We start from the raw sequence: 57671 nt of genomic DNA, 5'->3' as shown, positions 1-57671 counted from the left end.
CAAACTCCTGATTAGGATGTTTGCGACCGCCTTGTGGCGGCACAGAAGCAATCGTGCCTTCAATGAGTTTCAACAGAGCCTGCTGCACCCCTTCGCCGGAAACGTCACGCGTGATGGATGGATTGTCAGACTTGCGGGAAATCTTGTCGACTTCATCAATATAGACAATACCGCGCTGTGCTTTTTCGACATCATAGTCGCATTTTTGCAGCAGCTTCTGCATGATGTTCTCGACATCCTCACCCACATACCCTGCTTCAGTCAAGGTAGTGGCATCGGCCATTACAAACGGGACATCCAGCAAGCGCGCCAGCGTTTGTGCCAGCAATGTTTTGCCTGACCCAGTCGGCCCAATCAGCAGAATATTGCTCTTTTGGACTTCGACATCGTCTTTGCTGGTTTGACCACCGTCAGCCAGCGGGTTGTAACCCAGGCGCTTATAATGATTGTAAACCGCCACTGCCAGATTTTTCTTGGCTTGTACTTGCCCAATGACATACTGATCAAGAATGGAACAAATTTCTTGCGGCTTCGGCAGTTTTTTATCGGCCGACTTGATCTCATTCAGGTTCTGGATTTCTTCACGAATAATGTCATTGCACAAATCCACACATTCATCACAGATAAATACAGAAGGTCCGGCAATAAGTTTTTTAACTTCATGCTGGCTTTTGCCACAAAATGAGCAATAAAGAAGCTTTTCGCTATCAGATTTGTTTGCCATGATTTTCCTCTGCTATACGCTTTTCAACTAGTTAAACAGTTTTACGCGCAGCAACCACCTCGTCGACCAGACCATAAGCCTTGGCAGCTTCGGCACTCATAAAATTGTCACGATCGGTATCGTTGGCAATGGTTTCAATATTTTGACCAGTATGGTGAGCCATCATCCCGTTCAACTTGTCTTTTAAATACAAAATCTCTTTGGCATGGATTTCAATGTCTGATGCCTGCCCTTGAAAACCACCTAAAGGTTGGTGAATCATGACACGAGAGTTAGGCAAACAAAAACGTTTGCCTTTGGCACCTGCTGTCAACAAAAACGCCCCCATGCTGGCCGCCTGACCAATACATAAGGTACTGACATCCGGCTTGATAAACTGCATGGTGTCATAAATCGACATGCCGGCGGTGACTGAGCCCCCAGGTGAGTTGATATAAAGCGAAATATCCTTGTCAGGATTTTCTGCTTCCAAAAACAGCAACTGCGCCACTACCAGATTGGCAGTCATATCATTGACTGGCCCCACCAGGAAAATCACACGCTCCTTCAGCAAGCGCGAATAGATGTCATATGAACGCTCGCCTCTGCCACTTTGCTCAATCACCATGGGGATATACCCCAGCCCTTGCGGTTCTATCCGTTGTTGCATCATGTGCTCGCTTGCGTTCATATAGTTCATGGTTTAAACACCTGCCATCAATTCATCAAATTTAATTTTCTTATCGGTCACTTTGGCTTTTTCCAACACCCAGTTCACCACATTCTCTTCAGTAGCCAGTGCTGCAGGTTCATCCAGACGTTTCACATCTGCATAATACCAGTTCACCAGTTGCTCAGGCTGTTCAAAGCTTTGCGCAAATGTATCCACCATTGCACGTACCTGATCTGCATCAGCTTGCAAGTTATGACTGTTCACAATTTCCGTCAAACTCAGGCGGAGCTTGGCATTGCGTTGTGCCTGCTCCTCAAACATGGATGGTTCCAACTGGATTGTAGTTGGATCCATGCCGCGCTGCTGCAGATTTTGTGCCGCAGCTTGCATCAGGCGATTTGTTTCTGCAGACACAATGGCTTTAGGCACCTCAAAACTGCTTGCGGCCACAAGCGCCTGGAATACCGCTTCTTTAACACGCGCTTTGATGCGTTTGTCTACTTCTTGCACCAGACTTTGCTTGATTTCAGCTTTCATGGTGTCCAGATTCCCATCTTCTACACCCAAGCTTTTTGCAAACTCAGCATCAACTTCCGGATAAACAGGCTGAGAAACAGAGATAAACTTCACTGCGTAACTCACTGTTTTTCCAGCCAACTGTGCCGGATTGTGATCAGCAGGATAAGTAATATCAAATGTTTTTTCAGCCCCTGCTTTGCTGCCAATCAGGGCATCGTCAAATTCTTTGACTCGACCTGGCTCACCAATCACCAAATCAATCCCGCGGTCACCTGTGCTTTCAACTTCCTGTCCATCCATAGATGCAGTTAAAGTGATATTAATGCGATCACCTTTTTTTGACACCCGCTTCACCAGCTCAAAACTGACACGCTGTTTGACCAGCACATCCAGTGTTTTTTCGATATCGGCGTCTCCAACTTCCATCGTTGGTCGCTCGATTTTTGCCTTGCTCAAATCGCCCACTGACACTTCCGGAAAAATCTCGAAAGTCGCCACATACTCGAACTCTTCAGCAGCGTCTTTAAAAGGCAGATGCTCAATATTTGGAAAGCCAGCCACGCGCAACTTGTTCTGCTCTACAGCATCACCAAAGCTGGTTTCAACCGCCTTGGAATAAATTTCGTCCCGCACCTGATCGCCATAATGCTGATTTACCAGACCGATCGGTGCTTTACCGGGACGGAAACCAGAAAATTTGGCGGTACGCGAAATTTGTTGCAATCGTTGTCTAATTTGCCCTTCTAATGGAGCCAAAGGGACTTTGATTGTCATGCGACGTTCCAAGTTGCTGACTGTTTCAACAGATACTGCTGCCATGCTGCACTTCCTGTAAAAATCGTTGCGAGCAACGATGGGTTATGATGATGGGCATGTTGTACATGCCATTAAAGTTAATCCCTAACATAACCTGCCTACACTTTAATGCTCAGGAAGGCAGATCAAATTATGAAAAAAGAGCATGAAAATATAACACAACTCTTAATTGAAATAAACTTTAGGCTGCAAGTGCAGCCTGTTGAAAAAAGGTTTTGTGGACGAATGACAATCAACAACTTCGAAGATGACCAACATTCCAATCGCTCGCTCGAAGTGATGCTGTTTAACTTATAGCGACAATCGCCTCAATTTCCACGAGTACATCACGTGGTAGCTTGGCAACCTGAACCGTCGACCTTGCAGGGGTGTGCGTTCCGAACGCCTCAGCATACACCTGATTCATTGCAACAAAATCATCCAGATTTTTTAAAAAAACCGTGGTTTTAACGACTTGTTGCAGATTGCCACCAGCCGCCTCAATGATAGCCTGCAAATTAGAGAGAACCTGTTTTGTTTGCGTCACGATATCACCGTCATTCAGTGTGCCATCAGGCCGCAACGCAATTTGACCGGAGGTATATAAAATATTACCAACCACAACCCCTTGTGCATAAGGACCAATTGCAGCAGGTGCAGCAGGTGTCTGTATTGTGTTCATTTCTTCCTCAATTCTGCCATTTAATCAAAAATAAAACAGCCACTTTACAACAAAAACAAACTTACAAATAATAAAGGCCTCCCGCCAAGGGAAGCCTAATCGTCCGATTTGAATCTCGCTCATTTCAATCTGAAGATTCACACCAGCATTTGCTGGTGCGAAAGGAGAGACTCGAACTCTCACGCCTCGCGGCGCTGGAACCTAAATCCAGTGCGTCTACCAATTCCGCCACTTTCGCCAATCAACATCTGATCGATATTGATAATAGGCCGTTATTATAACGCACTTGATGTTTAGCCACAAACAATACTGATCACATTGACAAGCTTCGCTTTCAACTGCAAGATGCATGGCTAAGCAACAAACAATATGAAATCATGGGACAACAAATACATACAGCCGAAGATAACATGCTCAGGGCAGAGCTGGAACTACTGATGAGAGAGCGCGAAATCCTGCTAAAAATCACCGGTGTGGCCGCTGGCCTGATTGCAGAGTTGAATACTGCGGACTTGCCTATCCGCACAGTAGAGGCTGCTGACCTACTCGCAACCACAATTAACCAGTTACCAGAAGAGTTGTTGCAAGATGCACTGGATGCAGTGCACGCGACAATCGTCGAGTAATCACAACGCTAGTGATGTTGATTTGATTTTCCTGTGATTTGCAGATGGACTCCTGTAGCAGCCCCATGCGATACACAACCTGTTTCATTATTTCACTACTAACGGCCTGCAGCGCTTACTTGCCTCGCCCTATTCAGCAGCAGCAAAATATTGAAAACATCACACATGCTACACCCTCTCAAGAGGGATTCAGGCAGTTTTTAAATAATGCCTATCCTCAAACCAGTTGGCCGATTACCAGCTGGGATCTGGATCATCTGACCTTATCGGCGCTGTATTATCACCCGGCACTCAAGGTTGCAAAATCTGATTATGCAGTGGCCTTAGCAGGTATTACCAGTGCAGGCCTGCGACCGCAAATTGGCCTTAACAGTCATTTGGCACAAAGCAACCGCGCCAATGGCGATATCAACCCGTGGTCGTATGGACTACAGGTGGATATCCCTGTCATTACGGCCAACAAACGCCAGATCAATATCGAGATTGCCCAATACCAGGCAGACATTGCAAAAATCCTGATGGCAGAAACAGCGTGGTCTTTACGCCAGCAACTTAGCATGGATATGATTAGCTTATCCGAGCAACGCGCCATGCAATGGAGCTTATCCAGGCTACATATGGCGCAAGCCAATCTTTTGAGTGCGTATCAAAAACGGCTGGATGTCGGGGTAGCTGGAAAATCTGAAGTTTTACCCATCAAACTACAACATGATCAACTAAGCTGGCAGCTACAACAACTTGATACGCAAATCAGACAAACCGAACAAAAAATCACACACGATGCAGGACTGACTGATCAGCAACCTGCCGCCATTCAGATTGCATCAGTCAATTTGACGCAACTATTAAAAATGCGACTGGAAAATCAGCAACAATACAAAGATGCACAAACCATTCAGCACTATGCTTTAACCAACCGCATGGATATTCAACGCGGTTTGGCGCAATATGCCAAAGCTGAATCGCAGTTAAAGTTGGAAATGGCCAAACGCTACCCTAACTTATCTCTCAGTCCTGGAATCCTCTATGAGTACGGCGATAAGATATGGTCGCTGGGCATAAGCAGCATGCTTAATCTACTTAACCGTTCGTCTGACCTGTGGGCAAATGCCGAGCAAGTGCGTCAGAACGAAGCCGCTCGCTTTTATGCATTACAGCACCATGTGGTTCAGCTTTCAGAACAGTCGTATTTAAAATTTCATCATGCGACAAAACTACTGATCACCATAACCGAAGAGTTCGAACAACAGGTAAAGCGTAAACAGCAACTGGAAAATCAATGGCGAAGCGGACTGATTGATAAAATAGAATACTTGCAGGCTGAAATACAGTTGTATTCTGCGCAACAACGCCTGGTCTTACAACAGGCAAATGTGTTGCGTGCATTACAAGAGATTGAGAATGTCATGCAAAAACCACTATTACTCTCAGAAAGCATCCATGCATTGGATGCACGAAAACAAGAGGTGCAAGCACAATGAGTAAAAAAGCACTGTGGATTATTGGGGCTCAGACTGTACTCATTATCAGTCTGTTCTGGATCGTTATTTTCTACGGTAAAGACGAGTATGAGTCATTGCAGGCCTCGGATGATGAAGACATCTCAGGATTCTCACATATTGTGCAACAAAATGGATTGCAAATGGTGCAACTTTCCCAGGCAGCACAAAACAACAGTGGCATCAGCGTACATCCTCTGCAAGCATATGCCTATCATGGCAATATCAAGGCTCTGGGCACTGTGGTTTCCATACAAACCCTGATTGATTACAACAGCCAATACCAGCTGTTAAAAACACAATTGGCAGTCGCCGAGAGTGTATTACCAAACCATCAGTTACAGTACCAGCGTTACAAACAGCTGAATGAGGATGATAAAAACGTATCTGACAAAGTCATGCAGGAAGCGCAGGCACTGGTCATTAATGACCAGACACAAATCAGCGCCACCCAAAGCCAACTGAGTGCATTAAGAGAAACCATCATTGCACAATGGGGCAAACCGTTAGCAGCACTCGTGACGCAGCAGTCGACCACAAATGCCTTGCATGACCTTCTTTTACAAAAGAAAGTACTGGTGCAAGTGAGCTTTCCACTCAACTTTAAAGACCCTGACCCGCACTCATATATCAATATCACGCCTATCCATGACCATGTCAAACCAATACAGGCAGAATATGTTTCTCAATCTATACAAAGCGACATCAGCAATATAGGAAAAACCTATTTTTACAGCGCTCCAGCTGACTATTTGCGTATCGGCATGCGAGTTAATGTGGTTCCGGCACAGTCTTCATCGGCCATGCTGCATGGTGTCATGGTTCCCAACCAAGCCATCGTATGGCATGCAGGCTTGGCCTGGGTTTACGTCAAAACCAAACCTGATACCTTTTTACGTAAACCAGTGTCGATGGAGACCGAACTGGATGATGGCTGGTTTGATACCAGCTTGCCAGCGGGTGCAGAAGTGGTCACACGTGGTGCTCAGCTTCTACTTTCTGAAGAGTTCAAGTTTTTGATTAAAAATGAAAACGACGATTAACGTATCCGTATGCTGATGACGATAGCCCGATGATGACCTCCCTCGTAAAGTTTGCGATTCGCTTTTATGGTGTCATCATCGGCTTGGCATTGTTGGTCGTGTTGTATGGCGGATATAGCCTGACACAAGCAAACCTTGATGTGTTCCCGGAGTTTTCGCCAGCACAAGTGGTGATTCAAACCGAATCACCTGGACTCTCGGCAAGCTTGGTGGAAAAACTCATCACCCAGCCGATTGAAAACAGCATTACCGGTGCGATTGGCATCAAAAGCTTGCGTTCGCAATCCATTCCGGGGCTGTCTATCATCACGGTTATTTTTAATGACAAGACTGACGTATACAGAAACCGGCAAATCATTGCAGAACATCTGAACACTGTTGCCAATCTATTGCCTGTCGGCATCACCCCCAACATCACCCCGCTCACCTCTTCGGCCAGCACAGTGCTGGGCTTGGGAGTAACATCAAAAACACTTAGCCTGATGCAACTGCGCACCATTGTCGACTGGCATATCACACCACACCTGTTGGCCATCCCCGGCGTGGCAGATGTCAATGTGTTCGGCGGCGAGGTCCGCCAGTTCCAGATCAAAATTGACCCGCGCAAACTGATGCTGTATCAACTCAATGTGCAGGATGTGGTCAACGCAGCCAGACGCGCCACAGGCGTAAGTGGCGCAGGATATATTCAAAACGATAACCAGCGCATTATTTTAAACAGCCAAGGGCAAACCAGCAGCCCGCAGCAGCTTGCCAATGTCACGCTGGTGCGAAAACTGGGACGCACTATTCGCATCGCAGATGTAGCGCAAGTGGTGGAAGGGGCTGCGCCTTCCATCAGTGCCGCCGCAATCGACGGTAAGCAGGGTATATACTTGTCGGTACAAGGGCAATTTGGTGCAAACACCCATGCCGTTACCAAAGCACTTGAACAGGCACTGACTTCAATCAAACCTAGCCTGACACAACAGCAAGTGACCTTGCATGAGGGCTTGTTCAGGCCTGCCAACTTCATTGAAACCGCGATTGATGGGGTGCAAACCGACATTCTGATCGGCTCGGTATTGGTCATCTCGGTATTATTTGTATTTTTATTTAATCTGCGCACAGCGGTCATTTCTGCAACAGCGATTCCATTGTCACTGCTCACGGCCATTATGGTACTGCACCAGTTTGGGATAGGCCTGAATATTATGGTACTGGGCGGACTGGCAATTGCATTAGGTGAGGTAGTGGATGACGCGATTATTGATACTGAAAATATTTTCCGGCGTTTGCGCGAAAACCGTATGCTGGTTACATCACGCCCAATCTCACAAGTCGTATTCGAAGCTTCCATGGAAGTACGTAGCTCTGTTGTTTATGCCACCATCATTGTGGCACTGGTCTTTTTACCGTTATTGACTTTATCTGGGGTGGCGGGAAAACTGTTTGCGCCATTGGGATACGCTTATATCACCGCTACTCTGGCGTCGCTGGCGGTTGCGCTGACTCTTACACCGGCCCTGTGTTACCTCATGCTGGGGCGTGCTCAGTTAACTAATCAGGAAGCACCCGTCATTGATTGGCTCAAGCAACGTTATATTGCAGGGCTGCATCGCATTGAAAAGCATTCTAAAATCATTCTGGTCGCAAGCTTTATCAGTATCGCGCTGGGATTGGGTGTGCTCCCTCTATTTAGAAGTCAATTTATTCCAGCCTTGCATGAAGGTCATTTTATTATGCATATGACGACAGTTCCCGGTACGTCGGAAACCGAGTCCTTGCGACTAGGCAGTACTGTGACCAAGATACTTGCTGAAATACCCGGGGTCAAAACAGTCACACAATGGGTGGGTCGCGCGCCCAATGCTGCCGATACCTTTGGCACTCACTACAGTGAGTTTGAAATTGAAATTGGCACCCGATCCGGCAAAGAACAAGACCGTATTTTAAACAATATTCGTGAAGAACTCTCAGGCGAACTGATCGATGATGACGATGACAACAAGGCTGAAACAGGGTTTGTAGGTGCCAACTTTGCCATCAACACCTTCCTGACTGAACGGATAGAGGAAACGATTTCAGGCTATGCCGCCGGATTGGTGATTAATATTTATGGGCAGGATCTCGATGCACTGGATCGCGATGCGCAAAGAATTGCCCATACCATACAAGGTATCAAAGGCATCAAAGATGTCATGGTGCAATCTCCGCCAGGTACTCCGGAAATTGTGATCCGCCTGAAAATGGAAAAACTGGCTCTGTGGGGGCTGCACCCCATGGATGTACTGGATACAATTCGCGCCTGTTATGAGGGTGTACCTGTCAACCATATTTACATAGGCAACCGCTCAATTGGCTTGAGTGTATTATTGAATGACGACACACGTGACGACATTGGTGACATGCGCAACATCCCTATTTTCAACGCCGAAGGGCAGATGCTCAAATTGTCTGATGTCGCTTACATCGGGCAGGAAAACGGTCGCTCAAAAATATTGCATGCGGGCGCAAAGCGCATTCAAACGGTGACGGCTAATATCGGTGGCAGAGATCAGACATTGGCGATAGAGGAAATTAAAAAAACTTTGTATCGCGAAATAAAGCTGCACACAGGCAACTACATAGAGTTTAGCGGTGAAGCCGAAGCAAGTACCCAATCCCGTGAAGATTTGATAGTACATGCGGTGGTGGCAGGCGTGGCCATTTTCCTGATGCTGTATATTGCATTAGGTCGTTTGCGCAATTTGCTGCTCACATTTGCCAACTTGCCCTTTGCTTTAATTGGTGGTGTCATTGCAGCATTTTTTACTGGTGGCTGGCTTTCTGTTGGCTCGTTGGTCGGTTTTGTTACCTTGTTCGGAATTACACTGCGTAACTCGATCATGATGGTTTCTCATTTTCAGCACCTGATTGATGCAGAAGGCTGTCACTGGAACCTGGACACCTGTATTCGAGGAGCCTCAGAACGTCTGCCATCTGTTCTGATGACAGCACTGGTCACGGCACTTGGGTTATTACCATTAGCATTGGGAAGCGGCGAACCTGGTCGAGAGATTGAAGGGCCAATGGCAACCATTATCGTTGGAGGTCTAATTTCTTCAACCATATTAAACTTATTAATTTTGCCAACGATTATGCTGCATTTTGGAAAGTTTGAGAAAACAGAAGCCTCTTAGCCATTTCCGCAGATTTCCAGATTTAATGGTTGTCTTCTATACGTCCTGAAAGACGGTCAGAGATAAACCCGTGTTCAAAAAGATCGAACCGTGTTTGATGCATCACCCAACTACTGTAAGGCACCCCATTCAAGACACGGGATATCCCATGGTCAACAATGCCTTGCGATTGTAATTGCGACAAGCGATAACCAGCTTGATGCTCTAAAATCCGCGCATCGGACTTAATCAGAATCAATTGTTCTGCTTCCAACTTTAATGCCAACCAAGCAGCAAGGCTATCTGAAGTTACCTCCCAGCTTTCTGGCAAGCCGCTTTGCGCCCACTCATCTGGATTCAGTGCCATTTCACTTGGCAACCACACCAACCCCCGATGTTGCCAGCCACGTTCGGCAATTTCCAGCGGGTTGCGCACCAACACGAGTTCGGGCACCATAGCCACAAAGCTTCGCGCCATCTGATCCATGGCATAAATTGCCAAGGCATGTGCGTGCTCTTCATCAAGTTGGCCGTCGGCAAACGCTGTCCGCATCTGTTGAAAATGACGCACTGCATCTGCATACAACCCGCCCCCTGGCACCACAATAACTTTACCATCTCCCCAGCGGGCAACCAGTTGCAACCATTGCGTCAAACTGCTGTGTCGCGTCACACTGCCCCCCAGCTTGATGACCCACATTGTTATGATCCCCTGTCGTGAGATTGCGTTTGAAAGTGCTGTACCAGGCGTATGAATTGAGAGGCCTTGTCCAGCGTTTCCTGATACTCCTTGTCACAATCGGAGTCAGCAACTACGCCACCACCGGCATAGAAAGTCATCTGTTGGCGATAAATGACGGCAGTCCGAATGGCAATATTGGTATCCATGCTACCATCAAAACCGATATAGCCTATGCTGCCACAATACACATGACGACGATGCGGCTCCAGCGCCTCAATAATTTCCATGGCGCGTAACTTGGGTGCACCCGTAATCGAGCCGCCTGGGAAGCAGCCACGCAATAAATCCAGCGCATGATAGCCAGCGGCCAGCCGTCCCCGGACAATGCTGACCAGGTGATGTACATTGGTAAAGCGCTGCAGGCGGAACAAGGCATCCACCTTGACTGACCCAATCTCACAGACCTTGCCAATGTCATTGCGTAACAGATCAACAATCATCAGATTTTCTGCACGGTCCTTGCTGCTGGCGGCCAAGCTTTCAGCCACCAGTGCATCTTGCACAGGATCCACATGACGAGGACGCGTACCTTTGATTGGGCGGGTCTCCACTACGCCTTCGCGTACCTGCAAAAAACGTTCTGGCGACATGGACAATATTTCAAACGACTGTTCCTGCCCATCATCCACCTGTAAATAAGCCATAAATGGTGCCCGACTGAACTGGCGAAACACTTCATAGGCCTGCCAGCTGTCGCCCGATACCGGCACGCTCAGGCGCTGTGCCAGATTGATCTGGTAGCAATCGCCCGCCGTGATGTAGTCTTTGACACGGGCAAATGCCTGCGCATATCCAGCCGGACTCAGATTATGCTGCAGCGTGCCGTTCACGGCAAACTGTTCTCTCGCCTCGGGTGTCGCTGTTGCCAGCAGTTGCTGATGCAGGCTGTGAATGTCGGCGACCGTCCTGAAACGGGCCAATGACACCAGTTGGGCACGCTGCTGGTGGTGGTCAACAATAATGGCCCAATCGTAAATACCCACCAGCATGTCAGGAACGGGGGTCTCTTGTGCTGCCAGACAGGGTAAACGCTCTATACTGCGCCCCAGATCATATGCAAAATAGCCCAAGGCGCCGCCGGCAAAAGGAATGCCGGCTTCCCTCAAAACGCTGTTAGGCACTGTATTTGGCTGCAACCACGCCTGAATGGCAGCAAAAGGATCTTGCGATGTTACCGTGGTCTCGGTCTGCGTCACCACCGTGGTGTGTTGCTGAGCATGTATCAGCTTGACCACAGGATCAGCAACCACAATATCAAAACGCGCACCGAGACTGATTTCTTCGTCAACAGAGAGCGGGGTTTGCGCTTGCAACGGCTGGCCGACCTGCCCACTTTCCAGCAACATCGGCCAACTCGATTGCCGTAATTTTGCCAGCCAGTACGCACCTTCGGCATAAGGTAATACAAGTTGAATCAATGCCATGTTTGCCATAATCTCGACACTGCATATGCCGGAAAACAAACGCCAGCCAGATGCTGTAATGCCGTGGTTTCTGCGGTGATCATGTCTTGCACTGGCTGATACACCAGATCCAGCCGCTTGGCCAATGCAGGAAGCAAAAAGGCCCCGGCGCCCAACCCGACCAACACAGGGCTCTGTGCATGCATGACAAGCGTTTGTTGTAATGTACGCTCCATAATATCCAATTGTTGTTGTTTAAAGTCTTGCGCCAGTGTTTGCCATACTGGCGCAGTCGCATCGTCTACATCGTGACCCACCATCCTGGCCAAACGTCGCATGGTAGCCAGTGCTGACTTATCTTGGCCATCAGCGGTGTCTGCCATATCATCGGAGGGTGGTAACTCGCCAAGCACACGGTAAACATCAGCTGTGGTTGCAAAATACTCGGCAGCAACGTGTTGTAGTTTCCCCTGTCGATTCAGCCACGGACCCAATGCCATCAGCGGCGTTCGTACAACGCCTGTATACAGCAAGCCGCCAAACTTCATCCGCGCTGCATCCGTCCAGCCGGAAGTCTGCACCTGATTGCCCTCACACCATGTCACATCTGTTGTCGTGGATCCAATATCGACGACGATCAAAGTTTGGTGTGATGACATCTGCGCAATGGACTGCGCCGATGCATGCCAGTTCATGGAGGCCACGTGCACCGCATGACCACGCACATCCACAATAAATTCCGCATGTTCCGCACTGGCTGCATAAAAGGAGGCCCGTGGTAACAGTCGCAGCACGCTGTCAGCAATTGCCAGTACCCCCTCTTCGCGGCAGGCAAATAAATCGACCAGTTCACCCGTCATAGTGACGGCATGCGCACAGTCTTCTGCGCGCAACTGCCACGCTTGCAGGATGTGTAATACAGCCTCATCAAGCAGATGCAGACCTTTCCATAATGCGCAAGGATGTTGCATAGCCTTGCAGACAGCGCCCTGCGCATTTAGCATCACGGCTTTAACATGCGCGCCGCCGATATCCCAGCCAATCACCGGACTAGCCATGACACACCACATTGGATGCATGCATTTTCGTTATCGTCACAGGGAGCAGCTGCAAGGTACAGCCATCGTTAGCCACTGACGAAGGCAGTTGCTGATCAAACACCGCAGACAGAATAGCTCCTGCCGGATTGTAGTCAAGCACTCCAGACAATGCGATATAAGGTGTGGTCAGGCGCGGATTAATCTCAACCAACACCAGGCGACTCTCTTCGGTCAGAATCATATCAGCGCCCCAGTAGCCGATCAGGCCCGGTATCGCGCGATGTATGCTTCCAGCCAGGGCTTGCATGGCTGACAAATGTTGGCTGGCATGATGAACACCAGCGCCCTGAAAGCGCAATTGGCCATCAATCACTGCAATCTGCTGGGTATGTGCCGCAATGACTTTAACAGCATGGGTAGTGGCGATGACAGACATGCTCAATGCCTGGCCCGCAATGTAAGGCTGTATCAGCATGGCCGGGTAACGTTCGGGCAGGTGTTCCATGAAGTACTTTTTGAGTGCAGAGACTTGCTGACGAAGCTCGACATAATAACTATACTCGCAACCGGCGCCATCATCGGGCTTGACTACCCAGGCCAGGGCTTCAGGCAACTGTGCACTGGCCGTCCACTTTTGTAAATATTGATGGGGAATCACTGCGATACCTTGTTGTGCACACCGCTCGGCCATGCGCGCTTTGCTGGTGGCAACCGCAATCGCTTCGGCATGACATCCTATCCAGCGCTTCCCTGCCTCCGCAACCAGCATCTGCAGGCGAAGCAGGATACCATCAGTCTCAGGCGCGATCACCCACACGGCAGTAATCTCGGCATCCTGTAACTGTTGCTGCCAGACCTGCCATGGCGCATCTTGGTCACCAATCGGCTGACTGTTGACACCGGCCTGCACCGGTGATGCAACGCGCACATCATGGCTGGTGATACAATCCACAGCCAAAGCCGAGAGGTCTGCGAGCAAAGCATCGCGCATCAGCACCCCCTCCTGCAACAAGCTGGCAGGCAATGCTTGTGATGCCAGACCACCGGCACTGATAAATTCACACACCCAGATTTTTAAGCGAGCATTATTTTGCATATTATTCCCGTCATCGACCTGATGCATGGCCATGTCGTTCAAGCCGTCAGAGGCCAGCGGCAGCATTACCGCCCGATACAATCCCAACTGACAAGCAGCCATCATTTGATCGATGTCGTAGATGCTATTTTACAAGTTTATCCGTTCGACTGTGTGTATATTGCTGATTTAAATGCCATCACCAAAGACACGCAGCTGGCTGACCATCGTGCGCTCATACAACGTGCCATGCAGAGCTTCCCGCAGATTACTTGGTGGGTAGATGCAGGCATCTGCACCTCGCAGGACTTGCAGCGCTGGCAAGGAATCGGTGTCACGCCTATATTAGCCAGCGAAGTATTGGGCAGCATTGAAAGTTACCAACAGTTATATCAACAAGCGCCCGAGAGCAGGCTATCGCTGGATTTTTTCAGTGAGGGATTTAAAGGACCTGCGGGCTTACTCGAAAATTCAGCCCTATGGTCGCAACCCACTATTCTGATGAGTTTACCCAAGGTAGGTGCACAGCAGGGCCCTGACCTCGACAGGTTAATGCATATGCGGCAACACACGCCAAAGCAGCAATTTTATGCTGCTGGCGGCGTGCGGCATATGGAGGATATTCAAGCATTGGCAGCACAAGGTGCGTATGGTGTGCTGATTGCCAGCGCATTACACCAGAAACAACTGAACTCCCGGCAAATAACTACATTCCAGCCATAAAAAAAACCGGCCAATGGCCGGTTTTTAAACACACATTACGCGCAGCGATTACGCAAACAAAAAGCTGGGCCGCAATCAATGCTTACTCCAGGTTTGCGTGCAGTGCGCGCATCCCTTCTTCAGTCAGGCCTTTCGCGTGAATCAATTCAGAAATCGCGCCTTCCAGAAATACCAGTGTGGACAACTCAAACTGACCACCCATCGGCATGCCTTTAACCAGCGGGAAGCTGTCATCTTGACCGATTTGAACAACCAGATCTGCCACATCTGCCATCGCAGAAGATTTTTTCATGGAGATCACGACCAGTTTAGCGCCAACTTCTTTGGCTTTTTTCACAAATGGCAACAAGGTTGCAGTGCCGCCAGAACCTGAAACCAGTACCAGCAAGTCACCTTTTTTGATGGCTGGCGTGACCACTTCGCCGATCATGTAAACGCTGTAACCGGAGTGCACCAGACGCATGGCAAAAAAACGTGAAACCAGCAATGATCTGCCAGCACCACCGATAAAGGTAGAACCCGCTTCTTCAACCAGCTTCAATAATTCGGCTGCTTTTGATTTGTCGGTTACGTCCAGAATACGCTTCAAGTTGTCCAGAATAAATTGTTGATGATCCATTTTTCAATCCTGTGTAAACAAAAAATAATGAATAAAAAACCCGACACATTGCTGAGTCGGGTTTTTATGATCGCTAATCAATAATTGCTTATTGATGCTTAAATGAATTAAGCGTGAGCGATAGCAGTGATTTCTGCAGCAGCAGCAGCTGGGTCAGCAGCACCGTAGATAGCAGCACCAGCAACGATGATAGTCGCGCCAGCATCACGTACTTGAGCAGCAGTAGCGGCTTTAACACCACCAGCAACTGAGATTTCAACACCCAGGTTCAAACCTGCAACAGCAGCCAGGTCAGCAAATGGTGTTTGACCAGCAGCTTGTTGGTCCAAACCAGTGTGGATACCGATGATGTGAGCACCAGCAGCAGCAACTTCTTTAGTCTTAGCCACTTTATCTTCAACGCTGATCAGGTCAACTTGCGCTTTTTTGCCGTATTTGTTAGCCGCTTTGATTACGCCTTTGATAGTACCGATATCGGATACGCCCAATACTACGCAGATGTCAGCACCTGCTTTGTAGAATGGCTCAGACTCGTACTCACCAGCGTCCATAGTTTTCAGGTCAACCAGGATTTTGTTTTTTGGGAATTTAGCGCGCAGCGTTTCCAGCAGTTTGATACCGTTGTGCTTGATGCAAGGTGTACCGATTTCCAAGATATCAACGTGTGGAGCAACTTTTTCTGCCAAAGCGATAGTTGCGTCGAAATCCAATGAGTCTAATGCCATTTGTGTTAATGCCATGTTTTTCTCCAAAAATTTATAAAGTTTCAAATGCTATTGCTAGCGTACTACCAATTCAAGCTGGTCGCTCATAGTAAGCTCACAGCCAAAATAAGTCAATGTTGCAGGCCAATTTATGCCTGACTTAAAAACCAAACGGGCAGGTCACTGCCCGTTTGCATTATCGCACTGCGATATTACAGTTTTGCGGCTAAAGCAGCTTCCAGCTTGTTCTGGTCAGCCACGAAACCACGGATACCTTCAGCCAATTTCTCAGTGGCCATTGGATCTTGGTTCAGTTCAAAACGGAATTGCTCTTCTGTCAATTTAGCTGGCACTTCTTTGGTTTTTCCGCCATCTTTCAACACTTGAACCAAAGTGCCTTCTGTGGCAGCCAGATCTTGCAGCAAGTTGGGAGAAACGGTCAAACGATCGCAACCAGCCAAGGCAATCAGCTCACCTGTGTTTCGGAAAGAAGCACCCATCACAACCGTTTTGTAACCGTGCTCTTTGTAGTATTGGTAGATTGCGCGCACAGAAACCACACCTGGATCTGTTTCTTGTGTGTACTCAGTGCCTGGGTTTTTCGCTTTGTACCAGTCAAGGATACGGCCAACGAATGGAGAAATCAGGAATACGCCAGCTTCAGCACAAGCACGTGCCTGACCGAAACCAAACAACAAAGTCAGATTACACTGAACGCCTTCTTTTTCCAGAATTTCGCCAGCTTTGATACCTTCCCAGGTAGAAGCCAGCTTGATCAGCACGCGGTCTTTGCTGATGCCAGACTCTTGATACAGGCTGATCAGTTTACGGCCTTTAGCTACCATAGCGTCGATATTGAAAGACAGACGCGCATCTACTTCTGTAGAAATACGGCCTGGAACCACTTTAGTGATTTCAGCGCCAATCAACACAGCCAGCTTGTCGGCTGCATTTTCAATTTGTTGCTCTTTAGAACCACCTTGTGCTTTTGCATAAGCAATGGCAGTTTCAATCAACGGTGCGTATTCTGGGATTTGGCTAGCCTTCAATACCAGAGACGGGTTTGTGGTTGCATCCACAGGTTTAACACTTTTGATTGCTTCAACGTCACCAGTGTCAGCCACGATGGTCGTCATTGCTTTCAACTGATCTAATAAATTTGCCATTCGATTGCTCCTAAAATATTTTGCAATTGTTGTTCACGCACTGTTATACATAAAAAACCTGCAACATTATAACTTAATTTTCCGGGGATAGTTAGGCCATGACGAGACAATTAAGTCGACGGCAACACAACAAGACCTATGACCAATCGATGTATTTTATTGATTAAAATCAAATGATTGCATAATGAATTTACGAAAATTTGGTAGAGTTTAGCTTTTCAAACACCCCTGTTTCGGGCAAAATTACGCTTTTTTCCAAGTCATTGAGTTAGATAGGGATATGGGCTCTGTCACCGCTTTAAATAAAGAACCGCAGACAACTGAAGTTGCACAGCTACCAGTTGACTGGTATCTGAACCCGGAAATTTATGCACTGGAACAAGCCCATCTGTTCCGGCATCTGCCCCAGTACATGGGTCACCGTTGCATGATCCCGCAAGCAGGCGACTTTTATACACTGGACTGGATGCATGACGCGCTCGCGCTGGTTAACCAGCAAGGGCAGCCGAAACTGATCAGCAATATTTGTCGTCATCGTCAGGCGGTCATGCTCAACGGCCAAGGCAATACACACCATATTGTCTGTCCCTTGCACCGCTGGACTTACGACTTGAACGGTCAACTGCTCGGGGCGCCGCACTTTGAGAAAAACCCTTGCCTGCATCTGGAAAACAAGGCGCTCACAGAATGGCAGGGTTTGCTGTTTAAATCGTCACCCGCAAAACAAAAAGGACTGGAGATTGCAGGCTTGCTGAAGCAGTTAGGATGCAAACAGGACTTTGATTTTACCGGCTATCATTTTGACTCGGCGATGATTGACCACTATGACTTCAACTGGAAAACTTTTATTGAAGTGTATCTGGAAGACTACCATGTCGGCCCTTTCCACCCCGGCTTAAACCAGTTTGTTGATTGTGGGGAACTGAACTGGGAGTTCGGTGAGCATTACAGTGTCCAGACTGTGGGCTATAAACCGTTGGCGGAATACAGCTTCTCACCTGTTTACAAAGCCTGGCAAGAGGCCGTCGGTCATTACCAGCAAGGCACTGCCCCCAAATATGGCGCCATCTGGTTTGTGCTTTACCCTTTCCTGATGATTGAGTGGTATCCCAACGTGCTGGTAGTTTCACACATTATTCCGACAGGAGTGGAAACCTGCAAAAACGTGGTTGAGTTTTACTACCCGGAAGACATTGCCCTGTTTGAGCGTGCATATATCAAGGCGCAGCAAGCTGCCTATTTTGAAACTGCGGTCGAAGACAAAGAGGTTTGCCAGCGTATGCATGATGGCCGTAAAGGATTATATGCACAGGGCAAGGACGAGCGTGGTCCTTATCAACACCCGATGGAAACCGGGCTGGAACATTTCCATCGCTGGTATCGCGCGCAAATGCAATCGCACCTCTCTGGCGAGATGCCACGCCAGGTAAACTACCCCTTTGCCTAGACGCTTCAATCCAACGCACTGGCAGCTCGGCAGCTATTGGATGCTGCTGGCCGGTGTGGGGTTTGCCATCATGGGCGCTTGTGTAAAAGCCGGCGCGCAACGCTTTACCACTGGCGAACTGGTGTTTTACCGATCAGCCTTTGGTTTTATCAGTATCGCGGCCCTGATCTGGTGGCAAGGCAAACCACTGCAAACGCCGCTGCTAGACATGCAAATGCGCAGAGCGGGTGTAGGATTTGGCGCACTACTGTTATTTTTTTACGCCATCGCGCACCTGCCGCTGGCGACTGCCATTACCCTCAACTACACTTCCCCAATGTTTCTGGCATTGCTTTCACCGTGGCTGCTCAGAGGCGAGCATCGCGCACATGGCAGGCAGCGACAGATATTCAATATTTGTGTGGTCGGTGGCTTTATCGGGGTCTGCCTGCTATTACAACCCGTTTTCTACCGCGACCAGCTGCTGGCAGGCAGCTTGGGCCTGCTCTCGGGTCTGGGTGCCGCATTGGCCTATGTGCATGTGAAACAACTCGGCATGCAGGGCGAGCCAGACTGGCGCACGGTATTTTATTTCACGCTGCTGTGCACGGTGACAAGCGGACTCTGGATGTTGTTCGACCGCATCACCCCGCTCCGCTGGCAGGATATTCCCTTATTATCAGGATTAGGGTTATCGGCAACCTGCAGCCAACTTGCGATGACCCGCGCCTACCGCACTGGCCATACACTGACGGTTGCCAGCCTGGCTTACAGCACAATCGTCTTTGCGACCTTGATAGGGGTGATCGGCTGGGGAGAAACACTCAGCATGCACGAAGTCGCAGGCATGTTGCTGATCATTGGCTTTGGCGTATTGAGTACCCGACAGACGCACACTTGAAAATCAAGTGCTTGGCCATGGCGCACACCGTGTTCAAACCAAGCATGCAGCCTATCCACAACAAACAAGCATCTTGCTCTGGGCCTGTTAAATCATAATGATAAAAAGGCTTAGTTAACTTTTCCTCTGAGGTAAAAACTGTTCTCAAGGCTCCAGCAAGCCACAGCGCATGGCAATCAGCGCGATTTCTGCTGAGTTCTGTGCATTGAGTTTCTGTTTGATATTATAAAGATGGGTGCCTACCGTGCGCGGACTCAGAAACAAGGTTTCGGCGATTTCATTGGTGGATTTACCACGTGCCAATGACATAAACACCTCAAACTCACGCTCACTCAATACATCAACCGGGTTTTGCTCGCCCGAAAGTTGCTGAATTGCCATTTGCTGCGCCACACCAGCCTCGATGTATTTTTTACCATTAGCGACACTACGAATGGCTTTAATCAGCTCTTCTGCCGCGCTGCGCTTGGTCACATAACCCATGGCACCTGCGTTGAGCACGCGTTTGGGGTGGACGGAGTCTTCATGTGCAGAAAGCACCAGAATACGCGCATGGTTGTCTTTGGCCAAAATACGCTCAATCGCTTCCATCCCGCCAATACCAGGCATCGTGATATCCATCACGACGACTTGCGGGTGGTGTTCAACATAGGCACGAATGGCGGCCTCGCCACTTTCGGCCTCGGCGATAACTTTGATGTCCTGATCGGACTCCAGCAGCATTTTGAAACCCATGCGGACCACAGCGTGGTCATCCACCAGCATGACGGTAATTGCGCTCATATCTTCCCTTTTATTCTATTGATGATGGTATCAATGGCAGGCGAACTTCCAACGTTGTGCCATTTACACGCTCTTCCAGTGACATTACTTTAAACTGACCATGCAAGGCTTGGACACGCTCACGCATCCCCAATAAACCAAAATGCTGGCTCTGGTCGACAGAACACATTTGCATACCCACACCATCATCCGTGATCTGCAACAACAACCCCTCGGTTTGCGCTTGCAAGGCAACAGTAATGCTTTTTGCTTGCGCATGCTTGATCGCATTGTTTACACCCTCCTGCACAATACGATACACGTTAATATTCAGGTTCTCGCCCAGTGGCCTAAATTGTCCTGAGACTTGCAACTGTATCGCAATATCAGGATGTTGTGACTGATAACCTGCCACCATATCGCGCAGGGTTTCCACTAAGCCCATATTGTCCATCGCTGCTGGGCGCAACTGACGAATGATGTTATGCATACCATCATAAATATGGTTGGCCGCCGCAACAATTGTTTGTGCGCTGGATTCAATATCAGGGGCTTTGTCTCGACTTTTGTTTACTATGGCCACGGCAAAGGTTTTGATTGCAGTGACATACTGTCCGAGTTCATCATGCAGCTCACGGGCCAGGCTGCGCCGCTCATCTTCAATATGCGCCTGTATCAACTGCGTCAGTTGCCGGTTTTCTTCCAGCTGGCGCTCAGCATCCAGCGACACGGCCATTTGATTCAGGCTGGACCCGATACGGTCAAATTCAGGCAGTGAAAACGATGGCAGACGTGTGGTCAAATCACCCTGCTCAATCTGGTTGATGGCCCTCAAAATATGCTGCACCGGACGCAAGGCGTGGCTAAGTAAAACATAGACCAGCAAATTCAGTAAAACAAAAAAACCAACCCCGATCAAGATTAGCTGATGAAAGCCTGACCACGCCTCGCGTATGGAACCTTCAGCACTGGAGGTGATAATCAGAGAACCATAGCGGATACGCCTTGTAACGACTTCAACCTTGGGAGCAACCAGCTTGACAAACCATGCCGGAGGATCCACTTCAGACTTGAAGGTTGACTGAGGCGACATGTATAAAGGGGCATTGAAGTAGTCATACAGTTCAATACGGCTGCTACGCACATAGCCCAGAGACTTGAGAAAATCTTGCAGCACATAATGGGTCGGCCCCAGACTCGGGTTCATGGCCGAGCTGACTATCACAGTATCAAGCAACTGCACTGTAACTCTGGTCGCGGCCTCCACGCGCTCGCGAATGCTGTCTTTGGTATCACGCACTAGTACCACCCCGGCTGCCAGCAGAAAAGCCAGCGAAAGCATGGTCACCAGCAGATTTAGTCTAAATCTTAAACTCATGGGTAATCAATAAATATTAGTGTCGTCATTAAACTGCAACTGTACAAAGTTGCAATAGCGTAAAATCATTAAAATTAGTCTTCAATCTTGAGCCCTTCCCATTCCTTGGGCCGGACAGGATACTCTAGCGGCATGGCCTCCAGTGTTTTCAACAAAATCTGTGAAACCAGCAAATTGCGGTTAGTCTTGGAGTCGGCAGGTATCACATACCAGGGTGCCACTTCTGTTGAGGTTGCTTGCAACGCATTTTCATAGGCCGTCGCATAGGCAGGCCACAACTTCCGCTCCTCGAGATCCTTGGGATTGAATTTCCATACTTTGGTGGGGTCACTGAGGCGCTCTTGCAACCGCTCTTTTTGCTCGGCCGGAGAAATATGTAAAAAGCATTTGATAATGATGGTGCCATTTTCAGCCAGCATACGTTCAAAATCGTTGATTTGGCGATAGCGGCGCGCGCATTCTGGATCATCGATCCAGCCATGCACTTTCACAATCAGCACATCTTCATAGTGGCTACGGTTAAAAATCACCAGTTCGCCTTTTTTGGGTGCCTGCTGATGTACACGCCATAAATAATCATGGGCCAGCTCTTCATCACTCGGGGCCTTAAAACATGCCAGACGGATACCTAAGGGATCACACGCACTGAATACCTGTTTGATTGTGCCATCCTTGCCACTGGTATCCATGCCCTGCAAAATCAGCAATACCTTGTGCCTGGCTTGCGCGTGCAGAATATCCTGGCGGGCATTTATCGCCTGCGCGAGACTGGCAAGCAGTTTGGCATCCTCCAGCTTGTCGCCAGTACGCGCAGACTTGTCATCGGCCTTAAATTGTTTAAGTGAAAACTTCTTCGGGTTAACGCGGTAACGCTCAAGACTGTCCATAACATTCATCATCACGATTAGAATTGAATAAAGTGTATCCCAGTTGTATCCTAAAATGCGCGTCCAATTCCGATTCTTCAGAATAAATTAAGGAGCCCCATGCCAAACGACCCGAGAATTTTTTTCGCCGCAGAACGCACCCTGCTGGCCTGGATGCGCAGTGGAATTGCGCTGATAGGGATAGGCTTTGTGATTGCCAGATTTGGTTTGTTTGTACATCTGTTAGCCAGTGAGGGGGCATCGTTTGTCCATGACCGGCCGATTTACTCCGCCGGCTTAGGCATTGCATTCATTATCGCCGGGGCTTTCGCCATCCTGCTTGCCAGTATTCAGCAGCAACGATACATCCGTACGTTGGGAAGTGATGCGCTACCACCCGGCTATTCTGCGCACTATGCGATTATTCTGGCATGGATACTGAGCCTACTGGGACTGGCACTGGCTTTCATCCTGATACAGGCCGAAACGCTGTAGCCCGTCAATAAAAAAGCCAGCAAATGCTGGCTTTTTTATTGACGCTATTTCGATGCACGCTTGCGCTCATGCTCAAGCAAGTAACGCTTGCGTAAGCGCAATGTTTTCGGCGTAATTTCCACCAGCTCATCATCATCAATAAATTCAACTGCACTTTCCAAACTGAGTGAGACAGGCGGAATCAAACGTACAGCTTCATCCGTCCCGGAGGCACGCACGTTGGTCAACTGCTTGCCTTTAATCGGGTTCACCACCAGATCATTGTCACGGCTGTGAATACCGATAATCATGCCTTCGTACAATTTATCACCTGGGCTTGCGAACATTTTGCCTCGGTCTTGCAGCTTCCAAAGGGCATAAGCAACGGCTTCGCCTTGCTCGGCAGAAATCAGCACGCCATTGCGACGTCCAGGCATATCGGCTTTTACCGGCGCATATTCATCAAAAATATGTGCCATTAAGCCAGTACCACGTGTCAACGTTAAAAACTCGCCTTGAAAGCCGATCAGACCACGTGCCGGAATACGGTATTCCAGGCGAGTACGACCATTACCGTCAGACTCCATATTGCTCATTTCGCCACGACGACGACCCAGCTCTTCCATGACTGCACCCTGGTGTTCGTCTTCCAGATCCACAGTCAGGATTTCGTATGGCTCACATTTTTCGCCATTCACTTCTTTATACACCACTCGTGGCTTACCCACGGCAATTTCAAAGCCTTCACGGCGCATGTTTTCCAGCAAAATGGTCAGGTGTAATTCCCCACGGCCAGATACGCGGAATACATCAGTATCTTCGGTATCTTCAACACGTAATGCCACGTTCACCAACAATTCTTTGGTTAGGCGATCACGGATTTGACGAGAAGTGATAAATTTACCTTCTGTGCCCGCCAATGGTGACGTGTTGACCATAAAGTCCATGGTCAGGGTGGGTTCATCCACGCCCAAATGCGGCAAACCAACCGGCTTGTCACGGTCACAAATGGTGAAACCGATACCAATCTCTTCAATACCGGAAATAATCACAATGTCACCTGCTTCAGCTTCTTCAACTGGCACGCGATCCAGACCTCTAAAGCCCAGCACCTGATTAATACGGCCTTGCGCGACTTGCTCATCTTCACGCATCACGGCAACCACCTGACCCGGCTTGATACGACCATTGGTGACACGACCAACGCCTAAACGGCCTGTATAAGTAGAGTAATCCAGCGCTGAAACCTGTAATTGCAATGGCGCATCGCTGTCCCCTTTAGGAGGCTCAACATGACTCAGAATAGTTTCAAACAAGGCACGCATATTATCTGAAGGCGTGTCCATGTCCAGCGTTGCAAAGCCGTTCAAAGCAGAGGCATACACCACAGGAAAATCCAGTTGCTCATCGGTGGCACCCAAGTTAGCAAACAAATCAAATGTGTGGTTAATCACCCAATCAGGACGCGCACTTGGACGGTCAACCTTGTTAATCACCACAATCGGCTTTAAGCCAAGTGCCAGCGCTTTTTTTGTCACAAAACGCGTTTGCGGCATTGGGCCGTCTACGGCATCCACCAGTAACAACACACCATCTACCATCCCCAATACGCGCTCTACTTCACCACCGAAGTCGGCATGCCCGGGGGTATCCACGATATTAATGTGCGTGCCTTCATACGTTAAGGCCGTATTTTTTGCCAGAATAGTGATGCCGCGCTCTTTTTCAAGATCGTTACTATCCATCACACGCTCAGTCACGGCCTGATGTGAAGCAAAGGTGCCTGATTGTTGGAGTAGCTTATCGACCATGGTTGTTTTACCGTGGTCAACGTGCGCGATAATTGCGATATTTCTGAGATTGCGTGCCATGAGAACTGCCATAAGTTAGAAAGGGCGCGATTTTAGCATACTTTGGGTCGAATAATTGACACTAAATAATTGACTTTTAAAATAAAATGACTATACTGCGTGCAACTTGAAACGTAACTGATGCTTTTAACAAGCCATACGTTTTAAATTCATCGCCCTGACCCATCGATAACTCGCGAAATTTTGAGGCTATCATCTTTAGATGTTGTTTCTATGACAACTTCTTCTTTTATCGGTTAGTGGCTATGCCTATAGCGCCGGTAAAAGCGATTTATTTCCCATATTTGCTTAGGCTTTTTTAATGTTGCAACACACTTCAAGTGTGTGCATGTCATTAACTGAGTTTTGCTTTTTGCTTTGCTAGCGCCCTTTTTAATTGTTTATGAAAGGGACATCCTTTGTCTTTTGCAGATTTAAATCTAGATCCAGCCATTTTGCGTGCCTTGACCGATGCAGGTTACGAAAACCCAACCGCAATCCAGGCACAATCCATCCCTGATGCATTGTTAGGCCGTGACATTATGGCCTCTGCACAAACGGGTACCGGCAAAACTGCCGCATTTACCTTACCAGCACTGAACCTGTTAGCCACTCCGCACCCTGTGCGTAGCCGTGGCCCACGCATTCTGGTACTCACCCCTACCCGTGAACTGGCAGCCCAGGTCAACGAAGCTGCACGTAAATACGGTAAATTCCTGCGCGCCCGTTGCATCAGTATCGTCGGCGGCATGCCTTACCCGTTACAAAACAAATTATTATCACAACCTTTAGATATTCTGGTTGCAACGCCTGGTCGTTTTATTGATCACCTTGAACGTGGCCGTATTGATTTGAGCCGCCTGCAAATGCTGGTACTGGACGAAGCAGACCGTATGCTAGACATGGGCTTTATGCCTGACGTGGAGCGCATCTGTGATGCCCTGCCTGCCGAGCGTCAAACTTTACTGTTCTCTGCCACACTTGACGGCATTATGGACATCGGCAAACGTTTCCTGAAAAACCCGCTCACCATTCAGGTGGCTGGTCAAAAAGAAAAACACGCCAACATTGAACAACGTTTGCATTTTGTGGATGACATGAACCACAAAAACAAATTACTGGAACATTTGCTAATTGCGCCAGATGTGAATCAAACCATCATCTTCACCAGCACCAAGCGTCATGCTGATTTGCTGGCAGAGGACTTGTATGCCGCTGGTCACAGCACGGCCGCATTGCATGGTGATATGACCCAGGGCGCGCGTAACCGCACCTTGACGAAACTGCGCCATGGCGATGTAAAAGTGCTGGTTGCAACCGATGTTGCCGCCCGCGGGATTGACGTGCAAGGCATCAGCCATGTCATCAACTACGACTTGCCAAAATTCGCCGAGGATTATGTACACCGTATCGGTCGTACAGGCCGCGCCAACAACACAGGTGTCGCCATTTCGTTTGCATCTAACAGTGACCGCCATTTGCTGCGCAAAATTGAACAGTACACTGGTCAGAAATTTCAGGCTGAAGTAATTGCAGGTTTTGAGCCAAAACGTGCTATGCGCAATGATGATGTAGGTGGTGATGCCAGACGTGGCAAACGTCCGGGTGGCAGACCACAACAAGGTCGTGGTGCGCCAGGTGGCCCGCGTCGCGATGCAAACAGTTCATTCGGTGACCGTGTCATGCGTGATGGCGCTGCAAGCCGCACTCCAGGCGCTCGTCCTGCAGGTCCGCGTACGCCCGATTCGCGCGCACCTCGACATGAAGGCCAAGCGCGTGGTTTTGAGTCGAGAACTGCCGATTCAAGATCTGATAGAGAAGTAAATGGCAACAGCAAGAGCTATACCAAAGATACGGACTTTCAGTTTGCGCGTGCACTGACTGAAGAGTTTGGTCAACGCCGTCCACGGACCCAAGGTCAGGCACCCGCTAAAACAGGGGACCGCTTTGGTCAACCCAATGGCCCACGTACAGGCAAAACAGCCGGTGCTAAACCAAACGCTGGTAAATCATCGTACGGTGACCAAGCGCCTAAACGCCCACGTTCATTTGTTTAGCTAACTACGATTAATTAACCACTATGAGTGAACCCATTACGGATTTTAATACCTTAGGGCTGGCAGAGCCTTTATTAAAGGCCATCATTGAGTCGGGCTATACCACACCGACGCCAATACAGGCGCAAGCCATCCCTCTGGCATTACAAGGTAACGACTTAATGGCGGGTGCGCAAACCGGAACAGGGAAAACGGCAGCGTTTTCCCTGCCTATTTTGCATACTTTGTTACCCTTGGCCAGCAGCAGCACTTCACCGGCCAAACACCCGATACGCGCACTGGTACTGGCACCTACGCGCGAATTGGCCATTCAGGTCTATGATAATATTAAAACCTATGCCAAACATACCCCATTACGCAGTTTGGTGGTGTATGGGGGTGTGGACATCAAAACACAAACACCGGCGCTTAAAAATGGTGTTGAGATTCTGGTGGCAACACCGGGACGTTTGCTGGACCACGTAGAACAAAAAACACTGTCGCTCAGCCAGGTGCAGTTTCTGGTGCTGGATGAAGCTGACCGTATGCTGGATATGGGCTTTATGCCTGACCTCAAGCGTATTCTGGCCTTGTTGCCCAAGCAGCGGCAAAACCTGATGTTTTCTGCCACGTTTTCGGACGAGATTAAAAAGCTTGCCGATGCATTTTTGAACAATCCGACCTTAATTGAAGTGGCGCGCAGCAACGCCACCAATGAAAATGTGGAACAAAAAGCCTACCTGGTCAACACAGACCAGAAACAGCGCTTTCTGGTGCAGTTATTAAAGCAGCAGGCCACGCAGCAGGTGATTATTTTCACCAAGACAAAATTGTCTGCCAGCAAGTTGGCGCGTGCACTCGAGCGTGACCAGATTCCTTGCAGTGCCATTCATGGCGACAAGACGCAGAAAGAGCGGATTGAAGCACTGGATGCCTTTAAAGCCGGGGCCATCAGTGCGTTGGTGGCGACCGATGTTGCGGCACGCGGCTTGGACATCACCGACCTGCCACTGGTCATTAACTACGAGATTTCAACCTCACCGGAAGACTATGTGCACCGTATCGGTCGCACTGGCCGAGCCGGGGCAAAAGGCATTGCTATTTCGTTGATTGATGAAGATGAAACCAAGTATTTTGACGAGATTGAAAAGCTCATTAAAAAACAGGTGCCTAAAGAAAAAGCCGTATTAGCAGAAAGTGGCGTGCCACGCAGTAGCAGTACACGCGCAAGTACGGCGCCACGTACAAGTGTGAATCCGCGTTCAAATATGACTACGCGCAAAACAGGAAAATCTGAAGATGCCTGGTTTCAACAACCTTATCAACCCAGCACGGATCACGCCAGCAAACAATTGCCGATGAAAGCGCAGAATAACAAGCGCAAGGTAGTTGCAGCATTGCTGGGCGGCTTTGGCTTCAAAGGTAGCGCTGCTGCAGTCACCGCGTCTCCAAAAAAACAAGCAGGCAAAGGTCGCAAGCCGGAGCCAGTCGAGTCCAATACAAGCACTTCTGAGGCATTGCCACAGTCGTAAAAAATGCCCCAGCAATGGGGCATTTTTTATTCTGCAATTATCCTTCGCGGTTTCGCATAAAGTCAGCCACCCCGTAGAGCTGATTGGCAATATGGCGCATGAGCGATTCTTCAAACTCCAGTTGATGCATGGCTTTAATCATGCAATACATCCATTGATCACGCTCAGACTCTCCGATCGAGAAGGGCAAATGCCGGGCACGCAAACGCGGATGGCCATACTGCTCGACATACAACTGTGGCCCGCCGGTCCAGCCAGTTAAAAACATAAACAGCTTTTCTCTGGCTTCGGTTAAATCTGGTTGATGCAGTGCCCGAAGACCAGCGACTTTAGGATCGCTATCCATAATGTCGTAGAAGGTTTCCACCAGCGAGCGAATTTTTTCAGTCGCGGCTGCTGAACCACCCAACCACTCGAACAGAGATTGCTTGGCAGCGCCAGGCTCATGAATATCCATGCGCACAGTCTCTTGTTAATTGGCTGGTTTGGGGGTAACGAATGCAGCAGACTGCTTGGCACGCTCACGCGCCAGCTCCACATTCTCTGCCGTTGCCAGCGCAACACCCATACGCCGACGCACAAAGGACTCCGGCTTGCCGAACAAACGAACCTCGCTGTCAGGTACTGCCATTGCAGCTTCCAGTCCATAGTAAGCCAGATTACTGGTATCAGCCCCGCCATAAATCACTGCGCTGGCGCCATGCTCGCGCTGCGCAACATCGACTGGCAGACCAAGAATCGCCCGAGCATGCAGCTCAAACTCGTTTAAACGCTGGGTACACATGGTCACCATGCCGGTGTCATGCGGGCGCGGACTCACTTCAGAGAACCAGACCTGCTCACCTTTGACAAACAACTCGACACCAAACAACCCTTGGCCACCCAGCGCTTCAGTCACTTGACGGGCGATGTCCTGTGCTGCCTGCAAGGCTTTGGGATGCATGGCTTGCGGTTGCCAGCTTTCGACATAATCCCCCTGCTTTTGCACATGCCCAATCGGCGGACAGAAATAAGTTTCTATCTCGCCTTTGGCGTTTTTAGCGCGCACGGTTAACAGGGTAATTTCATAATCAAAATCAATTTGACCCTCAACAATCACCACACCCTGATTCACGCGTCCGGCACTTGCGGCATACTCCCAGGCGGCTTTGACTTCCGAGGCCTGTGTAATACGGGACTGGCCTTTGCCAGAGGAAGACATGGTCGGTTTGATAAAGCATGGATAGCCAATGCCACCATCAATCGCTGCCTGCAAATCGGCTTCGCTGCGCGCAAAGGCATAAGGCGAAGTCGCCAGACCCAATTCTTCGGCTGCCAAACGGCGAATGCCTTCACGGTTCATGGTTAACTGTACGGCACGCACCGTCGGTACTACCGTCACACCGGTCGCCTCGATTTCAGCCAGGGCTTGTGTATTCAGTGCTTCAATTTCCGGGACAATGTAATGTGGCTTCACTTCACTCACCAATGCTTTCAAGGCATCCGCGTCGGTCATATCAATAGTATAAGCATGATGCGCCACCTGATGACCAGGCGCATTCTTATAGCGGTCAACAGCAATGACCTCTACACCCAAACGCTGTAACGCGATAATCACTTCTTTACCGAGTTCACCACTGCCCAACAACATGACTTTGGTAGCATTGGCGCTTAATGGGGTTCCGATCATTCCTGCACTCCGTAATCAAAACGCAATCATACCATGCGGCATAATGGCCTTGCAGAGCCCTTCTTGATATAGATTAATTGTTTGGGAAAATCTAAGAAAAATACAAAATTAAGTGAATGAGTAGGATGAGGTGCAAAGCGCACGGAATGCTGGAATCATGCATGCGACGGAGTATTGCTGGTTGTGAGTAGCGCACAACCAGCAACTTGCCTGCACACACTCTTTTGATGCTTTTTAAAGTGCAATACCGTGTTTATCCATGCGATACCGCATGGTCATACGCGTAATACCGAGAATTCTCGCTGCTTTGGAAACATTATTGCGAGCCTGTTCCAGCGCATTCAGCAGCATCACCTTCTCGGCATCCTCGAGTGTCAATGGCAATTCAGCAGCCAAGGCCTGCGTAGTGCTCATAGTCAGCGATTGTGGCAAGCCTAAATCAATATCCGTAATTTGTGGCTGCGTACACATCAAGACAGCACGACTGATTTGATGACGCATTTCACGCACATTCCCAGGCCAGTCATAACTTTGAATCGCCATCATAGCGTTTGAGCTAAATTCGTGATGGGGTAGCGCATAACGCTTTTCCGTGAGTTGTTTGAAATAATAAGCCAACAACAAAATATCCTGCCCACGGTCTCGCAATGGTGGCATTTGCATAGTAATCACATTAAGGCGGTAATATAAATCCGACCGAAAGCGCCCTTCGTTTGACATCTCATACAAGTCTCGATTGGTAGCGGCAATAATACGCGCCTGTACCGGGCGTTCTTTGGTGGATCCCAAACGACGCACCATGCGACGCTCCAGCACATTAAGCAGCTTGGCTTGCAAGCCTAAAGGCAACTCACCAATTTCATCCAGAAACAATGTCCCATCTTCAGCGGACTCAATCAGTCCTGGACGGGTAGCCACTGCATTGGTAAATGCACCCTTCTCATGCCCAAACAGCTCGCTTTCAATCAATTCGGAAGGCAAAGATGCGCAATCCACATGTACAAATGGCTTGTCACGGTTTTCACAATGGGCATGCAAATATCTTGCAACCACATCTTTACCAGTACCAGTTTCGCCGGCAATCAACACCGTCGGCTGCACAGCGTCACTCAGTGCACTTAACTGCGCAATACGTGCAATCTGCTGGCGCACGCTTTGCATGGCAGCGCTTTCACCGATGAGTTGCACCGATTCGTTCACGACTGTGTCACGTTGCCTGGAGTAATCCAAACTGGTTTGCAAATCAGTGGTTTTTTCGTTTTTCTGGATGATGAGCAGTAGCTCTTCAAGATCGATCGGCTTTTTCAAATAATCAATGGCGCCCATCTTGATGGCATTGACAGCATCCGTCACGTCCCCAAAGGCAGTCATCACAATCGTATTCACATTTTTGGCAACAAAATCAGAAAGTAAATCCAATCCGTTACCATCCGGCAGACGCATATCCAGAAGCGCCATATCCGGTTCAAACTGCTTGATTAACAAACGTGCATCATGAAGCGTTTCTGCGTGCTCGCACTCAAAACCAGCTTTTTGCAAACGTTTGACTACCGCTTTTGCAAACAGCACCTCGTCCTCTACCAGCAAGATTTTTTTCTTGAGCGGCAAATGTATCGATTTATCATTGGTTGTTGAAATTTGTGCCAGCACGCAGGCTCCTTAATTATTAGTCTTTATCGTAGTTAGCTAAGGATTGTTTTGCGCCGAACTCGTAACGGAAACCCAACCAGCCTGCACGAGGTGCGCCTACCATCAGCAATTTGGAAGGCTCTTCATTACCAGAGAACTGACCACCCTCAATCCAGTTTTCACCTAATAAACCACCAGTAGCATATTCCTTGTCAAAGATATTGATGGCTTTGGCGAAGAACTGCCAACCACTACTGCCAAAACGATAACGCGTATCTACGTTCACAATGGTGAATCCACCAACTTTGCCAGAATCCTGTACATGCTCGTCATCGCCATCGTTGGCACGATGGCTATTATTTTCGTTACCACGTACATACACATCTGAGTAGGTATTGATGTTGCTGCCTACAGTCCATTGAGAAGTCACTTGGTATTGCAAACGCAATTTCAACGCGTGCTCAGGCAAGTTAGGCAGCCGATCACCTTTACCAACCTGAATCGCAGTCCCGTCAGAAGAAGAGTTTACTTCGTTGGTGATCTCAAAAGGCGTCTGGTAAGTGGCTCGCACAAAGCTGTAACCCACATTCCATGACAAATCACCAGTGATGCCGTTCAAACCAGCATCAAGGCCCACACGTCGTGTTTTACCAACGTTATCAAAATAGCCCATGCCGTTTGTGGCGTTAGTCGCAATAAACTGAATATCGTCATGGTTTTCTGTGCGATACACTGCCGTGGACCAACGAACGTTGTCGGTTAACTGGCCACGCGCACCCACCTCAAAAGTTTTAGCAACAACCTTTTTAAGTGGTGGATCACCGGCCATCGCGTTTGGCAATTTGCATGGCACTGCCGGATTCGCACAGCCCAACTCCATAGAGGTTGGCGCACGCATACCTTCGTTATAGCTACCATACATGGTCAATGCTTGTGTAGGTGTAAAGTTCAGACCCAAGGCCGGGTTGAAACGATTAAAGCTATGGTTGCCTGACAATGTTTCTGGATCGGTCACATCTGGAATCAGGCGGTCACGATTTTCAACCTTGATGTGGTTATAACGGCCAGACATCGTTAAATGCCATTGATCAGTCAATGACAAGGTATCCGTCACGAACGTCCCCCAGCTGGTAGTTCTGCCATTCAATTTAACCGCAGCTTCATCGCTCAGCTCACCCAATGCATCTACACCACGTGAGGCGTTAATCAAGCCATATTCAGTAGACTGCGAGAATTTAATCTTGGAGAAGTCGTAACCCATGCCGACAATAAACTGGTTCTTCTTTTCAAACAGCGGCTGATTGAATGTGAACTGTGTATTAAAGCCATGTCCTCTTTGGCGTGTATTACTACGGTTCAATGCGCCCGAACATGTTTCCTCAGAATTATTGCCTGCCTGGCAATCAGCAAGAGCTGTCGCCAATTCAGTGCTGTCAACCTCACCATCAGCATTCAGATCCAGGGCATCAGTTCCATTAAAATCATCATTCACATCACCGTTTAAGGTTTTGCGGTTAGATTGGCGGAAATACACATTACCGGTTAATTGCACATCATCATTAAACCAGTGACTACCGTTCAAATTCAAAAAGTTCATGCTGTTTTTGGTTTTATCTGGGCGCGTATTGATCGCACTGCGGCCAAAGTCCTCAATTAACTCTTTTTGAACCAGCCCATTGCCAATCATATTATTATCAGCGCCGGTATAGCTCAGCTCAAGACGTGTCGTTTCATTTTGCCAGCCGACTTTACCAAATAATTGCTTCACCGTGCTTGGTGAATAATCACGCCAGCCATCTTCATCGAAATAGTTGCCAGAAATAAAGTAGTCAACGGAATTGTCTTCTGACACACCGCCAAACTCAGCAGAAGTGTTCTTGCGTCCCCATGAGCCAAAGCTAGATTCAATAGCGCCACCTTTGTGCGTACGGCCGTTTTTTGTCGTCACAGACAAAGCACCACCCAGTGTATTTAAGCCATAAACAGGGTTAGAGCCTGGAATCAAATTCATATTTGCAATTGCATTCACTGGGATCAAGTCCCAGTTAACCACATCACCGAAAGGCTCATTGACCCGCACGCCATCAACAAACACAGACAGACCTTGTGGCGTTCCTAGCAATGGTGAAGCAGTAAAGCCACGGAACAACACATCTGGTTGAAACGGGTTATTCTGTGACTCATTCACACTCACCCCCACCATATTGTTATTCATAAAATCAGCAATAGTATTGCTATGCTGATTCACAATCTCTTTACCCTTGGCTGACTGTACATTCGCAGGTACTTTTTCAAGTGGCAAACCCACGCCTGGTAATGGCGTTGTCCCGACAACTTCTACGTTTTCCAACTTGATAACTTCTGCATTGACTGCTGTCACCTGCGCTGCATACGCAGACAGAATAGCAAGCAACAAAGGCTTGATAGATTTTTGATTCATAACGGATGACCCTTTTCCCGAGAGTAATGTATATGCAGTACTTTTTTGATAAAGCACTTAATTTTGATAAAGCATTTTTCTACTGCAATTATCGTTCCCGATTTTTACCAGAAAAAAAACCTTTTTAAATCAAGGAGGAAAGGAGGGTTTGGACTCACAACACCCAACAACAACCATAAAACTGGTTTAATACAACCAATTCTATGGTTGTTGTTGGTTTATTACAACCAATTTTACAGGCTTACTGCAGAAGTAATCACAGGATGTAAAGAGAGCACAAGACCATAGGCATTGCGTCCCGTAGCCCAGGCGGCATCGACAATATCAGGACTTAATGCAACAACTTCACGGAGCTCACCTGAAGCTGATTGGACACTAATGAGAGGGTAGAACGCGCGTTGCCAGGGGGGAGTTCCCAGCATTTGGAATATCACTTTTAATTCGCGTCTGGGGCGTTTGGCATCTGGCTGTAACACTTCCCCCCCTGAACGGGCATGCAAAAGCAATTGCAAATGCTCTGGCATGTGCAAAGGCTCTGCGTAACGTCGGTGCAATGTTATGGCGGCTGGGCTGATGCCGAGTTTTGCCAATGCAATCCCCCGGCCTTTGACCACTTTGAAATCTACCTGCCAGTTGCCCCATATCTGGGACTGCCCTCCAAGCCAGATCAAAGGAGAGTTAGGTAAGGCTGGAGGCTTACTGACGCAGTACAAACGCCCCTGATAATGATGCAAATAAGCGGCATGAGAAGCTATAGCCCCTTGCAAAGGCAAGTGCAAATAGCGATGGGGCTTGACTGCGGATAACTGCTGCCAATAATCCTGCAATTGCTCACTGTTTGGCATACGCAGCGCCTGAGCATCAAACCACCCTCTCAGCAAGTTTCTGGCACGCACATCGCCCAAGGCCTGCAACTTCAGGATATCAACCGACTGCCCCTGCCACTCAGGCCGCAGGTCACAAGCATGTAAATCCTGTTGCGCGAGGTCATGTAATAACTGTTGCGCCTCGGCCAGATGCAATGCGCTACGGCCAAGCGATTGATCCAGTTGCGGATAACGCGCCCGCATGACCGGCATGACTTGCTGACGCATGTAATTACGGTCATAACTGAGGTCGGTGTTACTTTCATCCTCCACCCACTGCAAGGCGTGCAGTTCGGCGTAAGCATGAATATCAGCTTTGGAGATGCCCAGCATGGGACGCCAGAGTTTTCTTTTATCGTCGCGATCAGGCATGGCACTTAAACCTTTGGGACCCGCCCCGCGCACCAGTTGTAGCAACAAGGTTTCCGCCTGATCTTGGGCATGGTGGGCGGTGACGATTGCGCTGGCATTTATACGGTTTCTTGTTTGTTCCAGCACACGATAGCGACCTGCCCGTGCCGCAGCTTCAATGCCTTGACCACTGTGCTGATCGACATGAATTTTTTCAACATAGAAGGGAGTCTCGCTTTCAATACAGGTCTGCTGACAGACCTGCAGCCAGCGGTCTGCATTGTGGCTCAGCCCGTGATGGACATGCATGACAGACAATGTAAAAGGCAGGCGTTGCATGAGCTGCTGCAAGGCATGCAAGAGCACCATGGAGTCGATGCCGCCACTCAGGGCGAGCATCAAATGTGATGACGCTGGAGATGCTGGCGCGGAGAATAAGCGCAATAAAGACGCTTCAAGTTGCGCCAGCAGTGCTGAATTATTTTTCACTGGTAGATTTGAATTTACCGTATCCCATGAGCCGCTGATAACGGGTTTCCAACAATTGCGGTAACTTTTTGGCCTGTAACGTTTTCAGTTGTTGCGCAATCGCATTGCTGACGCGCTCCATGACCTCTTCAGGGCAACGGTGTGCGCCACCCAACGGCTCACTCACAATATGATCAATCAAGCCAAGCCCTTTCAGTCGTTCAGCCGTAATGCCCAGCGTTTCTGCTGCCTCAGGCGCTTTGCTGGCGCTCTTCCATAAAATAGAAGCACACCCTTCAGGGGAAATGACAGAGTAAGTCGAATACTGCAACATATTCAATTGATCAACCACACCAAGCGCAAGCGCGCCCCCGGATCCACCCTCCCCAATCACAATACCGATAATGGGCGTTTTTAATTCGGCCATCACATACAAGTTGCGGGCAATTGCCTCAGACTGACCACGCTCTTCGGCACCGATGCCAGGGTAAGCGCCCGGTGTGTCTATGAGTGTAATAATCGGCAGATGGAATTTTTCAGCCAGTCGGAACAGGCGTAATGCCTTGCGATAGCCTTCAGGACGCGGCATGCCAAAATTGCGGTATTGACGCTCTTTGATATCACGGCCCTTTTGATGACCAATGACCATCACAGGGATCCCTTTAAATCTTGCAATGCCGCCAACAATCGCCGGATCATCAGAGTAAGCACGATCACCGTGTAATTCCTGAAAATCAGTAAACAGGCATTCGATGTAATCCAGCGTGTAAGGGCGCTGCGGGTGACGTGCTACCTGTGAGATTTGCCAGGCGCTCAGGTTTTGGTAGGTGTCTTGTAAAAGCTTGGTGTTTTTCTTTTGCAGTTGCTCTAATTCTTTTGAAATATCCAGCGCGGCATGCTCGTCATGTGAGACTTGCAAGGCTTCTATACGCCTTTCCAATTCGGCAATCGGCTGCTCGAAATCCAGATAAGTCAGTTTACTAGGAGTTAAACGCTTCGCACTCATTGTCAATTCTTTAATTAAAAAGTTCAGGCATTATATAGGATTTTGACATTTTCTTTAGACAACCAGCCTTGTAAATTATTGATCAGGTCGTCATGCAATACCACTTGCCAGTCATCACCCAGTACCAGACTGACTTGTGCCGACTGGTTATGATAGTCTACTTTTACCGGACAGCGCTTGAGTTCTTCTCCGGCATAACGATAAGGAACCAGCACATTCATCAATCGATGCAGGTCTGATTGCCCGTTGCAGCTTAAGGTCAACATCTGCGCGAAGCGACTGCGTACCGCCGCCAGGTCATAGAGTTTGCGCGCACTGACCCGCATACCTCCCGAAAACTCATCCGGGCTGATACGCCCTTCTACAATTAACAGCTGATCTTCTTTAATCCACTGCGCATGCTGACTCAGCAACTCGGCACCCACGACCACGTCGACCCGTCCTACGGCATCATCCAGTGTCACAATCGCCATTTTGCCGCGCTGGGTCATGCGCACCCTGACGGCCATCACCACGCCAGCAAGCAGCTTGGGCTGGTCTTGCACAGCCAGTTCATTTAAGTTGCCTTTGATAAACTGGGAAAGCTGGGATTTATAGCCAAGATAAGGATGTCCGCTCAAATAAAAACCAAGCGCCGTTTTTTCTTCCTGCAAGGCCTGTTCAGGACTCCATGGCGAAATCGCTGGTAAAGCATGCTGGGTATTGTCCATGCCACCAAACAAACAATCCTGGCCAGCGTGAGCAGCCGCCTGCTCCGCCACATTGATGGCATTATCGAGCCCTGCCAGCAAGGCTGCACGATTATTATCCAGTGGATCAAATGCGCCCGCACGAATCAGAGATTCAATCACCCGCCGATTCACTTTACGTAAATCAAGACGCTGGCAGAAATCAAACAAGTCCTTAAAAGGCCCCTCTGACTGCCTCGAAGCCATAATCAGTTCAATCGCGGCCAAACCGGTCCCTTTGATCGCCCCCAGACCGTAGAGCACCTGTTGCGGACTCAACGGCTTGAATTGATACACACTATGATTAACATCCGGTGGCAGCACATCGATGTGGTTGGCACCGCAATCATCAAAAAACGTATGTACGTTATCAGTGTTATTCATGTCGGCTGACATGGTCGCTGCCAGAAATGCAGCTGGATAATGTGCTTTCAAATAGGCCGTGTGATAAGCAACCAACGCATAGGCCGCGGCGTGCGATTTGTTAAAGCCATAACCGGCAAACTTTTCCAGCAAGTCAAACAAATCGTTTGACTGCTGCAAGGTCAAGCCATTTTTGAGCGCACCCTCGTTAAATATTTCGCGCTGCTGCACCATTTCTTCCGGTTTTTTCTTACCCATGGCGCGGCGCAACAAGTCGGCCCCCCCCAGACTGTAGCCAGCCACCACCTGCGCAATCTGCATCACCTGTTCCTGGTAAACAGCAATCCCGTAGGTTTCTTTCAGAATCACTTCGGTGGAAGGATGCGGGTACTCCACACGCTGCAAACCATGTTTGCGTCGGCAAAAGTCAGGGATCAAATCCATTGGTCCTGGACGGTACAATGCCACCAGGGCGATAATATCCTCAAATAAATCTGGCTTGGCCTGCTTGAGCATGTCCTTCATCCCGCGCGATTCCAGCTGAAACACCGCGGTGGTATTCGCTGTTTTCAGCAGGTGATAGCTCTTTTTGTCATCCAGCGGAATCGTCTCGAAACTGAGGGGGGGCAGTTGTTCCTGTGCTCGCTGGGCATTGGCATTCTCCAATGCCATATTGAGAATGGTCAAGGTACGCAAGCCGAGAAAGTCAAACTTGACCAGGCCCACGGCTTCCACATCGTCTTTATCGTACTGACTCACCAGGCTATCGCCATTTGGCTGGCAATAAATAGGCGAAAAATCAGAAATTTTTCCGGGCGCAATCAACACACCACCGGCATGCATGCCGATATTTCGGACCAGTCCTTCCAGTCGCAGAGCCAAAGAAAGTAATTCGGCGACCTCCTCTTCCTTTTCTCGCCGCTCTTGCAGTTGCGGCTCTTTTTCAAGCGCAGATTCCAGAGTAATGCCCAACTCTAGCGGAATCAACTTGGCGATACCATCCACAAAATTAAACGGTAAATCCAGTACACGCCCCACATCACGGATCACCGCCTTGGCGGCCATGGTCCCGAAGGTGGCGATTTGTGACACCGATGCCAAGCCATACGTGCGCTTGACATAGTCGATGACGCGATCACGTCCTTCCTGACAAAAGTCAATATCGAAGTCGGGCATGGATACCCGCTCAGGGTTGAGGAAACGCTCAAACAGCAGGTTGTACTTGAGCGGATCAAGATCGGTAATGCCGAGGCTGTAAGCCACCAGAGAACCTGCACCGGAGCCCCGGCCAGGCCCGACCGGCACACCATTATTCTTTGCCCAGTTAATAAAGTCAGCCACGATCAAAAAATAGCCGGGAAAGCCCATCTGGATAATAATGCCGCACTCGAATTTCAGCCGCGCTTCATATTCATCACGCTTCGCCTCCCGTGCAGCTACGTCCGGATAAAGCGAGGACAAGCGACGCTCCAACCCAGCTTGCGACTGCGTCACCAGGTATGCATCCAGACTTTCGCCATTCGGCGTTGGAAAATCGGGCAAATAGTTCTTGCCCAAAGTCAGCACCAGGTTACATCGTTTGGCAATTTCTACCGAATTCTGCAAGGCCACCGGCATATCGGCAAACAAGGCCTGCATTTCTGACTGGGTTTTCACATACTGAGAGGCAATAAAGCGACGAGGGCGACGCTTATCGGCCAATACATAACCTTCAGCAATGCAGGTCCGCGCCTCATGGGCCATATAATCATCAGATGTCTGGAACTGGATGGGATGCGTAGCGACCACAGGCAAATCAAGCTGTTGAGCAATCAGCACCGTTTGCTGAATCAGTTGCTCCTGCGCACCAGCTTCAGCGCTAAGCGCCTCATGTACGCGCTGTACTTCAAGATAGTAACGCCCGGAAAAAATGGACGACCATTGTTTAGCGACTGCAAGTGCCTGTACCTGGTTCCCTGCCTGTAGGCATAGGCCGACATCGCCTGCCGCAAACCCTGAGAGCATGATCAGGCCGGCATTTTTTTCGCGCAGCCATTCAGACTTGATTTCCGCCCGCTCGCGATATTGGTTTTCCAGATAAGCGCGGCTCAACAATTCACAAAGATTGCGATAGCCCTGCAAATCTTGTACTAACAGCGTCACGCGCAAAGGCTGGTCGCGCTGATCCTGGTTTTCCAGCCAGACATCGCAACCCAAGATCGGCTTAAGACCTTTGCCTCGTGCGGCCTTGTAAAATTTGATTGCTCCAAACAGGTTGGCAAGATCGGTCAGCCCGATGGCTGGCATGGCGTCTTTACTGGCGGCTTTCACATAGTCGTCAATACGCACTGTGCCATCGACGATGGAATATTCACTGTGGCAACGCAGGTGAATAAAAGCCGGTTGAGGCGATGGAGTTTGAACGTCTTGCATGACATGTATTTTACCCTTCACCAAAATATTTGCACGCATGTCCCAAGCAAATAATCAGGTTGACATCAGCAAATTTTAGGTAAAACTGCAGCCAAAACAAGCATTCACAAGAACTTGCACACATTTGCCCCAGTGAGGTTGTTAATGAAAAAAACAATAAAAAATCATCAATCATGTAAAAAGATAATTTTTTTGTTCTATGATGTAAAAGGCTATTTTCAGGATGACTACAAGCATGTCAGGTGCAATAAAATTTAACGAAGAACCCATTCTGGTCGAAAATGATTTGCCTCAGATCGGCCAGAGCCTGCCATTCTTTTTGCTGGTTAATCACGCACTTGAAGATATCTCACTAGACGCATTTCGTGGCAAGCGAAAAATAATCAATATTTTCCCAAGCATTGACACCCCGACCAGCGCGCAGAGTGTTCGCCAGCTTGATGCCATTGCAGCCGGTCTGGATAACACAGTGGTGCTGAACGTCTCCGCAGACCTGCCTTTTGCAATGTCTCGTTTTTATGATGAAGAAAAATTGGGGCATGTCACTAACCTTTCTACCATGCGTGGTCGAGACATGCTGAAAAATTATGGTGTCCTCATGGTCACCAGCAAGCTGGCCGGGCTTTCAGCCAGAGCACTGATGGTGGCAGACGAAAATGACACCGTGTTGCATGTGGAGCTGGTCAATGATTTAACCAGTGAGCCAGACTATCAGGCTGCGATTGCCAGCCTGGAAAATACTTGATTCCTTATTTAAACCCGGATTTGCCATGTGCTCTTGAAGTAACGTCGCAAGACCACTGGATGGATTTCTTATGAAAAATGGGAAGTGCTCTTTGAAGTTGATGGCACGTCGTCTCGAACAATCCGGGTTAAATATTGATTGGCTACCTTTAACAGGGTAAAGTGTGCAGCTTTAGACAATAGACTTTGGAGACTCAAGATGGCTAGCGTAACACTCAAAGGAAATCCGGTCAGCATCGGTGGCAATTTACCAACCGCAGGCCAGACTGCACCAGATTTTCAACTGGCAGATGCCAAACGCAATCTGGTTGGTTTGGATGCCTTTGCTGGGAAACGTAAAATATTGAATATTTTCCCAAGCATAGACACCCCGACCTGCGCAACTTCAGTACGCACCTTTAACAAAAAGGCCAGCGAGGCTGATAACACTGTTGTGTTGTGTATTTCAGCCGATTTGCCATTTGCACAAAGCCGTTTTTGCGGTGCAGAAGGCATTGAAAATGTAGCCACATTGTCTACTTTCCGCGATACCGCAAAATTCGCCAAAGATTATGGCGTACAAATCGTTGACAGCAGTCTGGCTGGACTCACTGCGCGCGCAGTGGTCGTGCTGGATGAACACAATAAAGTGTTGCATAGCGAACTGGTCGGCGAAATTGCTGACGAACCAGATTACGCGGCCGCACTGGCTGTGTTGTAAGCGATAAACGCAATAAAAAAACCGGCATCAGCCGGTTTTTTTATTGCTTGCAGGTTTATATACGCTTAAATAACAAACTGCCGTTAGTGCCGCCAAAACCGAAGTTGTTTTTCAAGGCATATTCAATCTTGAGGTCTCGTGCCGTATTTGCACAATAGTCCAGATCACAGTCAGGATCTTGATTCAACAGGTTAATGGTCGGTGGTGACATCTGATTGTAAATGGACAACACAGTAAACACAGACTCCAGTCCGCCAGCACCGCCAAGCAGGTGACCAGTCATAGACTTGGTGGAATTCACCACCAGCTTATATGCGTGCTCACCAAAAGTTGCTTTAATGGCATTGGTTTCGTTGGTATCCCCCAATGGCGTTGAGGTCCCGTGGGCATTCATAAACTGCACCTGATCCGGGCTTACTCCTGCATTTTTCAAGGCATTGACCATGGAACGGCGCGGGCCATCCATATTAGGCGCTGTCATGTGATATGCGTCTGCACTGCGGCCATATCCAGCCACTTCGGCATAAATACGTGCGCCGCGTGCTTTGGCATGCTCATACTCTTCCAGCACCAATACACCGGCACCTTCACCAATCACAAAACCATCCCGGTCTTTATCCCAGGGGCGGCTGGCTGTTGCTGGATCGTCATTGCGGGTAGACAAGGCGCGTGCAGAGGCAAAGCCCCCCACACTTAACTCTGTAATCGCCGCTTCAGCGCCCCCCGCAATCATGACATCAGCGTCGCCATACTCAATCATGCGGTAAGCTTCGCCAATACTGTGTGTACCTGTGGTACAGGCAGTCACGATTGCGATGTTAGGCCCTTTCAGACCCAGCATAATCGACAGGTTTCCGGAAATCATGTTAATGATGGTGCCGGGGATAAAGAATGGCGAAATCTTGCGTGGACCACCCTCATCATAGCTGTCGTTAGTGGCTTCAATCGTGCCCAGACCACCAATGCCGGATCCAATGGTGACCCCAATGCGTTCGGCATTGGCTTCTGTCACTTCAAGGCCGGAATCACGGAAAGCTTCTATTCCTGCAGCCAGGCCATACTGGATAAAGGTATCCATCCGGCGTGCATCTTTGGCGGGAATAAAATCCTCAACGTTGAAGCCTTTGACTTCGCCTGCAATTTGCGATGCGAACTGTGAAGGATCGAATTTGGTGATACGGGTAATGCCTGATTGACCAGCGACAAGATTGTTCCAGGCAGTTTTGGAGCCAATCCCTACTGGAGACACCACGCCCAAGCCGGTTACTACTACTCTGCGTTTCGTCATAATAGGAAATCAGCCCTCTTTCGAGGGCTGATTGAAGTGAATAAGAGCGATTAAAAAATTACTTAACGTTGGCGTTGACGTAGTCAATCGCTTGTTGAACTGTTGTGATTTTTTCAGCTTCTTCGTCAGGGATTTCGCAATCGAATTCTTCTTCCAAAGCCATCACCAATTCTACGGTGTCCAGTGAATCTGCACCCAAATCATCTACGAAAGATGATGCGTTTTTAACGTCAGCTTCGTTTGCACCCAGTTGTTCACAAACGATTTTCTTTACACGTTGTTCGATGTCGGACATCTAAAATACCCCTTTGTTGATAAGTGTCTAATTCAGTAAACCGGTATTCTAGCAAAACTTGCTCAGAATACCAAAAAACATCTCTCAAAATAAATCTTGAGTATAAATCTTAGGCGCAGTACATGCCACCATTTACATGGATGGTTTCACCCGTAATATAGGCTGCGGCAGGAGATGCCAGGAATGCCACCGTGGCAGCAATTTCATCGACCTGGCCCAGGCGGCCGATGGCAATCCGTTCCAGCATTTTGGTTTTAATCTCTTCTGGCAACTCGGCCGTCATATCGGTTTCGATAAAACCCGGCGCGACACAGTTTACGGTAATACCGCGACTGCCGACTTCCATCGCCATCGATTTGGTAAACCCGGTCATCCCGGCTTTGGCTGCGGCATAATTGGTTTGCCCCGCATTGCCCATATGGCCGACCACGCTGGAAATGTTCACAATACGACCCTGACGCGCTTTCATCATCGGGCGCAGCACGGCCTGACTCATGCGAAATACCGACTTCAGGTTGGTATTCAGCACAGCATCCCAGTCTTCATCTTTCATGCGCATCAGCAAAGTGTCTTTGGTGATGCCTGCATTGTTGACCAAAATACTCACATCGCCGAATTGCGTCGCAATCTGCTTCAATACGGCATCGACCTGCTCAGGCTGGGTCACATCCAGCGCCATGCCTATACCATTCACGCCCGCCGCGTTTAAAGCAGCTGTGATGGCTTCAGCGCCACTGGTTGAGGTAGCGGTACCAATCACGATAGCGCCCTGCTTGCCCAGCGCAACAGCAATGGCAGCGCCAATCCCTCGACTGGCACCAGTCACTAAAGCAACTTGTTGATTCAACATAGACTTTCCCCCTTATTGCGCAATAAACGTTTGCACAGATTCATCATTGACCAGTGCCACACAGGTCATTTCGGCGACAATACGCTTGGCCAAGCCTGCCAGCACCTTGCCCGGACCACATTCTGCACTGCTCAACACACCCTGCGCGGCCAATTGCTGCACGGTTTCCACCCAGCGTACAGGACTGTAGAGCTGACGTACCAACGCATCTTTAATTTGCGCCGCATCACTGTAGGCTGCGACGTCCGCATTGTGCAGTACAGGCACCAGTGGTGCGGACACAGTGACATTTTGCAGATAGGCACGCAATTGATCGGCTGCCGGTTGCATCAAGGCACAGTGCGAAGGCACGCTCACAGGCAATGGCAAGGCGCGTTTTGCGCCTTTCGCTTTGGCCAGCGCCATACCACGCTCAACGGCAGCCTTATCTCCGGCAATAACGACCTGGCCGGGAGAGTTGAAGTTGACAGCTTCGACCACCTGCCCTTGTGCGGATTCAGCACATAGGGCACGCACAGTTTCATCATCCAGCCCCAAAATAGCGGCCATTGCGCCCTGTCCCTCAGGAACGGCCTGCTGCATGGCTTCAGCACGAAATTTCACCAGTGGCAAAGCATCCGCAAAACTGATGGCACCCGTGGCAACCAGTGCGGTATATTCACCCAGACTGTGCCCTGCCATGGCGACTGGCAATTGACCGCCTAGCGCCTGATAGACACGCCATGTGGCAACACCGGCAGTCAGCATGATCGGTTGTGTATTTTGTGTCAGATTGATGGCGTCATTGGCTTCAGTGGCCATTTGCCACAAATCCACCCCCAGCACAGCAGAGGCTTCGTCAAACGTTTGCTTCACAACGGCATGACCTTCAAGGCCCTGCATCATGCCAACAGACTGTGAGCCCTGACCGGGAAAGAAAAATGCAAATTTAGACATAGTGTATGTGTAATAGAAAAAGTGGATCGCCGCACACAACGTGTAAAAACGTCACATGCTCTCTTTAAAATGAATCAGAACTTCACCAGGGCAGAACCCCAGGTAAAGCCGCCGCCAAAGGCTTCCATCAGCAGGATTTGTCCGCGCTGAATGCGTCCGTCACGCACCGCTGTATCCAGTGCGAGAGGAATCGAAGCAGCCGAAGTATTGCCATGTTTGTCTACAGTCACCACCACCTTGTCCATTGGCATTTCCAGCTTTTTGGCGGTGGCCTGCAAAATACGAATATTGGCCTGGTGAGGCACCAGCCAGTCAATATCGGATTTTTGCATCTGATTGGCTGCCAGCGTTTCGTCAACTATCTGGTCCAGCGTATTGACCGCCATCTTAAACACCGGGTTGCCTTCCATGACGACCGTATCCGCGCCATCCGGATTATGTGGTACATGCAAATAGGTTTCGTAATTGCCATCGGCGTGAATATGGGTAGATAAAATGCCGGGCTGCTCACTGGTTTGCAAAATCACGGCACCCGCGCCATCCCCCCACAAAATACAGTTACTGCGATCCGTGTAGTCACAAATACGGCTAAAAGTATCAGCACCGATCACCAGTGCATTTTTGTACTGGCCAGACTTGATAAAATGATTGGCAGTTGTCAGCGCATAGACAAAACCGCTGCAGACCGCCTGCACATCAAAGGCCGGGCAACCCGCAATACCCAGCTTGCGCTGCACCATCGTCGCCACACTGGGAAAAATTTTGTCAGGCGTGGTAGTGGCGACAATAATCAGATCGATGTCTGCGGCCTGAATACCTGCTGCCGCAATGGCATTGCGTGCCGCTTGCGTGGCCAGATCACTGGTCAACTCATCAGTCACCCGATGGCGCTGCTTGATGCCAGTACGGGAAAAAATCCACTCATCGGTGGTATCTACCATTTTTTCCAGATCGGCATTGGTCAAAATATTGGGAGGCAGGTAGCTTCCTGTACCTGCAATTCGTGCGTAAATCATGGATGCGATTATGCCTTAAATGGTTGAAAACGCCTAACGCGATAGCCTTTACTGACTGTCTGACGTTGTCAAATGCTCAATTTCCAATTGCGTCTGGATCCGTTTTAATACGCCGCTTTGCGCCTCTTCCAAGGCCACATGAATCGCATGGTAAAACCCGGTACTATCCGCACCGCCATGGCTTTTGACAACAATCCCACGCAAACCGAGAAAGCTGGCGCCATTGTATCGGCGTGGATCCAGACGCTTTTTAAACGCTTTGAGTACAGGAAAAGCCCCAAGCGCCATCAGCTTGGTCAGCCAGTTGCGCTTGAACTCTTGGGTCAGGAACTTACCCATCATATGCGCCAGCCCTTCCGTCGTTTTAAGCGACACGTTACCCACAAAACCGTCGCACACCACCACATCGGTGGTGCCTTTAAAAATATCGTCGCCTTCGACATTGCCATAAAAATTAAGGTGGCTGCTACGCAACAACTCAGCTGCCTGCTTGGCTACCTCATTGCCCTTGATATCTTCGGAGCCAATATTGAGCAAACCAACGGTTGGATTGGGCTTATTACTGATACAGCTCACTACCATGGCGCCCATGATGGCAAACTGATAAAGATGCTCAGGCGTACAGTCGGCATTGGCGCCCAAATCCAGCATAAACGTACTGCCATTTTCTGAAGGCAATGTTGAGGCAATCGCCGGACGGTCAATCCCCGGTAGCGTCTTCAACACAAACCGTGCAGTGGCCATCAACGCACCGGTGTTGCCTGCACTCACGCAAGCCTGCGCCTCGCCAGTTTTCACCATATTAATCGCCACCCGCATCGAAGAATCTTTTTTATTTTTCATCGCACTTTGTGGCGATTCATCCATTAACACCACTTCAGAGGCATGATGTACGCACAAGCGTGGATTGGCAGAAACATGTAGCGCTTTTAACTCCGCGGCAATCGCCTCTTGCAAACCAACCAGGATAATATTGAGATGAGGATTCTCGTTTAAGATACGTACTGCCGCAGGCACGGTCACATGCGGACCGTGATCTCCTCCCATGGCATCAATGGCAATCACCACTTCATGTGATTGCCGGGACTGACTTGTTGTCATGCTATGACCCTTGTTGACTGCCTGTTACCCAACACCCCACTAGGCAACAGATAAAATGTAATCGCCAGATACACAAACGCCGCGCATATCAATGCGCGGCGTGTTTCAAGCGAATGGCTTGCAATCAGCGATTACTCGCCTTTTGCTGGCATCACTTTACGACCACGGTAAAAACCGTTAGGACTTACGTGGTGACGCAAGTGCACTTCACCAGTCGTTGGCTCAATCGCCAAAGGTGGGTTAGTCAAGAAGTCGTGTGAGCGATGCATACCACGCTTTGAAGGTGTCTTTTTGTTTTGCTGAACTGCCATTTAAATTACTCCAAAATAAACCGCCATCCTTTAATTAACGCACAAAGGTTAATTTCAAATTTAAAGGCAGTTGAAAATTAATACAAAATTGCTACTCAATCCAGCATTATAAAATAATTCACAAGCAACAGCAAATACATATTCACACAACGCCAACCGCACTATTGACCGATCATTCCTGCGACCGAACAGGATTGTGATTGCGCCACTACTTATCCAGCTTGAGTGACTTGAGCGCCGCGAATGGGTTGGGCTTTTCGCCCGCCACCTGTTGCAATGCCACGCACATCTCTTCATGCATCACAGCAATCGGCAGCGCCATCAGCAACTCATCCTCAACCAGCATTTCTATCGACGCCTCAGGGTCCGGTTCAAGCCAATCAACATGCTCATCCTCCAGCAACGCCTCAGGAGGCTCGTGACAGACAGCAAAAGCATACTTCAACGCCACAGTCTCGGGCATAGCCTGAAAACAGCGCTGACACACCAGCGGCAGCTCGGTTTCGATAGTTAACGCCAGCATGGGCAATTGCACGTCACCAAAGTAGCCAGGCGGCAAGCCTTGCAGATGATAACGGACCATGGTGACCGATAACGCGTCTGACGCCGTGACACCGCGCTCGCGCAGCGCATCCACCAGCCTTGGCAATGTGGCCAACGCCAATTCGCCAGAAACGGTTTTCTGCTGTCTCGCCAATTCCAAATAATGCGCACTCGTCAAAAAATACTCCTTGTTTTATAGCGACGTTTTATAACGATTTACAATATAACAAACTATCGATCAATTGACGACCAGACTGCGCCCCATTAAGCATGACAGCACATGCCCACTGTATCCGCGACAGGTTTACTGTTATAATAATGACGCATCACGCGTCGTTCGTTTTAATGAACAGATACAGGATGCCGGCTTGAGTATTCCACCAAACAAACGGGGGGCAATAACCTTCTCAAGCCACAACCAAACATGACTGACCGCTGAGACTTTCTTTCGGTTTACAGAGAATTCTGTCCATTTTTCTTGCTTTAAGGGTAACGTGTGTTTAAGAAAATTCTAGTCGCGAATCGCGGTGAAATCGCTGTGCGCATCGTGCGCGCATGTTCGGAAATGGGCATCAAGTCTGCTGCCATTTATTCCGACGCCGACCGCCATGCTTTGCATGTCAAAAAAGCGGATGAAGCTTACAACATTGGCTCCGATCCGGTAGCAGGCTACCTCAATGCACATAATATTGTGAACATCGCAGTGGCCGCCGGTTGTGACGCCTTGCATCCAGGTTACGGCTTTCTTTCAGAAAACCCAGAACTGGCTGAAGTATGTGCGCGCCGTGGCATTAAATTTATAGGCCCAGAAGCAAGCGTGATTCGTCAGATGGGCGACAAAATTCAAGCCCGTAACGCGATGATAGCTGCCGGCATTCCTTGTGTCCCCGGCAGTGATGGCAATCTGGAATCATTGGAAGCAGCTGTCAAACTGGCCAGCAAAATAGGCTACCCTGTCATGTTAAAAGCCACCAATGGTGGCGGTGGCCGCGGCATTCGCCGCTGTGACAGCGAAAAAGAATTACTCAGTAACTATGACCGTGTCATTTCAGAAGCCAGCAAAGCGTTTGGTAAACCTGAAGTGTTTCTGGAAAAGTGCGTGGTACATCCGCGCCACATCGAAGTACAGGTGCTGGCCGACGCGCATGGCAATGTCATTCATTTGTTCGAGCGCGATTGTTCGATCCAGCGCCGCAACCAGAAACTGATTGAAATTGCACCTTCTCCGCAACTCTCACAGGCACAGCGCGAATACATTGGCAACCTTGGCGTCAAAGCCGCCAAGGCTGTCGGCTATGAAAATGCCGGTACTGTTGAGTTTCTGCTGGACTCCGAGAACAACTTCTATTTCATGGAAATGAATACCCGCTTGCAGGTAGAGCATACCGTGACCGAAACCATTACCGGTGTGGATATCGTCCAGGAACAAATCCGCGTGGCAGCAGGCTTGCCTTTGCAATACAAACAAAGCGAAATCGCTTTCCGCGGCTTTGCCATGGAATACCGTATTAACGCCGAAGACCCGAAAAAAGACTTCCTACCCAGCTTTGGCAAAATTACCCGTTACTATGCACCCGGCGGTCCCGGTGTGCGGATGGACGCGGCTATTTACAGCGGCTATGTGATTCCTCCTTACTATGATTCCATGTGTGCAAAACTGACTGTCTGGGCGCTGGACTGGGAGAGTGTGATTGAACGCGGTCGCCGTGCACTGAACGACATGATTGTATACGGCGTTAAAACCACCATTCCGTATTACCAGCAGATCATGCAGCATCCGGATTTTCGTGCGGCCAACTTTAACACCAGCTTTGTGGAATCGCACCCGGAACTGATTGAATACGACACCGGCTTTCCACCAGAACTGATGGCCGTCGCCATTGCAGCTGCCATTGCAGCGCATGAAGGCGTTTAATTAACCCGCTTTGCAAATACATTAATATTTAGATCGATACGACTATGAGCAAAATACACGTCACCGAACTCGTTTTAAGAGATGGTCACCAATCCCTGATTGCCACCCGCATGCGCACCGAAGACATGCTGCCTATTTGTAGCAAACTGGATGACATTGGCTTCTGGTCTCTGGAGGCCTGGGGCGGCGCAACGTTTGATGCCTGTGTACGCTTTCTGAAAGAGGACCCCTGGGAACGTCTGCAGAAGTTAAGAAAAGCACTGCCCAACACACCAATCAACATGTTGTTGCGTGGACAGAACCTGCTGGGTTATCGCCACTACTCGGACGATGTGGTGCATGCCTTTGTCAAACAGGCCGCCGATACTGGCGTTGATGTATTCCGTATTTTCGATGCCATGAACGATGTGCGCAACCTGAAAACAGCGATTGAAGCGGTGAAGTCAGTCAAAAAACACGCCATTGGTACGCTGTCATTCACAACCAGCCCGGTACACGATGTTGCCTATTTTGTCAGCATGGCCAAAGAGCTGGAAGCGTTGGGCTGTGACAGCATCGGCGTCAAAGACATGGCCGGCCTGCTCACGCCTACCATGGCTGGTGAACTGGTCAGAAGTCTGAAAGACGCTGTCAGTGTGCCCGTGCATATGCACAGCCACGCCACCTCCGGCTTGGCCAGCATGGTCATGCTGAAGAGCGTCGAAAACGGTGTCGACATTATTGATACCTGCAACTCCTCCTTCTCTGAAGGTGCCAGCCACCCAACCACTGAAAGCCTGGTCGCAGCTTTAAAAGGCACGGAATACGATACTGGTCTGGATTTGGGTAAGCTGCAGGAAATTACTGCCTACTTCAAAGAGGTACGTAAAAAATACTGGCAGTTTGAAAGTGCCTTTACCGGTGTGGACACCCGCGTACTGGTCAACCAGGTACCAGGTGGCATGATTTCCAACCTGTCCAACCAGTTGAAAGAACAAGGTGCACTGGATCGCATGGATGAGGTTCTGGCCGAGATCCCGCGTGTACGAGAAGACTTGGGCTTCCCGCCATTGGTTACACCAACCTCGCAAATCGTTGGCACTCAGGCTGTGCTGAACGTATTAACCGGTGGCCGCTACAAATCCATTACCAACGAAGTGAAGAATTACCTGCTGGGCCAGTATGGTAAAGCACCTGCCGCAGTCAATGCCGAAGTGCGCAAGCAAGCGGTGGGTGATGCGGAAGTGATTACCTGTCGCCCTGCTGATCTGTTGCAACCTGAAATGGTCAAACTGCAATCTGAAGCCGAGCGCTTTGCCAATCATGAACGGGATGTGCTGACATTCGCCATGTTCCCGGATATCGGCAAAACGTTCCTGCAAGAGCGCAATGCCGGTTCATTGCAACCTGAACCATTATTAAGCAAAGATGCAGTGAGCCAGCAAACGGCGGCGGCACGTTATGCGCCCAATGAATTCAACATCACACTGCATGGCGAAACCTACCACATCAAACTCACAGGGAGCGGCCACGCCGGTGAAGAGCGCCGTCCTTACTATGTGAAAGTGGATGGCATCTCTGAAGAAGTCTTTGTTGAAACCCTGAGCGAAATGGAAGTCAGTGCTGGTAGCTCCTCAGGCAGCAAGAAGAAAGCCACGGCAGTGGCCTCCAGTGGTCGTCCACGCCCAACGCACCCCGGCTGCATCACCACCGCCATGCCAGGCACGATTGTGACGGTCAAGGTCAACGTCGGAGACAAGGTCAGTGCGGGTGACGGCGTGCTGGTGATTGAAGCCATGAAAATGGAAAACGAGATTCAGGCTGGCAAGTCTGGTACTGTGCTCGCGATCCATGTCACCAAAGGTGACAGTGTCACCCCGGATGAAACACTGATTGAAATTCAACCTGAATAACGCCATCCTGCAAAAATCCCTGAAGCAATTCAGGGATTTTTGCTTTTAACCATGCCAACACCGCTGATCCTCGCCTCTTCCTCGCGCTATCGTCGCGAAGTGCTGCAAAAGCTGCACTTGCCATTTGAGTCCCTTTCTCCAGAAATTGACGAGACACCCCTGCAAGGCGAAAGCCCGGAACAGACGGCTTTGCGCCTGGCAGAAGCCAAAGCACGCAAAGTCGCTGAACACCACCCGGGCGCGCTGATCATTGGATGTGACCAGGTGGCCACAGTGGATGGCCAGCAGATTGGCAAACCGGGTAACCATACCAATGCCGTCAGACAATTGAGCATGCTGAGCGGCCGCGAAGTCATTTTCCACAGCGCACTTTGCCTGTATAACAGCGGCAACCAGCACATGCAGTCCACCCTCGTGCCTTACCATGTCAAGTTTAAAACACTGACGCCCGACCAGATTGAACACTACCTGCAGCTGGAACAACCCTACGACTGTGTTGGCAGCGCCAAATCCGAAGGCATGGGCATTGCCTTGCTGGACTATATGCGTGGCGATGACCCCAATGCCCTGATCGGCTTGCCCTTGATCGCACTGGTCAACATGCTGCAAAATGCCGGTGTCGATGTATTATCACCCCATAAAGAGCGCTAATCAGATAGCGCAATCGCGTACCGCTCGTTAACTTATTGAACGGCAAACGCGTTAATAGCGTCTCAAGCATAATGCTTTAAAAAACGAGAGGATCCCCATGCGTCTGAGTTCCATGCTGCTTTTTTCCCTGGCCAGTGTTGCACATGTGCACGCAGCCCCGACTGTCGTCAGCCCGCAATCCGACCAGACCAGTGTCGCAGTCACCATTTACAATGAAGACCTCGCACTGGTGAAAGACAGCCGCAAACTATCCCTTGGCAATGGCTTGTCTGCCCTGTCATTTCGTGATGTCAGTGCCCAAATTAAGCCTGAAACTGCCCTGCTGCGCAGCCTGCTGCCCAATACCAGCCTGCAGGTGCTAGAACAAAACTTTGACTTTGACTTACTGACCCCGGAAAAGCTACTCGAAAAATATGTCGGCCAGCAAGTCACCGTCATCAAGACCAACCCGGCCACCGGAGCAGAAACAGAAGAGCAGGCGACGGTACTCTCGGCACAAAACGGCATAGTACTAAAAATAGGGAACCGTATCGAAACCGGCGTGCCTGGTCGCATTGCCTACCCTAACGTGCCCGGCCAGCTCAAAGACCGGCCAACACTCACCACACAGGCACAATACAAAGGCCCGGAACAAGCCAGTCTGGAACTGAGCTACCTGACAGGCGGCCTGCAATGGAAAACCGATTACGTGGCCGAACTCAACAGCAAGGAAGACGCGCTGGACCTCTCCGGCTGGGTCACCCTCACCAACACCAGCGGCACGGCTTACCCCAATGCCAAAGTGCAACTGGTGGCCGGTGATGTCAACCGCGTGCGTGATGCCATCCGTCCTAAAACCATGATGATGCGCAGTGAAGCCATGGTAGCGGATGCTGCCATGCCGGTGGAACAAGGCTTGCTGGAATACCATCTCTATACCCTGCCACGCCCCACCACCATCGCCGAGAATCAAACCAAACAAGTTGCCCTGCTCTCGGCTCAGCAGATTCCTGCGCGTAAAGAACTGGTACTGAGCGGCGCCGATTACTACTATCAAGGTCAATACCGCGAACTAGAAAAGACACAAAAGGTGCAAGTATTTGTACAATTTGATAACAAAGAAGCCGCCAAACTTGGTATTCCGCTGCCCAAAGGCACCATGCGCGTCTACAAAAAAGACCTCGATGGGTCAGCCCAGTTTGTCGGTGAAGACCAGATCGATCACACCCCCAAAAACGATACCGTGCGCTTAAAGCTGGGCAATGCGTTTGACGTTACCGCCGACCGCGTGCAAACAGACTTCAAAAGCCTTGGCAAACCCAATCAGGCACCGCTGTATGAAAGTGCTTACGCCATCACGCTGCACAATGCCAAAAAAGAAGCCGTGACGGTCACCGTGCAAGAGCCGCTGAATGGTGACTGGAAAATCCTGAATGCTTCACTGCCGCATGAAAAAACCAGCGCCCATCAGGCCACCTGGAAAATCAGCGTCCCCGCCGAAAGCGACGTAACCTTGAAATACCGGGTACAAGTTAAATACTAAGGCGTCAGAGCGCTCGCCAGGCGAACCTGAGCAAGCAATCATCAGCACAATAAAAAAGCATTCTTTCACCAGAATGCTTTTTTTACGCCTTGCCGTGGGATAATCCAGTTTTTACGCATGAATCGACACGCACATGGCCACAGGCACGCTCTACTTTATCCCCGTCACACTGGCTGACGACACAACACCCCAACAAGTACTGCCGCCAGAGGTGATTGCTCGCATCCACAGCTTGCAGCACTTTATTGTCGAAAACGAAAAAACTGCCCGTCATTTCCTGGCGGCGAGCGGCCACCCCACCACCATGCGCGACATCACTTTCAGCGTATTAAATAAAGACACACCAGCCAAAGACCTCAACACCATGCTGCAACCGCTGCAAAAAGGCATAGACGTTGGCCTGATGAGCGAAGCCGGTTGCCCTGGTATTGCCGACCCCGGCGCCACACTGGCTGCCGTCGCGCACTACAAAGGCATCCGTGTTGCCCCACTCATCGGCCCCAGCAGCCTGTTGTTAGGCCTGATGGCCAGTGGCCTCAACGGCCAGCGCTTTACGTTTTTAGGCTACCTGGCCGCTGACAAGGCTACGCGCATTGAAACGATTAAACACATTGAGCATGACTCAAAAACCCGTCTCGAAACCCAACTGTTTATTGAAACCCCCTACCGTAACCAGCACATGCTGGATGACCTGATTGCCACTCTGCAACCGCAAACAAAGCTGTGTGTAGCCTGCAATGTGACCGGTAAAGATGAATTGATATTGACCAAAACAGTGGCTGAGTGGAGCAAAGCGCAATTGCCGGATTTGCATAAAAAACCCACAGTGTTTTTGTTGCTGGCTTAAAGCCTATTGGCTGATTCACCCACGCGCATCACACGGCTAGCACGGTCAGGCACTTAGCCCTAGCCGGTTAGCCATGCAGTTCGTGGATGAATGGCCAGCCTGATCAATGCAGTGCAAGCTTGTCTAAAATGGCGCGGCTGATTTTTTCACCGCCTGCCACCGAAGGCTCAATCGGGTTGGCATAGTCACCCGGAAGATTGCAAATCGCCCGCAAATCAATCACCGGCAAACGGTGCTCTGCTGCCACGCGCAAAATCACATCGTTAAACACAGCCACCGCCAACCGCACGCAACGTTGATAATCTGGCGCATCAAAATTGGCGTTGTAAATGGTACACACCGTCAGCGGCAAACCTGTTGCCAATAACGCCTCCATCATCTGACGATAATCGTGCTCAAAAGCATCCATCGCATCAGCCATCAACAAAATGGCCTCCACGCTGCTTTGTACACTGGCCGCCAACACATCCCTGCGCATCAGGGCATCGTTACCCCCAACACTCAATACCAACTGGCTGGCATCGGCAGGCAAATGCGCCAACTGGCTGACAACATCACGGCAAACAGCACCATCTACCGCCAACAAACTGGCGCGCCAAGTGGCTGGCAATAAATCACGTAACTGGCTGCAAACATCAGGACCCCCATCGACATAAACACCATTATCAAAAATTGAATCGCCAAGCAGAATCAGATGAGGCATAGAATTAAACTAGATATAAAAACAACAAGAATACACCCCAACACACTGAAATCAAACCCTGCATGGGGAGATAGCAAAGAGCTTAGACCGAGCACAAAGAGCACCTGACACACCCAATAGCCGACATTCAAAAGAACACGCCTGATCAGTGCGTTCTTGTCAGGCGTCTGAGTTTTTGCAGCCATTTCGTAAAAGCATGGCAACCAAGAATGCTAAAAATGATGCCGAAGCGATTACCCTTGCGGCTCGCCAACTGGCCATGCGTTTTATGGCGATCAAAAGCATTGAGCAGCAATCTGTAATGGTTTGGCATCGATTACGTGAAGATTACAAAGAAGAAGCGCTCCACAAATTTAAACCGTATTCGTAGTAAAACCGTATCTCCCCCTGTTTCTGTAACCATTTAGGCTGGGGGGACAAAGTGGAAGAGCGTTCTAGCTGCCATTGCTCGGATCTCGTGTTTTGCATCTGATGTGTGAGTTAAAGAGTCTTCGCCCATTTTTGGATTGCCAATGGGATAGCCATCTTTGTCAGTCGGTGCCCCAGTAAAAGCGGCCAATGCTATGAAGGCGGTTTTGATATTTGGCATAGGAGTGATGATTGCAGAGAGTGTAAAAAGCATTTTGCACAAGCATGCCTTTTAATGTGCATCATGGGATAATCCAGCGTTGTGCAACGCTTCAATATTTATGACTGCCAGTCGATTATGTTTTTTTATACCTTTGAATATCTGATTCCCCACCTGCTCCCAAGCTTATAAGTGGTTAACATGCCAGTCTTGAAAACCAGACGCATCGCACATATTGATATGGATGCATTTTTTGCATCTTGCGAATTGTCACGCTACCCGGAGTTGAAAGGCTTGCCTGTGGTGGTGGGCGGGCGTTCCTCACATGCACCACGGATCAGAGAGGATGGCACCCACGCGTTCTCGCGCTTGCGGGATTACGCAGGGCGCGGTGTGTTGACCACGGCTACCTATGAAGCGCGTGCGCTCGGCCTGCACTCGGCCATGCCGACTATGCACGCCGCCAAACTGGCGCCCGATGCGATCTTGTTGCCGGTGAATTTCGAGCTGTACCGTCATTATTCCCGCCTGTTCAAGGAGGCGATTCGCAGCATTAGCCCATTGGTAGAGAATATCGGCATCGATGAAGTTTATGCCGATGTATCCATGCTGCCGGGCGAGGCTAACGAGATTGCACAACAGTTGAAATCTGCCGTATTTACCGCTACTGGCCTCACCTGTTCAGTCGGTATCGCGCCCAATAAACTATTGGCAAAGTTATGCTCTGAAATGCAAAAGCCAGATGGCATCACCGTCATCACACTGTCGGATATACCTTTCCGTATCTGGCCGATGCCAGCCAAAAAGATCAATGGCATAGGCCCTAAAGCCAGCGCTAAACTCGAGTCATTGGAGATTAAAACCATAGGTCAGATTGCAGCCATGAGCGAAGCCTGGCTAGTGCAGCATTTTGGCAATAGCTATGGCCGGTGGTTGCATCGTGTGTCTCACGGTCAGGATGACAGGCCGGTCATCACTGAAAGCGTCCCGGTCTCGATGAGCAGGGAGACCACGTTTGAGCGCAACTTGCACGCAGTGAGAGACAAACCGGCTTTAAGCCAGGCATTTACCCAGCTATGTGAGCGTGTCGCCAGCGATCTGCAACAAAAAGGCTATACCTGCCGCAAGATCGGCATCAAGCTGCGTTTTGATGACTTTAAAACCGTTACGCGCGACCTGACACTACCCGCCCCTATCAGCGATGCGAAATCATTACGGCTTTTTTGTGGCAAATGTCTAAAAAGGATAGCGTTGGATAAAAAGATACGCTTGTTAGGCGTTAAAGCAAGCGGCCTGGTGCCTACTGACCACAGTGTGCATGCAGATGCAGCACAGTTCACGCTGGATTTTACCGTTGATGAAAGAGGTGGACCCGGAAAACTGGACAGTGTTTTAAGTGATATTCTTGCTTAACCTTGCAGCCGATAGGCGGCAGAAAGCAGAGAAAGAAAGCAATGAAACGTACCCGAAGAACCCACGC

The 57671-nt window shown here is 49.5% G+C and carries 49 protein-coding genes, 1 tRNA gene and 1 pseudogene (1 of these 51 running past the window's edge); 19 read left to right on the top strand and 32 right to left on the bottom strand.

The features are described from left to right. The 5 genes from clpX to Q9291_RS04580 all read right to left on the bottom strand — a co-directional run. On the bottom strand, nt 1–724 hold the 5' portion of the coding sequence (gene clpX / locus Q9291_RS04600; protein WP_306388853.1) for an ATP-dependent Clp protease ATP-binding subunit ClpX. Its footprint begins 566 nt before the window's first position; the window shows 724 of its 1290 coding nt (coding positions 1–724); it begins with the start codon at nt 722–724; its stop codon lies beyond the left edge, outside the window. Between the two features lie 31 nt (nt 725–755). Then, on the bottom strand, nt 756–1403 hold the full coding sequence (gene clpP, locus Q9291_RS04595) for an ATP-dependent Clp endopeptidase proteolytic subunit ClpP (protein WP_306388852.1): 648 nt from the start codon (nt 1401–1403) through the stop codon (nt 756–758). A gap of 3 nt (nt 1404–1406) precedes the next feature. Further along, nucleotides 1407–2714, bottom strand: a complete 1308-nt coding sequence (gene tig / locus Q9291_RS04590) for a trigger factor (protein WP_306388851.1) — start codon at nt 2712–2714, stop codon at nt 1407–1409. A 283-nt stretch (nt 2715–2997) separates the two neighbouring features. Next, a complete protein-coding gene (locus Q9291_RS04585; RefSeq protein ID WP_306388850.1) occupies nt 2998–3372 on the bottom strand; it encodes a Rid family detoxifying hydrolase in 375 nt (124 codons plus the stop codon). A gap of 153 nt (nt 3373–3525) precedes the next feature. Further along, nucleotides 3526–3610 (bottom strand) — tRNA-Leu (locus Q9291_RS04580). Nucleotides 3611–3749: 139 nt separating this feature from the next. On the opposite strand from Q9291_RS04580, the gene Q9291_RS04575 reads away from it, so the two are divergent. From Q9291_RS04575 to Q9291_RS04560, 4 genes are all read left to right on the top strand, one after another. Then, nucleotides 3750–3998: a hypothetical protein gene (locus Q9291_RS04575; protein WP_306388849.1), complete on the top strand. Its 249-nt coding sequence runs from the start codon at nt 3750–3752 to the stop codon at nt 3996–3998. Between the two features lie 119 nt (nt 3999–4117). After that, nucleotides 4118–5479: a TolC family protein gene (locus tag Q9291_RS04570; protein WP_306388848.1), complete on the top strand. Its 1362-nt coding sequence runs from the start codon at nt 4118–4120 to the stop codon at nt 5477–5479. Next, on the top strand, nt 5476–6540 hold the full coding sequence (locus Q9291_RS04565; protein ID WP_306388847.1) for an efflux RND transporter periplasmic adaptor subunit: 1065 nt from the start codon (nt 5476–5478) through the stop codon (nt 6538–6540). Before Q9291_RS04570 ends, Q9291_RS04565 begins: the two co-directional genes overlap by 4 nt. Before the next feature lie 29 nt (nt 6541–6569). Further along, nucleotides 6570–9701 carry an efflux RND transporter permease subunit gene (locus tag Q9291_RS04560; protein ID WP_306388846.1) on the top strand — a complete coding sequence of 1044 codons (3132 nt, stop codon included), beginning with the start codon at nt 6570–6572 and terminating at the stop codon, nt 9699–9701. Between the two features lie 22 nt (nt 9702–9723). On the opposite strand, the gene Q9291_RS04555 is transcribed toward Q9291_RS04560, so the two are convergent. Genes Q9291_RS04555 through Q9291_RS04540 form a run of 4 tightly spaced genes read right to left on the bottom strand, consistent with a single transcriptional unit; the run spans nt 9724 to nt 13961 of the window. After that, complete coding sequence (locus Q9291_RS04555) at nt 9724–10380, bottom strand: amino acid kinase family protein (RefSeq protein WP_306388845.1); 657 nt, start codon at nt 10378–10380, stop codon at nt 9724–9726. 2 nt (nt 10381–10382) lie between these two features. Beyond that, on the bottom strand, nt 10383–11846 hold the full coding sequence (gene pabB / locus Q9291_RS04550) for an aminodeoxychorismate synthase component I (RefSeq protein ID WP_306388844.1): 1464 nt from the start codon (nt 11844–11846) through the stop codon (nt 10383–10385). Continuing rightward, the gene (locus tag Q9291_RS04545) at nt 11837–12883 is read right to left on the bottom strand and encodes a hydantoinase/oxoprolinase family protein (protein WP_306388843.1); all 1047 of its coding nucleotides are present in this window, start codon (nt 12881–12883) and stop codon (nt 11837–11839) included. The genes pabB and Q9291_RS04545 overlap by 10 nt, the downstream gene beginning before the upstream one ends. Further along, the gene (locus tag Q9291_RS04540; RefSeq protein WP_306388842.1) at nt 12876–13961 is read right to left on the bottom strand and encodes an ATP-grasp domain-containing protein; all 1086 of its coding nucleotides are present in this window, start codon (nt 13959–13961) and stop codon (nt 12876–12878) included. The genes Q9291_RS04545 and Q9291_RS04540 overlap by 8 nt, the downstream gene beginning before the upstream one ends. On the opposite strand from Q9291_RS04540, the gene Q9291_RS04535 reads away from it, so the two are divergent. Next, nucleotides 13956–14663, top strand: coding sequence for a HisA/HisF-related TIM barrel protein (locus Q9291_RS04535; RefSeq protein ID WP_306388841.1), 708 nt, complete (start codon nt 13956–13958; stop codon nt 14661–14663). The genes Q9291_RS04540 and Q9291_RS04535 overlap by 6 nt on opposite strands. An 82-nt stretch (nt 14664–14745) precedes the next feature. On the opposite strand, the gene hxlB is transcribed toward Q9291_RS04535, so the two are convergent. The 3 genes from hxlB to tal form a co-directional block, all read right to left on the bottom strand. Beyond that, nucleotides 14746–15282, bottom strand: coding sequence for a 6-phospho-3-hexuloisomerase (hxlB, locus tag Q9291_RS04530; RefSeq protein WP_306388840.1), 537 nt, complete (start codon nt 15280–15282; stop codon nt 14746–14748). A 107-nt stretch (nt 15283–15389) separates the two neighbouring features. Next, nucleotides 15390–16022: a 3-hexulose-6-phosphate synthase gene (hxlA, locus tag Q9291_RS04525; protein ID WP_306388839.1), complete on the bottom strand. Its 633-nt coding sequence runs from the start codon at nt 16020–16022 to the stop codon at nt 15390–15392. A gap of 176 nt (nt 16023–16198) precedes the next feature. Then, nucleotides 16199–17152, bottom strand: a complete 954-nt coding sequence (tal, locus tag Q9291_RS04520) for a transaldolase (RefSeq protein WP_306388838.1) — start codon at nt 17150–17152, stop codon at nt 16199–16201. A 280-nt stretch (nt 17153–17432) separates the two neighbouring features. Between tal and Q9291_RS04515 the strand changes: the two genes are divergently transcribed. Both Q9291_RS04515 and Q9291_RS04510 read left to right on the top strand, forming a co-directional pair. Continuing rightward, nucleotides 17433–18599, top strand: a complete 1167-nt coding sequence (locus tag Q9291_RS04515; RefSeq protein ID WP_306388837.1) for an aromatic ring-hydroxylating oxygenase subunit alpha — start codon at nt 17433–17435, stop codon at nt 18597–18599. Further along, nucleotides 18592–19479, top strand: a complete 888-nt coding sequence (locus Q9291_RS04510; protein WP_306388836.1) for a DMT family transporter — start codon at nt 18592–18594, stop codon at nt 19477–19479. Before Q9291_RS04515 ends, Q9291_RS04510 begins: the two co-directional genes overlap by 8 nt. A gap of 144 nt (nt 19480–19623) precedes the next feature. On the opposite strand, the gene Q9291_RS04505 is transcribed toward Q9291_RS04510, so the two are convergent. The 3 genes from Q9291_RS04505 to Q9291_RS04495 all read right to left on the bottom strand — a co-directional run bounded on the left by Q9291_RS04505 (nt 19624) and on the right by Q9291_RS04495 (nt 22506). Next, nucleotides 19624–20262, bottom strand: coding sequence for a response regulator (locus tag Q9291_RS04505; RefSeq protein ID WP_306388835.1), 639 nt, complete (start codon nt 20260–20262; stop codon nt 19624–19626). 10 nt (nt 20263–20272) lie between these two features. Next, the gene (locus Q9291_RS04500) at nt 20273–21583 is read right to left on the bottom strand and encodes an ATP-binding protein (protein ID WP_370530737.1); all 1311 of its coding nucleotides are present in this window, start codon (nt 21581–21583) and stop codon (nt 20273–20275) included. 110 nt (nt 21584–21693) lie between these two features. Then, nucleotides 21694–22506 (bottom strand): polyphosphate kinase 2 family protein, encoded by an 813-nt coding sequence (locus Q9291_RS04495; protein ID WP_306388889.1) that lies wholly within the window; start codon nt 22504–22506, stop codon nt 21694–21696. A 99-nt stretch (nt 22507–22605) separates the two neighbouring features. Between Q9291_RS04495 and Q9291_RS04490 the strand changes: the two genes are divergently transcribed. Further along, the gene (locus tag Q9291_RS04490; RefSeq protein ID WP_306388833.1) at nt 22606–22980 is read left to right on the top strand and encodes a YidH family protein; all 375 of its coding nucleotides are present in this window, start codon (nt 22606–22608) and stop codon (nt 22978–22980) included. 44 nt (nt 22981–23024) lie between these two features. Here the strand turns inward: Q9291_RS04490 and typA are convergent, their stop codons facing one another. Then, complete coding sequence (gene typA / locus Q9291_RS04485) at nt 23025–24830, bottom strand: translational GTPase TypA (protein ID WP_306388832.1); 1806 nt, start codon at nt 24828–24830, stop codon at nt 23025–23027. Between the two features lie 398 nt (nt 24831–25228). Between typA and Q9291_RS04480 the strand changes: the two genes are divergently transcribed. After that, nucleotides 25229–26866 carry a DEAD/DEAH box helicase gene (locus Q9291_RS04480; protein ID WP_306388831.1) on the top strand — a complete coding sequence of 546 codons (1638 nt, stop codon included), beginning with the start codon at nt 25229–25231 and terminating at the stop codon, nt 26864–26866. 23 nt (nt 26867–26889) lie between these two features. Continuing rightward, entirely contained in the window at nt 26890–28377 is a 1488-nt protein-coding gene (locus Q9291_RS04475) for a DEAD/DEAH box helicase (RefSeq protein ID WP_306388830.1), read from the top strand. A gap of 37 nt (nt 28378–28414) precedes the next feature. Here the strand turns inward: Q9291_RS04475 and Q9291_RS04470 are convergent, their stop codons facing one another. From Q9291_RS04470 to dnaE, 7 genes are all read right to left on the bottom strand, one after another. Further along, nucleotides 28415–28834, bottom strand: a complete 420-nt coding sequence (locus Q9291_RS04470) for a group II truncated hemoglobin (protein ID WP_370530735.1) — start codon at nt 28832–28834, stop codon at nt 28415–28417. A gap of 15 nt (nt 28835–28849) precedes the next feature. After that, nucleotides 28850–30046, bottom strand: a complete 1197-nt coding sequence (gene purT, locus Q9291_RS04465; protein ID WP_306388828.1) for a formate-dependent phosphoribosylglycinamide formyltransferase — start codon at nt 30044–30046, stop codon at nt 28850–28852. Nucleotides 30047–30280: 234 nt separating this feature from the next. Then, entirely contained in the window at nt 30281–31696 is a 1416-nt protein-coding gene (locus Q9291_RS04460) for a sigma-54-dependent transcriptional regulator (protein WP_306388827.1), read from the bottom strand. Between the two features lie 16 nt (nt 31697–31712). After that, a complete protein-coding gene (locus tag Q9291_RS04455) occupies nt 31713–34115 on the bottom strand; it encodes a TonB-dependent receptor (protein WP_306388826.1) in 2403 nt (800 codons plus the stop codon). Nucleotides 34116–34348: 233 nt separating this feature from the next. Then, nucleotides 34349–35821 carry a tRNA lysidine(34) synthetase TilS gene (gene tilS, locus Q9291_RS04450; RefSeq protein WP_306388825.1) on the bottom strand — a complete coding sequence of 491 codons (1473 nt, stop codon included), beginning with the start codon at nt 35819–35821 and terminating at the stop codon, nt 34349–34351. Then, on the bottom strand, nt 35811–36806 hold the full coding sequence (locus Q9291_RS04445) for an acetyl-CoA carboxylase carboxyltransferase subunit alpha (protein ID WP_306388824.1): 996 nt from the start codon (nt 36804–36806) through the stop codon (nt 35811–35813). Before Q9291_RS04445 ends, tilS begins: the two co-directional genes overlap by 11 nt. Before the next feature lie 23 nt (nt 36807–36829). Continuing rightward, the gene (gene dnaE, locus Q9291_RS04440) at nt 36830–40309 is read right to left on the bottom strand and encodes a DNA polymerase III subunit alpha (RefSeq protein ID WP_306388823.1); all 3480 of its coding nucleotides are present in this window, start codon (nt 40307–40309) and stop codon (nt 36830–36832) included. A gap of 235 nt (nt 40310–40544) precedes the next feature. On the opposite strand from dnaE, the gene tpx (Q9291_RS04435) reads away from it, so the two are divergent. Continuing rightward, nucleotides 40545–41054 (top strand): thiol peroxidase, encoded by a 510-nt coding sequence (tpx, locus tag Q9291_RS04435; protein WP_306388822.1) that lies wholly within the window; start codon nt 40545–40547, stop codon nt 41052–41054. 198 nt (nt 41055–41252) lie between these two features. After that, entirely contained in the window at nt 41253–41753 is a 501-nt protein-coding gene (gene tpx / locus Q9291_RS04430; RefSeq protein WP_306388821.1) for a thiol peroxidase, read from the top strand. Nucleotides 41754–41808: 55 nt separating this feature from the next. On the opposite strand, the gene fabF is transcribed toward tpx (Q9291_RS04430), so the two are convergent. The 8 genes from fabF to Q9291_RS04390 form a co-directional block, all read right to left on the bottom strand. Next, nucleotides 41809–43041 carry a beta-ketoacyl-ACP synthase II gene (gene fabF / locus Q9291_RS04425; RefSeq protein WP_306388820.1) on the bottom strand — a complete coding sequence of 411 codons (1233 nt, stop codon included), beginning with the start codon at nt 43039–43041 and terminating at the stop codon, nt 41809–41811. Between the two features lie 58 nt (nt 43042–43099). Next, nucleotides 43100–43336, bottom strand: a complete 237-nt coding sequence (gene acpP, locus Q9291_RS04420) for an acyl carrier protein (protein WP_306388819.1) — start codon at nt 43334–43336, stop codon at nt 43100–43102. Between the two features lie 109 nt (nt 43337–43445). Further along, complete coding sequence (gene fabG / locus Q9291_RS04415) at nt 43446–44186, bottom strand: 3-oxoacyl-ACP reductase FabG (RefSeq protein ID WP_306388818.1); 741 nt, start codon at nt 44184–44186, stop codon at nt 43446–43448. A 12-nt stretch (nt 44187–44198) separates the two neighbouring features. Continuing rightward, nucleotides 44199–45122, bottom strand: a complete 924-nt coding sequence (fabD, locus tag Q9291_RS04410) for an ACP S-malonyltransferase (RefSeq protein ID WP_306388817.1) — start codon at nt 45120–45122, stop codon at nt 44199–44201. Between the two features lie 74 nt (nt 45123–45196). Next, nucleotides 45197–46138: a beta-ketoacyl-ACP synthase III gene (locus tag Q9291_RS04405; RefSeq protein WP_306388816.1), complete on the bottom strand. Its 942-nt coding sequence runs from the start codon at nt 46136–46138 to the stop codon at nt 45197–45199. Nucleotides 46139–46186: 48 nt separating this feature from the next. Next, complete coding sequence (plsX, locus tag Q9291_RS04400; RefSeq protein ID WP_306388815.1) at nt 46187–47239, bottom strand: phosphate acyltransferase PlsX; 1053 nt, start codon at nt 47237–47239, stop codon at nt 46187–46189. Nucleotides 47240–47370: 131 nt separating this feature from the next. Continuing rightward, nucleotides 47371–47550 carry a 50S ribosomal protein L32 gene (gene rpmF, locus Q9291_RS04395; protein ID WP_018985326.1) on the bottom strand — a complete coding sequence of 60 codons (180 nt, stop codon included), beginning with the start codon at nt 47548–47550 and terminating at the stop codon, nt 47371–47373. Nucleotides 47551–47758: 208 nt separating this feature from the next. Further along, nucleotides 47759–48271: a YceD family protein gene (locus Q9291_RS04390; protein ID WP_306388814.1), complete on the bottom strand. Its 513-nt coding sequence runs from the start codon at nt 48269–48271 to the stop codon at nt 47759–47761. Nucleotides 48272–48589: 318 nt separating this feature from the next. Between Q9291_RS04390 and Q9291_RS04385 the strand changes: the two genes are divergently transcribed. The 5 genes from Q9291_RS04385 to Q9291_RS04365 all read left to right on the top strand — a co-directional run bounded on the left by Q9291_RS04385 (nt 48590) and on the right by Q9291_RS04365 (nt 54920). Next, nucleotides 48590–50008: an acetyl-CoA carboxylase biotin carboxylase subunit gene (locus tag Q9291_RS04385; RefSeq protein WP_306388813.1), complete on the top strand. Its 1419-nt coding sequence runs from the start codon at nt 48590–48592 to the stop codon at nt 50006–50008. Between the two features lie 44 nt (nt 50009–50052). Next, complete coding sequence (oadA, locus tag Q9291_RS04380; RefSeq protein ID WP_306388812.1) at nt 50053–51900, top strand: sodium-extruding oxaloacetate decarboxylase subunit alpha; 1848 nt, start codon at nt 50053–50055, stop codon at nt 51898–51900. A 51-nt stretch (nt 51901–51951) separates the two neighbouring features. Then, nucleotides 51952–52551: a Maf family nucleotide pyrophosphatase gene (locus Q9291_RS04375; protein WP_306388811.1), complete on the top strand. Its 600-nt coding sequence runs from the start codon at nt 51952–51954 to the stop codon at nt 52549–52551. Nucleotides 52552–52663: 112 nt separating this feature from the next. Then, on the top strand, nt 52664–54073 hold the full coding sequence (locus Q9291_RS04370) for a DUF4139 domain-containing protein (protein WP_370530736.1): 1410 nt from the start codon (nt 52664–52666) through the stop codon (nt 54071–54073). A 133-nt stretch (nt 54074–54206) separates the two neighbouring features. Next, complete coding sequence (locus tag Q9291_RS04365) at nt 54207–54920, top strand: SAM-dependent methyltransferase (RefSeq protein ID WP_306388809.1); 714 nt, start codon at nt 54207–54209, stop codon at nt 54918–54920. A 103-nt stretch (nt 54921–55023) separates the two neighbouring features. Here the strand turns inward: Q9291_RS04365 and Q9291_RS04360 are convergent, their stop codons facing one another. Then, nucleotides 55024–55623 carry an SGNH/GDSL hydrolase family protein gene (locus tag Q9291_RS04360; RefSeq protein WP_306388808.1) on the bottom strand — a complete coding sequence of 200 codons (600 nt, stop codon included), beginning with the start codon at nt 55621–55623 and terminating at the stop codon, nt 55024–55026. A gap of 172 nt (nt 55624–55795) precedes the next feature. Here Q9291_RS04360 and Q9291_RS04355 point away from each other — a divergent pair. Both Q9291_RS04355 and dinB read left to right on the top strand, forming a co-directional pair. After that, a pseudogene (locus tag Q9291_RS04355) lies at nt 55796–55969 on the top strand (IS110 family transposase); the annotation flags it as partial. Nucleotides 55970–56392: 423 nt separating this feature from the next. Then, a complete protein-coding gene (gene dinB, locus Q9291_RS04350; RefSeq protein WP_306388807.1) occupies nt 56393–57604 on the top strand; it encodes a DNA polymerase IV in 1212 nt (403 codons plus the stop codon). Nucleotides 57605–57671 lie beyond the last annotated feature (67 nt).

It is taken from the genome of Methylophilus aquaticus (assembly GCF_030769565.1).
GTDB lineage: Bacteria > Pseudomonadota > Gammaproteobacteria > Burkholderiales > Methylophilaceae > Methylophilus > Methylophilus aquaticus.
This window is presented reverse-complemented; position numbering and strand designations above follow the sequence as displayed.

Coding starts and splice junctions, on each gene's coding strand:
- clpP (WP_306388852.1), bottom strand. CDS start 1,403: ATGAACTATATGAACGCAAGCGAGCACATGATGCAACAACGGATAGAA.
- tig (WP_306388851.1), bottom strand. CDS start 2,714: ATGGCAGCAGTATCTGTTGAAACAGTCAGCAACTTGGAACGTCGCATG.
- Q9291_RS04585 (WP_306388850.1), bottom strand. CDS start 3,372: ATGAACACAATACAGACACCTGCTGCACCTGCTGCAATTGGTCCTTAT.
- Q9291_RS04575 (WP_306388849.1), top strand. CDS start 3,750: ATGGGACAACAAATACATACAGCCGAAGATAACATGCTCAGGGCAGAG.
- Q9291_RS04565 (WP_306388847.1), top strand. CDS start 5,476: ATGAGTAAAAAAGCACTGTGGATTATTGGGGCTCAGACTGTACTCATT.
- Q9291_RS04560 (WP_306388846.1), top strand. CDS start 6,570: ATGATGACCTCCCTCGTAAAGTTTGCGATTCGCTTTTATGGTGTCATC.
- Q9291_RS04555 (WP_306388845.1), bottom strand. CDS start 10,380: ATGTGGGTCATCAAGCTGGGGGGCAGTGTGACGCGACACAGCAGTTTG.
- pabB (WP_306388844.1), bottom strand. CDS start 11,846: ATGGCATTGATTCAACTTGTATTACCTTATGCCGAAGGTGCGTACTGG.
- Q9291_RS04545 (WP_306388843.1), bottom strand. CDS start 12,883: ATGGCTAGTCCGGTGATTGGCTGGGATATCGGCGGCGCGCATGTTAAA.
- Q9291_RS04540 (WP_306388842.1), bottom strand. CDS start 13,961: ATGCAAAATAATGCTCGCTTAAAAATCTGGGTGTGTGAATTTATCAGT.
- hxlB (WP_306388840.1), bottom strand. CDS start 15,282: ATGGATCATCAACAATTTATTCTGGACAACTTGAAGCGTATTCTGGAC.
- hxlA (WP_306388839.1), bottom strand. CDS start 16,022: ATGGCATTAACACAAATGGCATTAGACTCATTGGATTTCGACGCAACT.
- tal (WP_306388838.1), bottom strand. CDS start 17,152: ATGGCAAATTTATTAGATCAGTTGAAAGCAATGACGACCATCGTGGCT.
- Q9291_RS04515 (WP_306388837.1), top strand. CDS start 17,433: ATGGGCTCTGTCACCGCTTTAAATAAAGAACCGCAGACAACTGAAGTT.
- Q9291_RS04505 (WP_306388835.1), bottom strand. CDS start 20,262: ATGAGCGCAATTACCGTCATGCTGGTGGATGACCACGCTGTGGTCCGC.
- Q9291_RS04500 (WP_370530737.1), bottom strand. CDS start 21,583: ATGCTTTCGCTGGCTTTTCTGCTGGCAGCCGGGGTGGTACTAGTGCGT.
- Q9291_RS04495 (WP_306388889.1), bottom strand. CDS start 22,506: ATGGACAGTCTTGAGCGTTACCGCGTTAACCCGAAGAAGTTTTCACTT.
- Q9291_RS04490 (WP_306388833.1), top strand. CDS start 22,606: ATGCCAAACGACCCGAGAATTTTTTTCGCCGCAGAACGCACCCTGCTG.
- typA (WP_306388832.1), bottom strand. CDS start 24,830: ATGGCACGCAATCTCAGAAATATCGCAATTATCGCGCACGTTGACCAC.
- Q9291_RS04475 (WP_306388830.1), top strand. CDS start 26,890: ATGAGTGAACCCATTACGGATTTTAATACCTTAGGGCTGGCAGAGCCT.
- Q9291_RS04470 (WP_370530735.1), bottom strand. CDS start 28,834: ATGGATATTCATGAGCCTGGCGCTGCCAAGCAATCTCTGTTCGAGTGG.
- purT (WP_306388828.1), bottom strand. CDS start 30,046: ATGATCGGAACCCCATTAAGCGCCAATGCTACCAAAGTCATGTTGTTG.
- Q9291_RS04455 (WP_306388826.1), bottom strand. CDS start 34,115: ATGAATCAAAAATCTATCAAGCCTTTGTTGCTTGCTATTCTGTCTGCG.
- Q9291_RS04445 (WP_306388824.1), bottom strand. CDS start 36,806: ATGAGTGCGAAGCGTTTAACTCCTAGTAAACTGACTTATCTGGATTTC.
- dnaE (WP_306388823.1), bottom strand. CDS start 40,309: ATGCAAGACGTTCAAACTCCATCGCCTCAACCGGCTTTTATTCACCTG.
- tpx (WP_306388822.1), top strand. CDS start 40,545: ATGTCAGGTGCAATAAAATTTAACGAAGAACCCATTCTGGTCGAAAAT.
- tpx (WP_306388821.1), top strand. CDS start 41,253: ATGGCTAGCGTAACACTCAAAGGAAATCCGGTCAGCATCGGTGGCAAT.
- fabF (WP_306388820.1), bottom strand. CDS start 43,041: ATGACGAAACGCAGAGTAGTAGTAACCGGCTTGGGCGTGGTGTCTCCA.
- acpP (WP_306388819.1), bottom strand. CDS start 43,336: ATGTCCGACATCGAACAACGTGTAAAGAAAATCGTTTGTGAACAACTG.
- fabG (WP_306388818.1), bottom strand. CDS start 44,186: ATGTTGAATCAACAAGTTGCTTTAGTGACTGGTGCCAGTCGAGGGATT.
- fabD (WP_306388817.1), bottom strand. CDS start 45,122: ATGTCTAAATTTGCATTTTTCTTTCCCGGTCAGGGCTCACAGTCTGTT.
- Q9291_RS04405 (WP_306388816.1), bottom strand. CDS start 46,138: ATGATTTACGCACGAATTGCAGGTACAGGAAGCTACCTGCCTCCCAAT.
- plsX (WP_306388815.1), bottom strand. CDS start 47,239: ATGACAACAAGTCAGTCCCGGCAATCACATGAAGTGGTGATTGCCATT.
- rpmF (WP_018985326.1), bottom strand. CDS start 47,550: ATGGCAGTTCAGCAAAACAAAAAGACACCTTCAAAGCGTGGTATGCAT.
- oadA (WP_306388812.1), top strand. CDS start 50,053: ATGAGCAAAATACACGTCACCGAACTCGTTTTAAGAGATGGTCACCAA.
- Q9291_RS04375 (WP_306388811.1), top strand. CDS start 51,952: ATGCCAACACCGCTGATCCTCGCCTCTTCCTCGCGCTATCGTCGCGAA.
- Q9291_RS04370 (WP_370530736.1), top strand. CDS start 52,664: ATGCTGCTTTTTTCCCTGGCCAGTGTTGCACATGTGCACGCAGCCCCG.
- Q9291_RS04365 (WP_306388809.1), top strand. CDS start 54,207: ATGGCCACAGGCACGCTCTACTTTATCCCCGTCACACTGGCTGACGAC.
- Q9291_RS04360 (WP_306388808.1), bottom strand. CDS start 55,623: ATGCCTCATCTGATTCTGCTTGGCGATTCAATTTTTGATAATGGTGTT.
- dinB (WP_306388807.1), top strand. CDS start 56,393: ATGCCAGTCTTGAAAACCAGACGCATCGCACATATTGATATGGATGCA.